Below are 57,671 nucleotides of genomic sequence, written 5' to 3'. Positions count from 1 at the left end.
CCCGGCGCACAGCACGGCGGCGATGGCGATGCCCGCGAAGACCTTGCCGAGCCGCTCGTCCACCGTGCGCCGGCCGCGCTGCGCGCCGAACAGCAGCGCGTCCCGCATCCGGCGCCGGCGCACCGCCACCGACTCCAGCAACTGGCTGTCGTAGTCCCGTGCCATCAGTCGTCGTCCCGTGTCGTCTCGTCAGTCACCCGCGGTGGGGCGGGGGTGTCGGTGCGGGGCGGTGAGCCGGTGGGCGGCGGGCTCGGGGAGGGCGGCGTGCCGGGTGGGGCCGGCGCAGGCCGTGGCCCCGGCCGTCCGGACGCCGGGTGGCGCGCCGGCGCGCAGCGCGTACCTCCCCGGCTCCGTGCGCCTGCGCCGGTCCCCCGCGTACGGCATGGCTCCCCCTCACTTTGCCCCCGCAACATAAGCCATGGGTCACCGGGCAGTACAGCCCGGGGTCAGTCCTGAGCGGCGAGCGCCTTGACGGCGTCGGCGTCGGGGGCATCGGTCAGGGACTCCGGCACAGCCCGCCCCTTCCTGCCCTCCGGCGCGGCCAGCATCTCCGCGAGCGCCTGCGACGGCGGAACGCCTCGCCCCTTGGCCTCGGTGAGCCGGGCGTGCCAGAAGCCGCCCTCGGACAAGGCGCGAGGCCCAGCAGCCTGCCGCGGTTCCCATGCGGCGGCGTCGTCCTCAACGGCGCCCCACACGTAACCGAGCACCGCCCCGCCCTGCTTGTCGACCACCGCGAAGTACCGCACCGGCTTGTCACTGTGCGTCCGGTACCGGGGCGGCCCGGGCGACACGAGGTTGAAATGCACGTCCTCGTCGAAGCGCGGGTTGACGGGGTGTTTCACCGCTGCCCCGCCAATGCCTTGACGGCCGCGGCGTGCGGCGCGTCCGCGAGGGAGCCCGGCAGGGGACGCCCCTTGCCGCCCGGTTCCGGGTCGGCGTACAGCTCGGCGAGCGCCTCGGACGGCCGCAGCGCCCGCTCCCTGGCCGCGCGCAGCCGGCGGACCCAGTGGCCCCCCGCGTTCACTCCGCGCGGCCCGGCGGCCCGCCTCGGCTCGTAGGCGGCGGCGTCGTCCTCGTCTCCCGCCCACACGTAGCCGAGGACCGCGCCGCCCTCCTTGTCCACGACCGTGAAGTACCGCACCGGCTCCTCGGTCCGGTATCGGTAGCGCGGCGGGCCACCCGGGCTCTCGACGAACCACACGTCGTCGTCGAAACGGGGGTTGACGGGGCGGTTCATTACCGATCGGCCAATGCCTTGACGGCAGCGGCGTTCGGAGCGTCACTGAGGGAGCCGGGGAGGATCTTGCCGATACCACCGGCTCCCGCGCCGCGAATGAGTTCGTTCAGCGCCTCCATGGGCCGGAGACCGCGCTCCTTGGCGTCGTGGAAGCAGGTGCTCCACAGAACCCCTTCGTTGTGAGCCGGAGGGCCACCGGCCTTCCTTGTCACCCAGCCCGCCGCGTCGTCGGCGTCACCGGCCCATGCATAGCCGATCACCGCGCCCTTGTCGTCGACGACCGTGAGGTACTGAACCGGCTTGTCGGTCGTTGATTTGTAGCGCGGCGGCCCGCCCGGCTTTTTCTCGAAGCGCAGGTCCTCGTCCAGACGCGGATTGACGCGTGGCTCCGGTCGTTCGCTGTTCATGGGAGGCGTGATCCTTTCTTCTTCAGGTCCTCGGCAGCAATTCCCCGTAGACCTGCCACTTGCCCGCCGAGTCCATGAAGGCGCGGGTCACCTTGTACTCACTGCCGCGCGCGAGGAGTAGTTCTCGCTCGGACACGTCGAATTCGCTGACTCTCTCGAGCCAGAGTGCCGGTGTTCCCTTCGGAACACGCAGGTGCAGAATCGCCGGTTTGGTTTTGAACGCACCCACCGGATGGTTGCCGAGCGAGGTCGACGTGTAACCCTTGTCCCCGTAAGTGTTGCCGATCATGTCACCAGGCGAATCGACGCCGAGGTGATCGAGCCCGCTGCCGCGGACCACCATGAGGTCCTCGGGCACAGGCCGGGTCGACAACACCCTGTCGACCTCGTTGATGGCGTTCAAAGTGTCCGGATGGGGTCCGTATCCTCCGGTCCCTCTGAGGTAACCGTTCATGTCGTGGTACGAGGGGAAACCCTCACCGGTGTAGTCCGTCAGGGCCTGCTTCGCGGACGGATCCAACTGGTCGACGTAGTCGTTCCAGTAGTCCCGGCCGTAAGCAATAGCCGCGACGTCGTCACGGAACGGGACCGTGCCGTCCGAGAGTTCGGCGGCGGCGACAGCGTGTTTCTCGTCATCGGTCAGCCGGTTGAAATCGGCCGGTGACATGGACGGCTTGTACTCGAACGGTTCTCCCGGCCCGCCGTGTCCCCCCGGCGCGTTCGGGTCCGCGTGGCCCGTCGGCCCCGGGCCGTCCGGGACGTGGTGGGTCGTGGCGTCCGCGACCGCGTGGGCCGGGGTCGCGTGGTCGCCCGTGTGCGCCGCGTCGTCCGGGTGGCCCGCCCCGTCGTGGTCGCCGCCGTGCGCCCCGTCGTGCGGGTGGTCGCCGCCGTGCGCGCCGTCGTGTGGGGCGCCCGGTGTCTCGTGGGCGGGGTGCGTGGTGGCGCCCGGTGTCTCGTGCGGCGGTGCGTGCGTCGTTGTGTGCTCGTACGACGTCGGACCCGGGCCGTGGCCGTGCGGTGTCGGACCCGGCCCGTGGCCGTGCGCCGACTGGTGCAGGGTGTCGGCCGTATGGGTCAGGGTGTCGCCGGGGCTGTGGGCCGCCGCGTAGACCGGGTGTTGGCCGCCGGGGAGCGTCCAGCTTGCCGGGAGGCCCGGGGCGGGCTCGTGGGGGATGGGGGTGGGGTCCACGACGCCCTCGGGGGTCGTGAGGTGGCCCTGGGGGTCCAGGATGCGGCCGTCGGGAAGGTGGACCGAGCCGTCGGGGAGAGGGAAAGAGCCGTCGGGGAGGTGGAAGGAGCCGTCGGGGAGGGTCGGGATGTCGATCTTGCCGACGCCCTTCAGCGCCTTGGTGACATCACCGATCTTCGACAGGCCGGCCCCCGCGCCCTTCATGACGTACGTCATCGGGTCGATGACCTTGCCCGCCTTGCCGGCCACCGACAGCGCCTTGGCGATCGCGCCCGCCTTGCCCGCGCCCGACGCCGCCGCACCCGCGCCGCCCGTGAAGACCGTCGTCACGACGTTGAACGTGACCGCGCCCGCCGCCCGCGCGGGGTTCTTGCCCCACTCGTCCCACGCCACCAGCGCCTTGCCCGTCTCCTTCACCGCCGTGCGGGAGTCGCGGATCCAGGCGGGCAGCTTGTCGTCGGGCAGGGCCCAGAACGCCGTGCCCACACCGGGGATCGAGGCGATCGCCAGCCCCGTGGCCAGTTGCGCCAGGCCCTTCCACGCCTGGCCCATCGCGTCCCAGCCGCCGAAGCCGACCAACGTGCCCAGGCCCTTGATCGTGCCCCAGACGCCGTCGACGATCAGCCCGTCCCACACGAAGGACTTGATCCAGTGGCCCACTTCCCAGACGTGGTGCTTCTCCTCCACCGGGTCGCCCCACGGCAGCTTCGCGTTCTTCATGTCGTCCGCGTTGAACCCGTACTGGTCCTTGCGGTCCGAACCGTCCCCTGCGACCATCTGCGTGCCGCCGAAGATCGCCGTGATCTTGTTGTGGCAGGTCCGCTCCGCCGCCCAGAACGCCGCGACCGTCGCCGTGATGTCGTCCCGGATGCCGTTGTGCTCGTCGACCTTGTCCTCGTCGTACTGCCAGTCGTCGTCGTCCTTCACGGAGTTGACGAAGGTCGTCGCCTTGGTCTTCAGCTCCGCCAGCTTCGAGGCCAGCGGGCGGATCTCCGTGGCATACGAGGACAGCGCGGACGACACCGTCTCCAGGTCCGTCGCGAAGTCGTCAGCGCGGTCCTTCACCGGCTTCGTCGTCGCGAAGAGCTGCTCCGCCTCCGGAGCCGTGTAGTACGCCGACAGCCCCTGAAACTGGGAGTGGACGCCGGCACCCGTCGAGCGGACGTGCGACGCGTCCGTCTTCAGATCCCCGTAGTCCTTCTCCAGCTGCGTCAGATCACCCGTGAACTGCGGAATCTGTGCTGGGTTGATCACCGCGACCTCGACCCCCGTCCCGGCCCGTTGCCTGGCGTGCTGTGCGTGCCGTGCGCGCAGTCATCTCTATCAACTCCGCGATTGCTGGTGCAATCCGGGTTGGTGAGGCAGCCGGTGGGAAGAACGGTCAGTGGGACGGGGCCGTCGGGCCCTCGCGGCAGATCAGCAGCAGTGCCCGGTCGTCGTTGACGTCCTTGGCGACGGCCTCGATCAGATGCCAGGCCGCCCCGCGGAAACCGCCCGCGACATAGCGGTCGGCCTCGCCGGTGAGGCGGTCCATGCCCTCGACGATGTCCCGTTCCGCCGTCTCCACCAGGCCGTCGGTGAACAGCATCAGCACGTCCCCGGGGCGCAGCGAGCCCTTCACGGAGTCGAACTGCGCCCCGTCGTACACACCGAGCAGCGGGCCCTCCGCGGACTTCTGCTCCCAGCGGCCGCTGCCCGCGCTGAGCTGGAGGCCCGGCGGATGCCCGGCGGAGTACAGCTCGTAGTCCCCGGAGTCGAGGTCGAGCACGAGGTGGATGGAGGTCGCGAACCCCTCCTCCCAGTCCTGGCGCAGGAGATAGCCGTTGGCGGCGGGCAGGAAGGCGTGCGGCGGCAGGGAGCCGAGGAGGCCGCCGAACGCGCCGGACAGCAGCAGCGCGCGCGAGCCGGCGTCCATGCCCTTGCCGGAGACGTCGGTGAGGACGACCTCCAGGGTGCGGCCCCCGTTGGTGCGGGCCGCGACCACGAAGTCACCGGAGAAGGACTGCCCGCCGGCCGGGCGCAGCGCCATCTCGCGGTGCCAGCCCATCGGCAGCTTCGGCAGCTTGCTCTGCACCCGGATGCGCTCGCGCAGGTCGAACAGCATGGTGCCGCCGCGCCGCCAGGGCACGCCGACCCGGCTGCGGAACTGCGCGATCAGCAGCCCGAAGAAGCCGCAGGCGGCGACCACGAGGACCACGCCGGGGGTGACCCGGGAGGGGCCCTGGGTGTACGGGCCGAGCTGGACGGACTCGACGATCAGCGCGGTGGCGGCGGCCGCGTACAGCGCGAGCAGGCTGGAGGGCCGCAGCAGCAGGCCGCCGGCGACGATCGGCAGGACGAGGACGGCCGGTGAGCACCAGACGGAGTTGGCCATCGTCGTCGCCGCGATGACGGGCACGGTGAGCATCAGACCGACGAGGGCGATCCAGTCGGAGCCGTCGCCGCGGAAGTAGTCCACGGCGGATCGGCGCAGCCCGACGCGGGCCCGGTGCCACTGTTTCCTCACCCGGGCCGGGAACGTCTCGGCTTCCGCTCGCCGCTCTCGTCCTGATGCCATTGCTCGGGACCCTATCCATCGGACCAGGTGCTTGGCACGGGAGGTACCACTTGTCCCCCGTGCGAGCGCTCAACTTCACAGGGTATGGGGGCCCGTACGGTGAGTGATACGGCCGCATGCGTACCGGATTGCCCCGATAGGCGGGGCGGGGACGGTCGATCATGTGCTGTACGCACGGGAGTTGGGGCGGCGTGCGCGGACCGGGCCGTGCCGACATCTCCGGCCGGACGGTTTTACCGGGCGGTCTGGCAGGTGGGGCACCAGAAGAGGTTGCGGCCCGCGAGGCCCGCGGTGCGGACGGGGGTGCCGCAGAGGTGGCAGGGCAGGTTGGCCCGGCGGTAGACGTACACCTCGCCGCCGTGGTCGTCGACGCGCGGCGGGCGGCCCATCGCCTCGGGGGTGTGGGCGGGGCGCACGGTGTCGATGCGGTTGAGGCGGACGCCCTCGTGCATCAGCTCGACGAGGTCGGCCCAGATCGCGTCCCACTCGGCGGGGGTGAGGTCGCGGCCGGGGCGGTAGGGGTCGATGCCGTGCCGGAAGAGGACCTCGGCGCGGTAGACGTTGCCGACGCCCGCGACGATCTTCTGGTCCATGAGCAGCGCGGCGATCGTGGTGCGGCTGCGGGAGATACGGCGGTACGCGGCGTCGGGGTCGGCGTCGGCGCGCAGCGGGTCGGGGCCGAGGCGTGCGTGTATCGCCTGCTTCTCGGGGTCGGTGATCAGGGCGCAGGTGGTGGGGCCGCGGAGGTCGACGTAGCCGGTGTCGTCGGCGAGGCGGAGGCGGACGGTGTCGGTGGGCGGGGGCGCGGGGGCGTCGCCGAAGGCGACCTTGCCGAAGAGGCCGAGGTGGATGTGGACCCAGCCGGTCGCGGCGAAGCCGAGGAAGAGGTGTTTGCCGTGGGCCTCGGTGGCGGTGAGCGCGGTGCGGTCGAGGAGGGCGGCGGCGTCGGCGAACTTGCCCTGCGGGCTGCTGACGCGGAGGGCTCCGCGGGCGGCTCCGCCGGTGAAGCGGGCGTAGTCCTGCGCCAGGCGGTGAATGGTGTGCCCTTCCGGCACGGGGCGCCTCCGGCGGGTGCGGGGTGTTCTGCGAACAGCTCGGGGGGTTGCGGTTCGTGGGCGAGGTGCGGGTGGGTCGTGGTTGATCGCGCAGTTCCCCGCGCCCCTTAAAAGGCAGGGGACGCCCCCCGGCTTTTTTAGGGGCGCGGGGAACTGCGCAACGGGGCGAAGCCCCGTACGGGGTCCAAGGGGCGGAGCCCCTTGAAGGGATGGGAAGGGTAAGGGCGGCGGGGGCGAGAAACTCCCCCGGCACCCCCTCCGTCAGGCCTGCGGGTGGTGCGGGGGGATCGGGGGGAGCTCCCCCGTCGTCTCGTAGCCCGACAGCATCTCGATGCGTCGGACGTGCCGCGCGTCGCCGGAGAACGGCGTCGCGAGGAACACCTCGACGAACTTCACCGCCTCCTCGCGCGTGTGCATCCGCGCCCCCACCGCCACCACGTTCGCGTCATTGTGCTCCCGCCCCAACGACGCCGTCTCCTCGCTCCACGCCAGCGCCGCCCGTACGCCCTTCACCTTGTTCGCCGCGATCTGCTCCCCGTTGCCTGAGCCGCCGATCACCACGCCGAGCGAGCCGGGGTCGCCCGCCGTGCGCTCCGCCGCGCGGAGGCAGAACGGCGGGTAGTCGTCCTGGGCGTCGTAGATGTGCGGCCCGCAGTCCACGGGCTCGTGCCCCGCCGCCTTGAGCCATTCGACGAGGTGGTTCTTGAGTTCGTAACCGGCGTGATCGGAGCCGAGGTAGACGCGCATGGTTCCGAGTGTGGCACGGCCCCTCCCGCCCCGGCCTGCCGGGTGCCGCGCACCCAAACTGTGAGACGCGCCACGGAACCCCAGGTAAGACGCATGTAAAATATCCGAAACTTAGGTTCCGCATGGCATCACCCTGGGATTCACTGGTCCGGCCCGTGCGCCGCTCGCACGGGCGGGCGACCCGTCCCACCCCTCGCACGTGTTCCGCCCGTGCGGCGTTCGTGCACCCCTCGTGAAACACCGGATGATCCGCGCGCCAGGAGGGAAGACGACAGCCCTGTTCCTCGGCCCCAGCCCCACTCCACGGCCCCGATCCCCCACCCCGGCCCTCGGCCCCGGCGCAAAGGAAGACGCGCATGACCTCGCAGCCGACCCTGGCGACCCCCGGAAGCGGCCCCGAACCCGGGAAACCCGACGCCGGACCCGGCACCGGGCTCCAGGCGGGACTCAAGAACCGCCACCTCACGATGATCGCCATCGGCGGCGTCATCGGCGCCGGCCTCTTCGTCGGCTCCGGCTCCGGCATCGCCGCGACCGGCCCCGGCATCCTGCTGTCGTACGGGCTCGTCGGCCTGCTCGTGGTGCTGGTGATGCGGATGCTCGGCGAGATGTCCGCCGCCAACCCGACCTCGGGCTCGTTCTCGGCCCACGCCGACCGGGCTCTCGGCCGCTGGGCCGGGTTCTCCATCGGCTGGCTGTACTGGTTCTTCTGGGTGGTCGTCCTGGCGGTCGAGGCGACCGCGGGGGCGACGATCCTGGCGGGCTGGATGCCCGCGGTGCCGCAGTGGGGCTGGGCCCTGATCGTCATGGTGATCCTCACCGCGACCAACCTGGCCTCGGTCGGCTCCTACGGCGAGTTCGAGTTCTGGTTCGCCGGGATCAAGGTCGTCGCGATCACGGTGTTCATCATCGTCGGCGGGCTGGCCGTCTTCGGGGTGCTGCCCGGGGTCGAGAGCGACCGTGCGGGGCTCGGCAACCTCACCGATCACGGCGGCTTCCTGCCGCACGGGCCCGGCGCGATCCTCACCGGGGTGCTGCTGGTCGTCTTCTCCTTCATGGGCAGCGAGATCCCGACGCTCGCCGCCGGTGAGTCCGAGGACCCGCAGCGGGCGGTGACCAAGGCGACCAACAGCATCATCTGGCGGATCGCCGTGTTCTATCTGGGCTCGATCTTCGTCGTCGTCTGTCTGCTGCCGTGGAACGACAAGGCGATCACCGACGACGGCAGTTACGTCGCCGCGCTCGACTCGCTCGGCATCGCGCACGCCGGGCAGCTGATGAACGTCGTCGTGCTGACCTCGGTGCTGTCCTGCCTCAACTCCGGCCTGTACACCGCCTCCCGCATGGCGTTCTCGCTGGGGCAGCGGGGCGACGCGCCGAAGGCGTTCGCGCGGACCACGCGCCGGGGCGTGCCGCTGACGGCGATCGTCGCCTCGGTTGTCTTCGGGTTCGTCGCGGTGTTCTTCAACTACGAGTTCCCGGACTCGGTCTTCCTCTTCCTCGTCAACTCCTCCGGCGCGGTCGCGCTGTTCGTGTGGCTGGTGATCTGCTTCTCGCAGTTGCGGATGCGGCGGATCATCCAGCGCGAGGCGCCGGAGCGGCTGGTCGTACGGATGTGGCTGTACCCGTATCTGACCTGGGCGACGGCCGCGCTGATCGTCTTCGTCCTCGGCTACATGCTGACCGACACCGAGCACGATGGGCGCGAGACGGTGCTGCTGTCGCTGCTCGTGGCGGCGGCGGTGCTGGTCGTGGCGGTGGTGAAGGAGCGGCTGGGCGCGCGGCGCCGGGCGGGGGTGCGCTGAGGGCATCGCCGAGGACATAAGGGAGGGGCGGGCGCCGGATGCGGCTCCCGCCCCTCTCCCGTGCCGGCCCGCGCCGGCCCGCGCCTCAGCGCTTGGCGAGCCGCCAGGCCGCCGGGAGCGCGCCCATCGCCAGGGCGGCCTTGAGCGCGTCGCCGATCAGGAACGGGGTCAGGCCGGCCGCGAGCGCGGCGGAGGCGGACATGCCGGTCGCGAGGGCCAGGTAGGGCACGCCGACGGCGTAGATGATCGCCTCGCCCACCAGCATCGTGCCGGCGGTGCGCAGCGCCGAGCGGTCGCCGCCGCGGCGGGCCAGGGCGCCGACGGCGAGGGCGGCGAGCAGCATGCCGAGGACGTAGCCGAAGGAGGGCGCGCCCGCGCCGGAGACCCCGCCCGCGAACCACGGCACGCCGACGGTGCCGGCCAGCGCGTACAGCGCGAGGGAGAGGAAGCCGCGGCCGGCGCCGAGCGAGGTGCCGACCAGGAGCGCGGCGAAGGTCTGGCCGGTCACCGGCACCGGGGAGCCGGGGACGGGCACGGAGAGCTGGGCGGCGAGCCCGGTGAGCACGGCGCCGCCGGCCACGAGGGCGGCGTCCCGGACGCGGGTGGAGGGGAGCAGGTCGGCGAGTACCTGGCCAGGGCGTGTGAGAGCGGCGGTGCTCATGGGGGACTCCGCGGGTGAGGTGAGGACGGTTCGGGACACCGTGACGCTATCCGGTGGATGCCCGGTCCTACACCGTCACCGTCCGACAAAGCGGGGAACGGGGCGTTGATGGGGTCCGTACAAAGGCGGTGCCTCACACCTCCCGCGGCGTGACGCTGCTCACCCTGGACGACGGCGTCGCGGGCGCGCCGGGCGTACGCGGGCGGACTGTAGGGACCCGCCAACGAGGCCGGCGCCGCCAACGGGAACGGCCCCCGCCCGGCCGCGTCCGGCCGCCGGACCCGCCGCGCCCCCTTCGCCTCGCTGACGCACGACGCTTCTTGTTGTTAGCGTGCAGTTGCAAGTAATGTGCAATAAAGGCCGGAGGGGATCGATCCGCCATGCCCGTCTACACGCTGCCGGAACTGCCGTACGACTACGCGGCCCTCGCACCCGTGATCAGCCCCGAGATCATCGAACTGCACCACGACAAGCACCACGCGGGCTATGTGAAGGGGGCCAACGACACGCTGGAGCAGTTGGCCGAGGCGCGGGAGAAGGACCAGTGGGGGTCGGTCAACGGCCTGGAGAAGAACCTGGCCTTTCACCTCTCCGGCCACATCCTGCACTCGATCTACTGGCAGAACATGACCGGCGACGGCGGCGGGGAGCCGCTGGCCGCGGACGGCGTGGGCGAGCTGGCGGACGCGATCGCCGAGTCGTTCGGGACGTTCGCGTCGTTCAGGGCGCAGCTGTCGAAGGCGGCGGCCACGACGCAGGGCTCCGGCTGGGGCGTCCTCGCGTACGAGCCGCTGAGCGGGCGGCTGATCGTCGAGCAGGTCTACGACCACCAGGGAAACGTGGGCCAGGGCGCCACGCCGCTCCTGGTCTTCGACGCCTGGGAGCACGCGTTCTATTTGCAGTACCGCAACCAGAAGGTCGACTTCGTCGAGGCGATGTGGCGGGTGGTGAACTGGCAGGACGTCGCCCGGCGTCACGCGGCGGCGAAGTCGCGCACGGATGTTCTGCTGCCGGCGCCCTGACGGCACACTGAAGCGGCCTGCTCGTGATCGTCTTCTCACCGCTCACCGGGCAGGCGCGGAGAGGAAACCCCCCGGGAGGACGTGACTCCCGGGGGGTTTCCGGCTGCCGATGCCGGATCGCACCCCCGGCGGGACCGGTTCCGGGCTCCTGACGCGGCGCCCTCCGACCGTACGCTTCCGGACAGGCGGCGCGTCGACGCCGCCCGGAGCCAGGAGAGACGCCATGGCATGGAAGCACTGTCCGACGTGTCCCGGGGACGACATGAAGTGGTTCAGGGAACTCGAGGAGAACGAGCACGGCCCCGCCGCGACAGCCGTGCTCGCGCTCTTCCCCGAGGAGGCCCCGTTCCGCCCCTCCGCCTACTACCGCTGCACACACGGCAGCTGCCGGCGCGTGCAGCGCAAGGACCGGTGGAAGACCGGGGCGACCCTGCCGGAGGGGCTCTGAGGTGCCCCGCGGCCCCGCGGGGCCGCCGTCCCGTCACAGATTGCTGAAGTCCGGGCCCTTCGTCCGCGTGCGCTTGATCTCGTAGAAGCCGGGGACCGAGGCGACCGCGAGGGTGCCGTCCCAGAGACGCGCGGCCTCCTCGCCCTTGGGCGCGGGGGTGACCACGGGGCCGAAGAAGGCGATCTCCTCGCCGTCCGGGCCGGGGACCGCGATCACCGGGGTGCCCACCTCCTGGCCGACCTTGTCGATGCCCTCCTTGTGCGAGGCGCGCAGCTGCGCCTCGAACTCGAAGTCCTCCTGGTCGGCGTAGTCGATCAGCCCGGCCGGCAGCCCGGCGTCGGAGAGCGCGCCGGCGATCGCCTCGCGGGTGGTGCCCTCGCCGCGGTTGTGGATGCGGGTGCCGAGTGCGGTGTAGAGCGGGCCGAGCACCTCGGCGCCGTGCTTCTGCCAGGCCGCGGTGACGACCCGCACCGGCAGCCAGGCGCGGGTGGTCATCGTCTCGCGGTAGCCGGCGTCCAGCGTGTCGAGCTTGTTCTCGTTGAGCACCGCGAGGCTCATGACGTGCCAGCGGACCTCGATGTCGCGGATCTTCTCGACCTCCAGGACCCAGCGGGAGGTCATCCACGCCCAAGGGCACAGCGGATCGAACCAGAAGTCGACCGGGACCTTCCCGGAGGAATCACCGGTCCCGGCGGCCGCACCGGCCGCCGTGGTCACTCTCGCCTCGGCGGCCCGACTCGTGTCAGCGGTCGCGTGCGTCTCGTGCGTCTCGGACATGCGTCTCCTCGGGAGCGGTCGTACGGCCGGATGCCGTACACGGGGTGCCGAGCGGACCGCGGGGGGCGGTCCGGTGGGGAGTCGGCGGTCTGCTTTGGCGCAACATGGCGGGAGGTGCCGGACATTCCCCTGTGCCCGATGTCAGGGGCACATGGCAGGATCGGTCCTGTACGTGTGTGTCCGGCATCCGAGACGGAGCGCCGGACCCTTTTCCGACATACCGAGGGAGTGCCGCCCGTGCCCGGTGAGAACCTGTCCCGCGACGAGGCCCGGGAGCGGGCCGCACTGCTGTCCGTCGACGGGTACGACGTGTCGCTCGACCTGCGCTCGGCGGTGGGCGACGCCCCGGCCGACGGGCCGCGCACATTCCGTTCGGTCACCACGATCCGCTTCCGCTGCGCCGAGCCGGGCGCCGCGAGCTTCGCGGACCTCGTCGCCCCGAGCGTCACCGCGCTCTCGCTCAACGGCCGCGACCTGGACCCCGGCGAGGTCTTCGACGGCGCCCGGATCCGCCTGGAGGACCTGGCCGCGGAGAACGAACTGGTGGTGGACGCGCAGTGCGCCTACTCCCGCACGGGCGAGGGCATGCACCGCTTCGTCGACCCGGAGGACGGCGAGGTCTACCTCTACACGCAGTACGAACCGGCCGACTCCCGCCGTGTCTTCACCAACTTCGAACAGCCCGACCTGAAGGCCCCGTTCCGGTTCGAGGTGCGGGCCCCGGAGGGCTGGACGGTGTGGAGCAACGGCGTCGGCGAGCAGCGCGACGGCGTGTGGCGCTTCGCCGAGACGAAGCCGGTCTCGACGTACATCACGTGCGTCGTCGCGGGCCCGTACCACTACGTGACGGACCACTACGAGCGGACGTTCGAGGACGGCACACGGCTGGAGATCCCGCTCGGCGCGCTGTGCCGCAAGGGGCTCGCCAAGCACTTCGACGCGGACGACGTCTTCCTGATCACCAAGCAGGGCCTGGACTTCTTCCACGACCGCTTCGACCACCCGTACCCGTTCGGCAAGTACGACCAGGCGTTCGTGCCCGAGTACAACCTGGGGGCGATGGAGAACCCGGGGCTCGTGACCTTCCGCGAGGAGTACATCTTCCGCGGGAAGGTGACCCGGGCGTCGTACGAGGCCCGCGCCAACACGATCCTGCACGAGATGGCGCACATGTGGTTCGGCGACCTCGTCACCATGGAGTGGTGGGACGACCTGTGGCTGAAGGAGTCCTTCGCCGACTTCATGGGCGCGTTCGCCAACGTCGGCGCGACCCGGTTCAAGGACGCCTGGATCACCTTCGCCAACCGCCGCAAGGCCTGGGCGTACCGCGCCGACCAACTCCCCTCCACGCACCCCATCACGGCGGACATCCGCGACCTGGAGGACGCCAAGCTCAACTTCGACGGGATCACGTACGCCAAGGGCGCCTCCGTGCTCAAGCAGCTCGTCGCCTACGTGGGCCAGGACGCCTTCCTTGAGGGCGCCCGGCGCTACTTCAAGCGGCACGCGTACGGCAACACCCGCCTCGGTGACCTGCTGGCGGTCCTGGAGGAGACCAGCGGACGGGACATGGCCGCGTGGTCGCGCGCCTGGCTGGAGACGGCAGGCGTCAACTCCCTGACCCCGCAGGTGCTGCTGAGCACCGACGGCCGGGTGGAGGAGCTGGCCGTCGTCCAGGAGGCGGCGGAGTCGCACCCCACCGTCCGCCCGCACCGGGTGGCGGTGGGCCTCTACCGCAGCGAGGACGGGGCGCTCGTGCGGTACGCGCGCGCCGAGGCGGACGTCGCCGGGCCGCGTACGGTCGTCGCCGAACTGGCGGGCGAACAGGCGCCGGACCTGGTGTTGGTCAACGACGACGACCTGACGTACTGCAAGATCCGCTTCGACGAGACCTCGCTGGCCACGCTGCGCGGCCGGCTCGGCGACCTCACCGATCCGCTGGCGCGGGCGCTGTGCTGGTCGGCGCTGTGGAACCTGACGCGGGACGCGCTGCTGCCCGCGCGGGACTTCGTCGACCTGGTGCTGCGGTTCGCGGGCCGGGAGTCCGACATCGGCGTGCTCCAGATGCTGCACGCGTGGGCCGAGTCCGCGCTGACGCACTACGCCGCCCCCGAGTGGCGCGGGACGGGCGCCCGGCTGCTGTCCGAGGGCGCGCTGCGCGAGCTGCGGGCCGCCGAGCCGGGCAGCCAGCACCAGCTGACCTGGGCCCGGTTCTTCGCTGCGGTGGCCGCCGGGGAGGCGGACCTCGCCGTGCTGCGCGGACTGCTGGAGGACACCGAGAAGATCGACGGCCTGGAGGTGGACCAGGAGCTGCGCTGGACGTTCCTGGAGCCGCTGACCGCGCACGGCGCCGTGGACGAGGCGGCGCTCGCGGCGGAACTCGCCCGGGACGACACCGCGTCCGGCAAGCGGCACGAGGTGCGCTGCCTGGCCGCGCGGCCCTCGGCGGAGGTCAAGGCGCGGGCGTGGGAGCAGGTGGTCGAGTCCGACGCGCTGTCCAACGCGCTGGTGGAGGCGACGATCGCGGGGTTCGCGCAGCCCTCCCAGCGGGAGCTGCTCGCGCCGTACACGGAGAAGTACTTCGCGGTGATCGAGCGGGTGTGGGCCGAGCGGTCCATCCAGATCGGCATGGACGTGGTGCGGGGTCTGTACCCGTCGCTCCAGGCGTCGCAGGCCACGCTGGCGGCGACGGACGCATGGCTGACGGCCCACGAGGACGCGGCCCCGGCGCTGCGCCGCCTGGTCCTGGAGGCCCGGGACGACCTGGCGCGCGGGCTGCGCGGCCAGGAGTGCGACGCGGCCGCCGCCGGCTGACGCCGGACGGAGGGTGAGGTCCCGGCGTCAACTTCCCGTTCCCCACGGGGTGTTACGCAACTCTGACGTCGGGGCCGTAACCCGGGGTGGCGCCCGGCCGGACCAGCCCCTTCGGCACTCGAACAGTTGTCCTTTAGTGCCGCCTTGTCCTGGTTCGTCGACGGGCGCGTAACAGCGGTTATCGGGCGGCCCGGGGCCGGGAAACTCCCCCGCATGACGCACAACACCCCCCTCTCCCCCCGCCCGCTCCAGCACCTCTCCGACGCCCGCCCCCGCGTGCTGACCACCGCGCAGTTGCGCGCCCACGGCGTCGGCGCCGCCGAGGCCGACGAGCGGTGCCGGCCCGGCGGCCCCTGGCAGCAACTACTGCCGGGGGTCGTGCTGCTGCACCCCGGCCCGCCCACCTCGGAGGAGCGGCTGCACGCGGTACTGCTCTACGCCGACCGCACGCGGAGCGGCTCGGGCACGGCCGTCCCCGGCATCCCGCCGCAGCCGGGCGCCGCCCAGGCCCACGAGTCCGGCCCCGCCCCGCGCCCGGTGCCCGCCGTCGGGGCGATGGTCACCGGGCTCGCCGCGCTCACCCTGCACGGCTTCACCGCCTCCCCGCCGCTGCCGTCCCTGGACCGCGTCGACGTCCTCGTCCCCCGCACCCGGCGGCTGCGCGGCGTCGGCTGCGTCCGTATCGTGCGCACCTCCGTGCTGCCCGCCCCCGAGCGGGTCACCGGCGTGCCCGTCGCCCCGGTGCCCCGCGCCCTGGCCGACGCGGTGGCGCAGCTGTCGGACGCCACCACCGTGCGCCGGCTGCTGACCGAGGCGGTCCGCGGCGGCCACTGCGAACCGGCCGCCGTGGTACGGGAATTGGCGCAGGCACGGCTGCTGAACCGGCCGCACGTGGTGGACGCCGTGGAGGCGCTGCTCGCCGAGGGCCGCACCCTCGCGGAGGAGCGGCTGTACCGGATGGTCGAGGAGTACGGGCTGCCCGACCCGGTGTGGAACGTCGACCTGCGGCTGCCGGGCGGCCCGCACCTGGGCGGCGTGGACGCCTACTGGCCGCAGGCGGCGGTCGCCGTCGAGCTGGACACCCGGGCCCCGCGCCACGGCGGCCCGCAGGGCGCGGGGCGCCCGGACGACGACGCCCTGTGGGCGGAGCACGCGCGCAAGCGCGAGCACCTGGAGCGGCTGGGCGTCACCGTCGTCCACGTCACCCCGAAGAAGCTGCGGGACGCGACGGAGCAGCAGGCGACGGTGGTCCGCACGGCGCTGATGGCCGCGGCGGACCGCAAGCCGCCGGCGTACATCGTGGTCCTGCCCAGGTGAGCGCGGTTGTCGTGCTGCTTCACGCCTTCTTCAGGACGAGTTCGGTGTTGCGGTCCCCGGCCTCGCCCGAGAGGGTCGCGCGGGAGCCGGGGGCGTTGAAGGCGAGTTCGCGGTAGAGGGCGGCGAGCCCGGTCTGGGTGAGGTCGGCGAAGTCGGTGCGGTGCGGGGCGGCGGACTCCACGAGCGTGGTGAACAGGGAGAGCGTGCCGTCCTTGTTGTCGGCCACCTCGATCACCCGGGCGAGCTGCGGGAAGTCGACGTGCGACGCGGTGGAGACCTCCCAGAAGGAGCCGCCGCCGGAGAAGTGGTGGGGGGTGATGTTGTTCTTGTGGCTGTGGCCGTTGACCCAGGCCAGCACGTTGGGGTGGCGGCCGAGGACGGTGACCAGCTCGTCGCCGCCGTGCCGCTTCTCGCCGGGGCGGCCGGGGTCGGTGCGCAGGTTGCGCATGGTCTTGCTGGTGTGGTGGCTGAAGACGAGGACGTGGGCGTCCCGGTTGTCGCTCAGCGCCTTCTCCAGCCAGCGCAGTTGGGCGTCGCCGATCGAGCCCTCGTAGTGGCCGCCGGGGTCGGTGGTGTCGAGGCTGACGCCGAGGACGTCGTCGGAGATGCGGAAGGCGTAGTACTGGGTGCCGGCGTCGAGGTTGGCCTGGGTGTAGCCGTGGCCGACGGGGCCGGGGCCGGTGTGCGCGGGGTCGAGGTGGGCCTTGAGGTACTCGGCCGGGGTGAACGGGGCGCGGGCCTCGTCGGGGGTGACGGAACGCATGTGGCGGGCCTGGGACTTGAGCAGGGCGCGGAAGTCGGCGCCGGTGGGGTCGCCGCCGTGCCGGACGTTGTCCCAGATGGCCTTGCCGGCGTGCTCGTCCAGGCTCATCAGTTTGCGGCCGCCGACGGCGAACTCGGCGAACCAGGAGTCGCCGGGGGCGTAGCAGCCGCCGGGCAGGGCGTCGTGGTTGCCGACCGTGGAGTACCAGGGGAGGTTGAGGCCGGGGCTGTTGACCTCGGCGATCGCGGCGGCGAGGAAGCCGTCGAGGCGGGGGAAGCCGTTCTGCTTGTCGGCGTCGCGCAGGGCGGCATCCGGCTGCCAGTACAGCTTCAGACCGCTGTTCTGGACGCCCTCGTAGTGGCGCGGGTCGCCGGAGTTGGGGGTGACGCGGCCACCGCTCATCACCTTCAGGAACCAGTCCAGTTCCGTGCGGGAGTTGTTGTCGCAGTTGTCGCCGGTGGTCATCACGAAGTGCAGCGGGGCGCCGGTGGCGGGGGCGCCGCGCAGGGCGTTGACGCGTTCGACGAGGGAGGCGGCACCGGCCACGGACAGGGCCTCCTGGGGGCGCCAGGCACTGGAGGTCTGGGCGCGCAGGTACTCGTAGCGCAGGGGGTGCTGGACATCGACCAGGTGCAGGTCGGTGAACTGGACGAAGGAGGCGAGGGTTGTGCGGCGAGCCGCCCGGCCGTCCGCGGCGGCGGCGAGGTCGGTGCGGACGACGCGGGGCCAGGCGGGGCCGTCACCGAGGCGGCGGTAACCGGTGTTCTTGCCGGCGGGGGTGGCGACGGTGGCCAGGGTGGTGCCGCGGGTGTAGGGGGCGAGGGGCGGTGCGGCGGCGGGACGGCCGTGGGCGGCGGGCCACGGCTCGGTGGCGGCCCCGGCGCGGGTGGGGGCGAAGGGGGTGGGGGGTTGCGAGGTGGGGGGTGTGGTGGCTGAGCGTTGGCGCGGCATGGCGGGGTCTCCCCGGGGGCGAACGCATCGACGGTGGCGCGGCGTTCGCCTGCGCGAACGTTCCGCTCACCAGGATGTTTGGCACCGGGAGTGGCGACGGCGTGAACGGCACGGCAACGTTGTGGCGCCCTCAGGAGTTTTTTCGGCTGCGGGGCGAGCGGAGCAAGGCGGAACCTGAGAGCGCCGCAGAAGGCCCCCGTTCGCGCGCATGAACGAGACCTCACTGCGAAGATCACCGCATGTGAGGAGCAAGAGCGCAGGCCCACCCATGGACGCCATCTCATTTGGTGAGCCTGTGCGACGATTCGCCGTTCAGTAGGAAGCCATGTGGGGGGCCAGGCTGATGGAGTACGTCAATCTCGATGCGCAGGTCGGCGACCTGTCAGGGGTGTTGGACCCCTCTCGTTACCTAGAGCAGCTGCCCTCGATCTGTGGTGATCTGCCGCCGGGTGCCCGGGCCTTCGCCACTGATACGGATCACTACGACTTCCGCAGCAGTCGATGTGTGAAGGACCTGACACTTCGGGCCGTCCGGGGTGCCGACGGTGAGGAGATGGAGGTCGAGTTCCAGCACAACTGTTGGAAGCACAGCCACGACCTGCTGATCCGCTACGCAGGGGTGTCCAGCTTCATCATCGATCCCGTCGAAGAGGACCAAGGGACGGACCTCGGGGCTGTGATGCTCGATGAGATCCTGCCGTACCGGGGCGGCTGCAGTCACGAGATCGCCTGCTGGGGCGGCACACTCACCATTGTCTGCCGTGACCTCCAGGCGATCTGGACTGAGACCGTTTGTTCTAGCCTCGATCTTTCGTGACGGTCCACCGTACGCCGCCTCCGCGCTGCCGCCCCCCGCGGCGCAGCGCAGATGCCGCTAACTCCCTCTGTGCACCGTCACGAATGATCAAGGTTAGAACGCATAAGGATCCCCATTCAACGCATCAGAGATGGTGTGAAGCAAATCACGGACTCCCATAGGGGCTCCGGCCAGTTCCATTCCGCCCTGAGCAGTTTTGCTCAATAGCCTGAGAGTACGGACAGATGCAGTCTCACCGATGGTCGGGACGATTGACTGCGCCAGCTCTTCAGCTTGCGGCCAAGCCGCAGCCCTCAAAAGGCAGTCGAGTAGCCGGACGGCAGAGATGTTCCTGTATCCTACTTTGACTCCACCATCATCATGCAGAGCCCTTTGAAGGTAGGGAATCCCTTTTTTCCACTGCCCCGCCTCTTGCAAGGCGAACCCTTGATGCCCGTCAATTTCCGCAGCCGTCACCCACCACGCCCAATACGGGTCACCGCAACGCTTACTTTCTTGGATCAGTGAGCGTGCGAGATCGAAAAGTCGGGCAGCTTCCGATTCCTGGCCCGATGCGGCCAGCCCCTTCGCCTCGCGGACTCTGAAGATCGCTTCCGTATGTGGGGACAGGCGGCCCTGCTCGATGATGGACCGTGCGATTGCCAACTCTTCGCGCGGACGCCCCACCCATCCAGCCTGCATGGCCATATTCTGCATGACCAACAGCTCGATCGAGTGGTCGCCCGAGAGCTTCGCCAAGAACAGCGCTTCCTGGTTGAACCTACGGGCAGAATCGTGTTTCTCGGCGTCGAACAGCGCCCATCCGGCGACTTCCGCCAACTCCGCCGCAGCCGCCTGGATATCATGCTCCGCCTTGCGGTCGTATTCACCATCGCCAATCTGCCGGTATACCGACTTGAAGGCGCGTGCGGCTACGTCCGCAACAGGTAACCCGTTCATTGCGTTGTCGAGGACGACAAGGCGCTGTGACATGTCACGGATGGCGCTCGCGAAACCCTCTCCGCGGTCTCCGTCCAGGGCAGGCCGACGCTCAGAAGAGGAAATATTGCCTGCCTGGACAGGGTGAGCCACAAGGGCGCCCAATTCACCGTTCATACCCAGCAACCGGTCCAGTCCTTCGGCCAGTTGCAGGGATGGTGACTGCTTTCCGTTGAGGACACGGCTTAGATAGGCAACATCGTAATTGAGGGTGCGGGCAGCGCTGCGCATGCTCATGCGCTGTTCCGTCAGGGCCGCCCGGACACGCGCTCTGAACTCGCCCATGCCTGCTCCGGAAGGTGTTGACCGTTGACTGCCCAGTCTAGTCAACGCTGGTCATCTCCCGTAGGCACTCGCCGAATCGGTTGAGTAGACCGACGGAAGGGCCCCGGCGACCGCGCGAACGGCCCCGGGGCGTGGCCAACGCTTTCAAGGAGCGATGACGTGAAAAACCTTATCCGAACGGTTCTCGAATGGTTGAGGGTGGTGTTGTTCGGGCGAGAGGCCCCCGATGTGCCGCCGGTGGTGTTCCCTGGACGCCCCCACGGCCCTGCCCCACGCCTGTGGGGGGCGGAGTTGGTCGACGCACCCAGAGGGCTGCGCGCCCAAAGCATCACAGCGCCCCTAACCGTCCGACCGCTGCCCGGCTCTGGCTGGGCGCTGCCACCCGCCAACTGGACGGCCTACCGCACCATGAGGCCCCGCACGGCTGCTCCGGACGGCCCGCACGGTCCTGTCTGTACCTGCCCGCCGGACGGTGCGCAGGAGCCGGCCCCGGAAGGTGAGCGGTGAACGCCTCACCTACGCCCCTACGCCGCATGGATCGGGCATGCCCGGAAGTGCGATGGATGCAGGAGTGTGCCCTGGGCTGCGGACGGCTGTGCAGCGGGCCGGGAGTTGTGGGGCGCGTACCGCCTCGTGAACAGCGAAACGACCACGATCACGGGCGGGGGTGCCTGACCGATGGGCATGACCATTGCCGTCTACCGGGTCAACCCCGAAACGGGCGAGCGGACCCAAGTCCGTGAGAAGCGCACGGTGAAGCCCCTGGCCGTGATCGAGACAAGCTCGAAACTCCCGCCCTGTTCCTGCCTGCGCTGCGTCGGCAACATCGTCCGGCTACGCGCCAGGCTGACCGAGGTGAACAGGCGCAGTCGGGGGGAACCGTGACCGGCTCCCACGTGGCTGACACGTCGACCATGTCCGCGGAATGCGGGGTCGCCCAGCGTCCGGAATACACGGACCTGCACCGCGACTGCCGACGGACGGTCGACGTCCCGCTTCCGGGCGCCATCGGCATCGTGCTCGTGCCTCGCTGCACCTGCTCCTGCCATCCGTACAGCAACACAACCCGACGGCCGAACTGAGCACCAAACCGGACGGCTGCCGCTTCCTGGGCGCTGCGAGGCGCGAGGGCAGCAACACGTACGTTCCCTCTCCCGGCGCCCCTGCGCGGGACGGAGCACCGCCCCAACTGTGCCATTGAAATGCGCAGTTGGGGCGTATTGCTTTGCCTGGTTGGGGTTGAGTCAGGCAAGGGCGGGGGGCGAGGAAGCCTTACGGCGAACCCGCCACCCGGCCCGTCGGGGGGCGGTCGTGCCACAGGCGTAGCGCCGTGTCCACGTACGGGACACGCTCCAGCGCGCCCACCTCCGACAGCGCGTGCCACGCCGCCAGATCCGTCGAGCCGTCGATCTCCGAGCGCAGCTCACCCCCCACCACCCGCACCTCGTACATCACCCGCACCGCCTGGTGGTCGACCGGACCCCGCCGCCAGCCCCGGCGCGGGATCACCCGCCGTGCCGACTCCACCCCCAGCAGCGCCACCGGCTCCACTTGGTACCCCGTCTCCTCCTCCACCTCCCGCACCACCGTCCCGTACGGATCCTCCCCGTGTTCCATCCCCCCGCCCGGCAACGTCCACCGCCGCGGCCCGCCCGCCCCGGTCCACCGCGCCAGCAGGATCCGTCCGTCCCGGACGCACACGGCGTAGGCCGCCACCCTCACGTTCTGCCGCATGCGGCGACGGTACGGGGCCACGGCCGGAAGCCCCGCGTCACCCGGACGGAACCGCCCGCTTTGCCCGCTAACTCCCCGATGACGTATGGCGGAAGTACGCCATGCACGCGTCATCAGACGGTCAACACTCCCCAAACAACCCCCGCTCGGGTAAAGCTGAGCGGCCCACTTCGGTTCATCCGACCTACAAGGGATGCCGTTGACTTCTTTCCCCCTGAAGGAGGGGGAGTCCTACGGCTCGCGCCGTGGGGGTTTCTGCTTCATCGCCGACTGCCCGCCCGGAGTACTCCGTTGAGGTCTTACACCAGCTCCACAGACAGACGCCGTCAGCCCGACGGCCAGGATGTTCTTCGCCGCGTTCACGTCCCGGTCATGGGTCGTCCCGCAGACGCACGTCCACTCGCGGACGTTCAGCGGCAGCTTGTCCCGCAAGGTGCCGCAAACGGAGCACAGTTTGGAGGAGGGGAACCAGCGGTCGACCGCGACTACTTCGCGGCCGTACCACTGCGCCTTGTACTCCAGCATGCTCCGGAACTCCGACCAGGCCGCGTCGCTGATGGCGCGGGCCAGCCGGCCGTTCTTCAGCATGTTGCGAACGGTGAGGTCCTCGATCACGATCGTTTGGTTCTCACGAACGAGCCGAGTGGTGAGCTTGTGCAGATGGTCACGCCTGCGGTCGGCGATACGGGCACAGATCCCGGCGACCTTCCGGCGCGCCTTGGCCCGGTTGGCTCCGTCCCCCTTGGCCTTGCGGGCGAGCTGCCGCTGGGCCCTGGCGAGATGGGCGCGGTCGCGCCGTTCGTGCCGGGGGTTGGAGACCTTCTCCCCGGTGGAGAGGGTCAGCAGGTGAACGAGCCCGACATCGATCCCGACGGCCGCACCGGTGGCGGGCAGTGGCTGGACGGAGGGGTCTTCGCACAGCAGGGACACGTGCCAGCGCCCGGCCGCGTCCTGCGACACGGTCACCGTGGACGGCGAGGCACCCTCCGGAAGCGGACGGGACCACACGATGTCGAGCGGTTCGCTCATCTTCGCCAGCGTCAGCCTGCCGTCCTGGAAGCGGAAGGCGCTGGTGGTGTACTCCGCGGACTTCCGCGACCTCTTCCGCGACTTGAAACGCGGGTACTTCGCGCGTTTGCCGAAGAAGTGGGTGAACGCCGTCTGGAGGTGGCGGAGCGCCTGCTGGAGCGGGACGGAGGAGACCTCGTTGAGGTAGGCCAGTTCCTCGGTCTTCTTCCAGGCCGTCAGCATCGCCGACGTCTGGTTGTAGTTCACCCGCTCCTGCCGCGTCCAGGCTTCCGTGCGCGCCGCCAGGGCCAGGTTGTAGACCTTCCGCACACAGCCGAACGTGCGCGACAGCTCCGCCGCCTGCGCATCGGTCGGACAGAAGCGGTACCTGAACGCCCGCTTCACATGGAGGGTCTTCACGGCTCGCATGGTATTCCACCAATTTGCGACGAAGTACACGTAGTGGGTGGCAGTCGCCGGTCCGCCCTGGCGGCAAACCGGCTTTCCCTGCCCCGCTCCGCAGAGGCTTCGTTTCCACCCCCGGCTGAAACCGGGCGTATCCACGAAGGAGAGGCTTGATGACCTCCGACCCTCAGCGCGCCCCCATATCGGGCGCGAGAAGACGCGTGGCCCGCGTCGCCGTGGCCGCCGGCCTGGTGGCCGCGCTCTCCGCGGCCGGGCCGATACCCCTGGCCGTCGCGGCGGGCCACACCAGCACGGCCGCCTCCGACCCGGCCGACCCGGCCGCCGCCCCCGTCAAGTCCGGCCCCGCCAAGCTCGGTTCGGACGACGCCGACCTGCTGGCGCAGGCCAAGGCGGACGGCGACAAGACCGTCACCATGATGGTCGCCACCGCCCCCGGGAAGACCGAGCAGGTCGCCGGGGAACTGGACGCCGTCAAGGGCGGCTCCGTCGGCCGGACCTACGACACGCTCGGTTACGTCCGCGCCACCGTCCCCACCGCGAAGGCGGACGCGGCCATCGCCGCCGCCACCAGGCTGTCCTCCGTGCACGCGATCGACCTCCGCCAGGAGATCGCCCTCGACGACCCGACGCCGAGCGCCGACACGGCGAAGGACGCGAAGGGGGCCGGCAACGGGAGTGCCGGCCGCGGTTACTCCGCGCCCGACAAGAACACCCCCGCCGTCAACCCGTACAACCCCTCCTTCGAGACCGGCGCCGTCGACTTCGTCCGGCAGAACCCGAAGGCCGACGGGCGCGGCGTCACCATCGGCATCCTCGACTCCGGCGTGGACCTCGGCCACCCGGCGCTCCAGAGGACGAGCACCGGTCAGCGGAAGATCGTCGACTGGGTGACCGCGACCGACCCGATCGTGGACGACGACCAGACCTGGCGCCCCATGGTCAGCTCCGTCTCCGGGCCCACCTTCACCTACGGCGGGCGCACGTACACCGCGCCGGCGGGCTCGTACCAGGTGAGCACCTTCAAGGAGTCGTACACCACGGGCGGCGACGCCGCGGGCGACGCGAACCGCGACGGCGACACCACCGACTCCTGGGGCGTGCTGTACGACGCGGCGGCCGGCACGGTCCGCGTCGACCTGAACGACAACGGGGACTTCTCCGACGACACCCCGATGAAGCCGTACAAGGACGGCTACCAGATCGGGTACTTCGGCACCGACGACCCGAAGACGGACGTGGCCGAGCGGCAGCCGTTCGTCGTGCAGATCCGCAAGGACGTGCCGATGGACCCCTACGGCGGGTCCTGGGTCGGCAAGAAGGCCGACTTCGTCAACATCGGCCTCATCGAGTCCGAGCACGGCACGCACGTCGCCGGCATCACCGCCGCCAACGGGCTGTTCGGCGGGCGGATGGACGGCGCCGCCCCCGGCGCGCAGATCGTCTCCTCGCGCGCCTGCACCTGGAGCGGCGGCTGCACCAACGTGGCGCTCACCGAGGGCATGATCGACCTCGTCGCCAACCGGGGCGTCGACATCGTCAACATGTCCATCGGCGGGCTGCCCGCGCTCAACGACGGCGCCAACGCGCGCGCCACGATGTACACGCGGCTCATCGACACCTACGGCGTCCAGCTGGTGATCTCCGCGGGCAACTCGGGCCCCGGCGCCAACACGATCGGCGACCCGGGCCTGGCCGACAAGGTGATCTCCGTCGGCGCGTCCATCTCGCGCGAGACCTGGGCGGCCGACTACGGCTCCGCGGTGCGCACCAAGTACGCGATGATGCCGTTCTCCTCGCGCGGCCCGCGTGAGGACGGCGGCTTCACGCCGACGCTGACCGCGCCGGGCGCCGCGATCAACACCACCCAGACCTGGCTGCCGGGCGCCCCGGTCCCCGAGGCGGGCTACTCGCTCCCGGCCGGCTACTCGATGCTCCAGGGCACCTCGATGGCCTCCCCGCAGGCCGCCGGCGCCTCCGCGCTGCTGCTGAGCGCCGCGAAGCAGAAGGGCGTCGACCTGACGCCCGCGAAGCTGCGCACGGCCCTGACCTCGACCGCCGACCACATCCACGGTGTGCAGGCGTACGAGGAGGGCGCGGGTCTCATCGACATCGTCGCCGCCTGGCGGTCCATCCGGCACGGCGCGAGCGCCCACACGTACACGGTGAAGGCGCCGGTCGACACCGCGATCGACTACGCGCTCACGACCCCCGGCTTCGGCACCGGCCTGTACGACCGCGAGGGCGGCCTCAAGGCCGGGCAGCACAGGACGTACGACGTCACTGTGACCCGCACCTCCGGCCCCTCGGGCGGGGTGTGGCACCGGCTGCGGCTCGCCAACGACGCCACGCACACGTTCGAGATCGTCGGCTCCCCGCTGGTGCGGCTGCCGCTGAACGAGCCGGTGACCGTCAAGGTGCGGGCGACGCCGCGGTCGGCGGGGCTCAAGAGCGCGATCCTCGAGGTCGACGACCCGCGCACGGTTGGCACCGACCAGCAGATCCTCACCACGGTCGTGGTCTCCACGCCGGCGAAGTACACCTACACGGCGTCGGGTTCGGTGCAGCGCAACAGCACCCGCTCGTACTTCGTGACCGTCCCCGAGGGCGCCACCTCGCTGGAGGTCGCCATCGGCGGGCTGCGGGACAAGAGCCAGACCCGGTTCATCGGCATCCACCCGTACGGCGTCCCGGTGGACGAGACGTCCACGCCGTACTGCTACAACAACTACCTCGACGGCAACGGCTGCCGCCCGGACGCGCGTTCGTACGCCGAGCCGCAGGCCGGGGTGTGGGAGATCGAGGTCGAGGCACGGCGTACCTCGCCGCTCCTGGACAACCCCTACAAGCTGGACGTCACCGTGCTCGGCGCGGAGTTCGACCCGGCGACCGTGAGCGTGCCCGAGGCGAAGGTCGGCACCCCGGCCACCGCCTCCTGGAAGGTCACGAACAGGTTCGCGGCGCTGGAGGGCACCCTGAAGGGCGGCCCGCTCGGCTCGTCGAAGACGGACCGGCCCTCGCTCGCGCAGGGCGAGACCCGGACCACCACCGTGGTCGTGCCCGAGGGTGCCGCCTCCCTCGACGTGGCGATCGGCGGGACCTCGGACACCGGGGCCGACCTGGACCTGACGGTGTACGACGCGTCGGGCGCGCAGGTCGCGCAGTCGGCGGACGGCGACTCGGAGGAGTCGGTGTCGGTGGCGAAGCCGGCCGCCGGAACGTACACGGTCGAGGTCGTCGGCTACTCGGTGCCCGCCGGGACCACCGAGTACGACTACCGGGACGTGTTCTTCTCGTCCTCGCTCGGCACGGTGACGGTGGACTCCTCGGCGCCGGTGAAGCTCGGCACGGGCGCGTCGGCGACGGTGGACGCGCAGGTCACGGCGGCTGCCGCGGCACCCGAGGGCCGGGAGTTCTTCGGCCGGGTGCAGCTGGTCGACGCCCGGGGCACGGTCGCGGGCACGGGCAGTGTGAGCATCGGGAAGGTGGTGCCGTAACCGCGCGGCGGGGGCGGGGGGCGCGTTCCTCCTCCCCCGCCGCTCACGGGGCGCGCAGGCCCCGGTCGGCGAAGGCGACGAGCCACTCGAAGCTCTCGTCCACGTCGGCGCTCCACTGGAAGCCGCCCGCGGACTGGAGGGTGGCGAAGCCGTGGAAGAGACTGCGCAGCATCCGCAGCGCGTGGTCCACGTCCCGCTCCGGGAGGTCGTAGCCGCGCAGCACCGCGAGGAACGCGTCCAGCAGCCGTCGGCCGCCGGTGGCCAGCGGGTCGTCCGGTCCGGTGGGTTCCATGCCGATCGTCGCGGCGTAACGGCCCGGGTGCTGGAGCACGAAGAGGCGGAAGGCGCGGGCGGCGGCGGCCAGGGCGTCGCGCCCGGCGTGCCCCTGGACGGCGCCGCCGACCGCGTCCGCGGCCTCGCTCAGCGCCAGGCCGGCGATGCGCCGGTTGAGGTCCTCCTGCCCGGCCACGTGCTTGTACAGGGAGGGTGTGCGCACCCCCAGCCGTTCGGCCAGCAGCCCCATCGTGAGGCGGCCCGCGCCGACCTCGTCGGCGAGCGCGGCGCCGGCCGCGACGACGGCCGCCCGATCGAGACCCGCCCTAGGCACGGGCGGCCTCCGCGAGGAAGGGGAGCAGGAGCGAGACCACCTGGTCGGGGTACTGGTCGTGGGCGTAGTGCCCGGCCCCCTCGATCAGCTCGAGACGGCCGAGGCCGTCCGGGAGTCCGGCGACGATCGCCTCGCCCTCGGCCCGCGGATCGGCCCAGTCCGGGTCGAGCGTGCCCATGACGACCAGCACGGGGCAGCGGACGTTGCCGAGCTGAGCCCCCGCGTCGCCCGGGGCGCTGCGCCCCATGCCTTGCAGTGCCTTCATCCGGCCGGGCTCGCTCATGAGCGCGTCGAAGCGCGCCGTCCGCTGCTCCCAGTCGGCCGGCCGGACGCCGGGGTAGGCCACTTCCAGGTACGCGCGCCACAGCCGCGGGCTGCCGAACAGACTGGCGCCGAGCAGCCGCACCATGCCCTTGCGGAACCGCTTGACCTTGAGGTCGCCGAGCTTCATCGACTGCTTGCGCGTGAACGGCGCCAGCTCGACGACGGCGGTGATCAGCTCCGGCTCCCGCGCGGCGGCGATGGTGGCGGCGCCGCCGGAGAAGGAGTGCCCGACGAGCACGGCGGGCCCGCCGAGGTGCCGCACGAGGGCGAGCAGGTCACCGGCGACGTCGGTACGGCTGAAGGACGCCCACTCGGCGTCGGACTCACCGCAGCCGCGCAGGTCCGCGGCGGCGACGCGGTACCCGGCGGCCACGAGCCGGGGAACGACGGCCCGGTAGGCGTACCGGCTGTCCCCCACCCCGTGCGCCAGCACGACGAGCGGCCCGTCCCCCACGACGTCGTAGGCGAGACGCCCACCGTCCACGGCAAGGTACTCGGTCATGACAGCTCCTCCGACCCCTTTGGCTAATTCCATTAGCCATAAGCTAATAGGGTTAGCCGACGAAGTCAACGGAGCTTGTGGAGGGGCGCGGGGAACTGCGCGATCTTTTCGGGGTCCGGGGGCGGAGCCCCCGAGGGACGGGAAGGGTAGGGGCGGCGGGGGCGAGAAAAACTGGAGGCGCCCCCCACCGGGCAGAGGCATACGTCACACCCCCGCGTGCCCCACCACCCCCCGGGTAGGCACGCCCCCGGGCCCCGCCCGGAGGGCGCCCCGTCCCATTCCCCGAGCAGGACGGCAAAGGATTGGACAGGCGGCCCGGGCACCACCGCATCATGGAGAAGCGGCCGAAACGCGGCCGAGTCGCGCCGAGAACCAGGGAGACACCGTGAGGGTCGGAATCGTCGGAGCCACCGGACAGGTCGGCACGGTCATGCGCAGGATCCTCAAGGAGCGCGACTTCCCGGTCACCGAGCTGCGCCTGTTCGCCTCGGCCCGCTCCGCCGGCACGGTCGTCGACGGCGTCACGGTGGAGGACGCCTCCGAGGCCGACTACACCGGTCTCGACATCGTCCTGTTCTCCGCGGGCGGCGCCACCTCCAAGGCACTGGCCGAGAAGGTCGCCTCCCAGGGCGCCGTCGTGATCGACAACTCCTCCGCCTGGCGCCGCGACCCGGACGTCCCCCTGGTGGTCTCCGAGGTGAACCCGCACGCGGCCCTGAACCGCCCCAAGGGGATCATCGCCAACCCGAACTGCACCACGATGGCCGCGATGCCCGTCCTCAAGCCGCTGCACGAGGAGGCGGGGCTCCAGGCGCTGGTCGTCGCCACGTACCAGGCGGTGTCCGGCTCCGGACTCGCCGGCGTCGCCGAGCTGCACGGGCAGGCGCAGAAGGTGGTCGCGGAGGCCGACCGGCTGACGCACGACGGCGCGGCCGTGGACTTCCCCGAGCCGGCCGTCTACAAGCGCCCCATCGCCTTCAACGTGCTGCCCTTCGCCGGCAACCTGGTCGACGACGGCCTGAACGAGACCGACGAGGAGCAGAAGCTCCGCAACGAGTCCCGCAAGATCCTGGAGATCCCGGAGCTGAAGGTCTCCGGCACCTGTGTGCGCGTGCCGGTCTTCTCCGGCCACTCCCTCCAGGTCAACGCCCGCTTCGCCCGCCCGCTCAGCCCCGAGCGCGCCACCGAGCTGCTGGGCGGCGCCCCCGGCGTGGCCCTCTCCGACATCCCGACCCCGCTTCAGGCGGCCGGCCAGGACCCGTCGTACGTGGGCCGCATCCGCGCCGACGAGACGGTGGACAACGGCCTGGCCCTGTTCATCTCCAACGACAACCTCCGCAAGGGCGCCGCGCTGAACGCCGTACAGATCGCGGAACTGGTGGCGGCGGAGCTGAACGAGAAGAAGTAACCGGTTCGCGGGTGGGCGGACGGGAACCCGGCCCGCCGCACGCTCCACGGGTGCGGCGGACGGGAACCCGGCCCGTCCGCACGCTCCGCCGGTGCGGCTGACGGGCCCCGGCCCGCCGCCGCACCAGCAGGGGTTTCCCCACGCCGGTCCGCCCCCGGGGCAGGGCTTTCCCTCGACGTGTCCGGTCCGTCGGTCGTTCCACGAAATCTCGGCAGCCTTCGCCGTGCCGGTCGTGGAAGGATGACCGAACCGACACATATGGAGGAGATGACCGCGTGCCTGGCACAAATCTGACCCGCGAAGAGGCACGGACGCGGGCGAAGCTGCTCACCGTCGACTCGTACGAGATCGACCTCGATCTCTCGGGCGCTCAAGACGGAGGCACCTACCGGTCCGTGACCACGGTGCGCTTCGACGTGGCCGAGTCCGGCGCGGACTCGTTCATCGATCTGATCGCCCCGGCCGTGCACGAGGTGACCCTCAACGGTGACACGCTGGACGCCGCCGAGGTCTTCGCGGACTCCCGGATCGCGCTGCGCGGGCTCCTGGAGGGCCGCAACATCCTGCGGGTCGTCGCCGACTGCGCGTACACCAACACGGGCGAGGGCCTGCACCGCTTCGTCGACCCGGTCGACGACCAGGCCTACCTCTACACCCAGTTCGAGGTCCCCGACGCCCGCCGGGTGTTCGCGAGCTTCGAGCAGCCGGACCTGAAGGCGACCTTCCAGTTCACCGTGAAGGCGCCGGAGGGCTGGACGGTCATCTCCAACTCGCCGACGCCCGAGCCCGCCGAGAACGTATGGGTGTTCGAGCCGACGCCGCGGATCTCGACGTACATCACCGCGCTGATCGTCGGCCCGTACCACAGCGTGCACAGCGTCTACGAGAAGGACGGGCAGTCCGTCCCGCTCGGCATCTACTGCCGGCCCTCGCTCGCCGAGTTCCTCGACGCGGACGCGATCTTCGACGTCACCCGGCAGGGCTTCGACTGGTTCCAGGAGAAGTTCGACTACGCCTACCCGTTCAAGAAGTACGACCAGCTGTTCGTGCCGGAGTTCAACGCGGGCGCGATGGAGAACGCGGGCGCGGTCACCTTCCGCGACCAGTACGTCTTCCGGTCCAAGGTGACGGACGCGGCGTACGAGGGCCGGGCCGCGACGATCCTGCACGAGCTGGCCCACATGTGGTTCGGCGACCTGGTCACCATGGAGTGGTGGAACGACCTGTGGCTGAACGAGTCGTTCGCCACCTACGCCGAGGCCGCCTGCCTCGCGCACGCGCCGGGCACGAGGTGGCCGCAGTCCTGGACCACCTTCGCCAACCAGATGAAGACCTGGGCCTACCGGCAGGACCAGCTGCCCTCCACGCACCCGATCATGGCCGAGATCAACGATCTCGAGGACGTGCTCGTCAACTTCGACGGCATCACCTACGCCAAGGGCGCCAGCGTGCTCAAGCAGCTCGTGGCGTACGTGGGCATGGACGAGTTCTTCCAGGGCGTGCAGGCGTACTTCAAGCGCCACGCGTACGGCAACACGCGCCTGTCCGACCTGCTGGGCGCGCTGGAGGAGACCTCCGGGCGCGATCTGAAGACCTGGTCGAACAAGTGGCTGGAGACGGCCGGCATCAACATCCTGCGCCCGGAGATCGAGACGGACGCCGAGGGGGTCATCACCTCCTTCGGCGTCCGTCAGGAGGCCCCGGCGCTGCCCGCCGGTGCCAAGGGCGAGGCGGTGCTGCGGCCGCACCGGATCGCGATCGGCCTGTACGACCTCGACGAGGCGAGCGGCAAGCTGGTGCGCGCCGAGGACGGCCGGATCGAGCTGGACGTCGACGGCGAGCTGACCGCCGTGCCGCAGCTGGCCGGGCGGCGCCGTCCGGCGGTCGTCCTGCTCAACGACGACGACCTGTCGTACGCCAAGGTCCGCCTCGACGAGCAGTCGCTGGCGTTCGTCACCGAGCATCTGGGCGACTTCGAGTGGTCGCTGCCGCGGGCCCTGTGCTGGGCCTCGGCGTGGGACATGACCCGCGACGGCGAGCTCCCCGCGCGCGACTACCTGTCCCTGGTGCTGTCCGGCATCGGCAAGGAGTCCGACATCGGTGTGATGCAGTCGCTGCACCGCCAGGTCAAGCTCGCCGTCGACCTGTATGCCGACCCGGGCGCCCGGGAGGCGCTGCTCACCCGGTGGACCGACGCCACGCTGGCCCATCTGCGGTCGGCCGAGGCGGGCAGCGACCACCAGCTGGCCTGGGCGCGCGCGTTCGCCGCGACCGCCCGTACGCCGGAGCAGCTGGACCTGCTGGAGTCGCTGCTCGACGGTTCGCACACCGTGGAGGGGCTGGTCGTCGACACCGAGCTGCGCTGGGCGTTCGTGCAGCGGCTGGCGGCGGTCGGGCGGTTCGACGAGAACGAGATCGCCGGGGAGTACGAGCGCGACCGGACGGCGGCGGGCGAGCGGCACGCGGCGAGTGCGCGAGCGGCGCGGCCGACCCAGGAGGCCAAGGCGGAGGCGTGGGCCTCGGTCGTGGAGTCCGACTCGTTGCCGAACGCGGTGCAGGAGGCGGTGATCGCGGGGTTCGTGCAGACGGATCAGCGGGAGTTGCTGGCGCCGTACGTGGACCGGTACTTCGACGCGGTCAAGGGTGTGTGGGAGTCGCGGTCGTACGAGATGGCGCAGCAGGTGGTGGTCGGGTTGTACCCGTCCGTGCAGGTGGCCGCCGCTACGTTGTCGAAGACGGACGAGTGGCTGTCGTCGGCGGAGCCGAACGCGGCGTTGCGGAGGTTGATCTCCGAGGCGCGGGCGGGGGTCGAGCGGGCGTTGCGGGCGCAGGAGGTGGACGCGGCCGGGCGGTAGTTCCGTCCGGCACGGCCCCGCGCCCGTCGCGGGGCGCTCCGGGAACACGTCGAGGGAGTCCGCTCACCGTGTGGTGGGCGGGCTCCCTCGCGCGGAGAAGGTGTCTCAGCCCTGCTGTTGCTTGCGGGACTTGTCCAGGGCCATCACCAGGCCGGCGATGACCAGGAACAGGACGATCGGCGCGGCGACGTAGAGTCCCAGCGTCTCGGCGACGCTGAGGCCCTGGCCGGGGTCGTCGCCGTCGTCGCGGGCCAGCGCGAGCGCGGGGGACGACATGAGCAGCATCATCAGCGTCGTACCGGCAGCCAGGGCGCCGGCGCGCAGGGCGTTCTTCTTGTCCACGGTGCAAACGTAGCGAACGGCCGGAAGCCCCGCGCGCCCGGGGTGCCGTACGGCCGCCCGACCGGCCCCGTGGGCGCGGCCCGGCCTCACCGCTCCCCCGGCTCGCGCAGGACGTCCGTCAGGGCGCGGACGCGGGGGGAGGCGGCCAGGTCCTCCAGGGTGACCGGGCGGCCCTCGGCGTCGGCGATGGGCAGGCGCCAGTTGGGGTACTGGTCCCAGGTGCCGGGCAGGTTCTGCGGGCGGCGGTCGCCGACGCCGTCGGGGAGCCAGACGCCGACCATGCGGGCGGGGGTGCGCAGCAGAAACCGGTGCAGGGCCTGGATCTCGGCCTCCTCGCGGGGTCCGGCCGGTCCGCCGCCGGCGCCTTCGAGCAGGCCGAGCCGGTCCAGGACGGCCAGCCACTCGCCGACGTCCGCCGCGGCCTCGGCGCGTTCCTCCTCCACCGGGCGGGTGAGCAGGCCGAGGCGGTCGCGCAGGTCGACGTGTTCGCCGGTGAGGCGGGCGGCGGTGGAGGGCAGGTCGTGGGTGGTGGCGGTGGCCAGGCAGTCGGCGCGCCAGCGTTCGGGGGGCAGCGGCCGGCCGTCGCCGGTCCAGTCGCGCTCGAACCACAGCACGGAGGTGCCGAGCACCCCGCGCTTGTGGAGCGCCTCGCGCACACCGGGCTCGACGGTGCCGAGGTCCTCGCCGATCACCAGGGCGCCGGCGCGGGAGGCCTCCAGGACGAGGATCGCGAGCATGGCGTCGGCGTCGTAGCGGACGTAGGTGCCCTCGGTGGGCGGCTGCCCCTGGGGGACCCACCAGAGGCGGAACAGGCCCATGACGTGGTCGATGCGCAGCGCGCCCGCGTGCCGGAGCAGGGCGCGCAGCAGGCTGCGGTAGGGGGCGTAGCCGGAGGCGGCGAGCCGGTCGGGGCGCCAGGGCGGCAGCCCCCAGTCCTGGCCGCGGGCGTTGAAGGCGTCGGGCGGGGCGCCGACCGACATGCCGGCGGCGAAGTGGTCGGCCTGCGCCCAGGCGTCGGCGCCGCCGGGGTGGACGCCGACGGCGAGGTCGTGCACGAGCCCGATCGCCATGCCGGCGTCGCGCGCGGAGCGCTGGGCGGCGGCGAGCTGGGCGTCGGTGAGCCAGGCGAGCCGGCTGTGGAAGTCGACGCGGTCGAGGAGTTCGCCGCGCGCCCGGGCGGTCTCGGCCGAACGGGGGTCGCGCAGCGGTTCGGGCCACCGGTGCCAGTCGGAGCCGTGCACCTCGGCCAGCGCGCACCAGGTGGCGTGGTCCTCCAGGGCCTGCCCCTCGCGGGCGAGGAAGTCGGCGTAGGCGGCCCTGCGGCCGGGCCCGAGCGGAACGGCGCGCACCTGTTCGAGGGCCGGGCGTTTGACGTCCCACACGGCGTCGCGGTCGATGAGCGCGTCCTCGTGCAGGACGGCGGCGCGCAGCCGGGCGCCCTCCGCGCGGAGCTCGGCGAGGCGGGCGGGGTCGTCGGCGTAGGGGTACTCGGGGACGTCCTCCACCCGCAGGTGGACCGGGTCGGGGTAGCGGCGGGAGGAGGGCCGGTACGGGGAGGGGTCGGTGGGGGCGCCGGGTACGGCCGCGTGCAACGGGTTGACCTGCACGAATCCGGCGCCGAGGGTGCGGCCGGCCCAGGCGGTGAGCTCGGCGAGGTCACCGAGGTCGCCCATGCCCCAGGAGCGGTGGGAGAGCAGGGAGTAGAGCTGGACGAGGAGCCCGTGGGTGCGGCCGGGCGGGGCGGGCAGCCGAGCCGGGGCGACGACGAGGTGCGCGGTGGCGGTGCGGCCGTCGGGGGCGATGGCGTGCAGGGTGTGCACACCGGGCGGAAGGCCGTCGGCCCCGTCGTCGCGGACCTCGCCCTGCTCGGTCTCGACGCGCAGTCGCGCACCCGCCGGGAGCGCGGCGAGGGCGTCCGGCACCGCCGGCTCCTCTCCCGCCCCGGGCAGCCACCGCACGACCGTCGGCGGCAGCAGCCGCTCCCGCAGCTCCGCCTCGCGTGCGTCGAGCGCACGGCGTACGGCGTCCGGGCCGCCCGCGTCGACGCCGAGCGCGGCCAGCGCGGCGACCACGGCTCCGTCGGAGGCGGCGACCGCACGGTCCGGTGCGGGCCGGTAGGAGGTGGCGACACCGTGCAGGGCGGCGAGCCGGGCCAGGGGCGTCTCGTGCTCGCCCCCGGCGGACGTCTCCCCCGGGCGGCCCCCGGCGGACGTCTCCCCCGGTCGGCCCCCGGCGGACACCTCCCCCGGGCGGTCGTCGGCCGGCGTCTCCCCCGTCGCGTCCCCCGCCCGAGGGGCCTCTTCCCGCTCGCCCGGCGGCATCTACAGTCCCGAGGGGTCCGCGCACGCCCCGGTGAGGCCGGCGCCGGCGACGGAGGGCTCACTGGTCAGGGGGGCCGCGTCGGCCAGCGGGGGTTCGCTGGTGAGCGGCTCGAGGTCGGGCAGCGGGGGCTCGCTGGTCAGGGGCGCCTCGGCGCAGCTGCCCTCCGCGCTGAGCATGCACAGGTCGAGCACGGCGGTTTCGGCGGACGGCTCCGCCGGGCGTTTGGACTGGGCGGGAAAGAGAAGAGGTACCGCTGCGGCCACAAGGGCCTCCTTGTCGTCGGACGGTCCGGTACGGGTGGTCGGTCCGTCGCGGGTGAGGGTTAGTAGCCCTACCCCAAGCCCGCACCCGCAGACGTAACTCACCCCGCAACGTGCTCCGCGTCACACGTCCGGGTGTGCGGCACTTTTCGCGCGGAGACTATTCACTCAGTACATGTTGTGAGTGCATACTGATCTCCATGAGCACCCGCCACATCCTGCTCGGGCTGCTCGCCGCGGGGCCGAGCCATGGCTACGACCTCAAGCGGCGGCACGACGAGCGCTTCCCCCAGGCGCGCCCCCTGGCGTACGGGCAGGTCTACACGACGTTGCAACGGCTGGTCCGGGACGGCCTCGCCGAGGTCGAGGGCACCGACTCCGACGGCGGCCCCGAGCGCACCCTGTACCGCGCCACCGAGGACGGGGCCCGGGAGCTGGCCCAGTGGGCGGGGGAGGTCACTCCCCCGGCGCCGTTCGTGACGAACGAGATCTTCGCCAAGGTCGTCGTCGCGATCCTGGCCCCGGGCGATCCGGCCGGCTATCTGCGGGCCCAGCGGGCCGCGCACATGGCCCGGATGCGGGAGCTCACCGCGGTGAAGACGGCACCCGGCGCCGCCCTGGCGACCGTGCTCTCGGCCGACTACGCCCTCCACCACCTCGACGCCGACCTCCGCTGGATGACGACCACGGCGGCCCGGCTCACCACTTTGACCGCGGAGGTCAACTCAGCATGAGCAGTCCAGTCAACGTGCGCGGTCCGGCCGACGCGAGCGGTCCGCTCCTGGCGGGCCGGGACCTGGTGAAGGCGCACGGCGCGACCCCGGCCCTGCGCGGCGCCTCGGTCGAGGTGCACGCCGGCGAGATCCTCGCCGTCACGGGCCCCAGCGGCAGCGGCAAGTCCACGCTGCTGCACTGTCTGGCGGGCATCACGCGCCCCGACTCGGGCGCGGTCCACTACGGCGCCGAGCGCGTCGACCGGCTCCCGGAGGACCGGCTGAGCGAGTTGCGGCGCACGGAGTTCGGGGTGGTGTTCCAGTTCGGCCAGCTGATCCCCGAGCTGACGGCGGCGGACAACGTGGCCCTGCCCCTGCTGCTCGCGGGCGCCTCCCGCGCGGCGGCGCGGGAGCGGGCGAGCGAGTGGCTGGAGCGGTTCGGCGTACGCGGGCAGGGGGCACTGCGGCCGGGCGAGCTGAGCGGCGGCCAGGCACAGCGGGTGGCGCTGGCGCGGGCGCTGGTCACCGGGGCGCGGGTGGTGTGCGCGGACGAGCCGACGGGCGCGCTGGACTCGCTCGCCACCGAGCAGGTGATGACGGCCCTGGTGCACACGGCCCGCGAGTCGGGCGCGGCGGTGCTGCTGGTCACGCACGACGCGCAGGTCGCGGCGTACGCGGACCGGGAGGTGGTGCTGCGGGACGGGGTCGTGACGGGCGAACCCGCGTGGGCGTCCGTCGGTGGAGTCGACGGCACGGCGGAGGCGGGCCGATGAGCGCTTCGGGAGCGGCGCCGCGGGCGGATCTGCGGCTGGCGTGGGCGCTGGTGCGCGGGTCGGACCGGCGGGAGTGGTGGCGGCTGCTGCTGACCGGGGCGGGCGCGGCCCTGGTCGCCGGGTGCGCACTGGCCGCGGTCGCCGTCGCGGCGCTGCGCGGGCAGGTGAGCGTGTCGTTCGGGCACGGGCTGCTGGACCGGCCCGGGGAGCGTCGCGGGGTGATCGCCGCACTGCTGCTCCTGCTGGTCCCGGTGCTCGGGTTCCTCGGGCAGTGCGCCCGGGTCGGCGCGGTCCACCGGGACCGCCGGCTGGCCGCGTTGCAGCTGTCGGGCGCCTCGCCCGCGCAGGTGCGGCGGATCGCGGGGCTGGAGACGGGGCTCGCGTGCGCGGCGGGCTCGACGGTCACCGCCGTGTTCTCCGTACTGCTCCTGCTGCGCGTAGGGGAGCACACGCCTGCCCTGGTGTGGGCGGGGGCCGCGCTGGTCGTGGCGGTCGTGCCGGTGCTGGGCGCGCTGGTGGCCGTGGTGGCGCTGCGGCGCGTGATCGCCTCGCCGCTGGGCGTCGTACGGCGGTCCCGGCCGCGGACCGGACGGGGGCCCGCCCTGGTCTGCGCGGGGGCGGCGGTGGTGCTGCTGGCCGCCGGGTTCGCCCTGGGGACGGCGGGGGCGCGGGGCGGTGCGGTGTGGGGCGTGCTGCTGATGTTCGGGGTGGTGGTGCTCGCCGGGGCGGGTGCGGTGGTCCTGTCCGGGGTCGCGGCCCGGCTGGTGGGCCGGTGGGCGGCGGGGCGTACCGGCAGCCCGGCGGTGCTGATCGCGGCGGAGCGGCTGCGGGACGATCCCTGGGCCGCCGCCCGTACGCACGGGGCGGTGCTGCTGGTGACGGTGGTGGGGGCCGGGTTCGTCGGGGTGCGACGGGTACTGCTGGACCGGCTGGGCGGTGGGGAGACCGCCGGCTCGCCGGCCGGGGATCCGTCGTTCTACCGGGCGGGGCTGAACCTGACGGCGATCGCGCTGCTGATCGCCCTCTGCATCGCGCTGGCCGCGCTCGTGGTGGGCACCGCCGAGTCGCTTGCCGTGCGGCGGCGGGCGCTGGCGGCGCAGGTGGCGATGGGGGTGCCACGGGGGGTGCTGGTGCGGGCGTTGCTGCTGGAGACGGCGTTGCCGTTGGGGCCGGGGGTTGTTGTCGCCGGGGGCGGGGGCGTGGTGGTGGGTGCGTGGTACGCACGGTTGGCGGGGGGTGGTGGGGTGCCGTGGGGGGCGGTGCTGGTGCCGGTGGCCGTGTGGGCGCTGTGTGTGCTGGCCGCGGCGGCGACTGCTCCGGCGTTGAGGCGAGCGGGGCGGGTCGGGGAGCTGCGGTACGGGTGACGGGGGGATTCTCCTCGCCCCCGCCGCCCCTTCCCGTCCCGACTCCCGGGGCAAGCCCCCGGGACCGGCCCCGAAGGATTCGTAGTTCCCCGCGCCCTCGAAGGGGCGCGGGGAACTGCGCGATCAGCCGCGCTACTGGGCGCTCTACGCCGAGATGCCGTCGATCCGGGCCAGCGCGTCGTCGGCGCCGTACGGTTGCAGGTACGGCAGCCAGCGCGGGTCGCGGTGGCCGGTGCCGATGATGCGCCAGGCCAGGCCCGTCGGCGGGGCGGGCTTGTGGCGGAGGCGCCAGCCGAGTTCGACGAGGTGGCGGTCGGCCTTGACGTGGTTGCAGCGGCGGCACGATGCGACCACGTTGTCCCACGCGTGCTGCCCCCCGCGGCTGCGCGGAACGACGTGGTCGACGCTGGTGGCGACGCCCCCGCAGTACATGCACCGCCCGCCGTCGCGGGCGAACAGCGCCCGCCGGGTCAGCGGCACGGGCCCCCGGTAGGGAACCCGGACGAACCTCTTCAGCCGGACCACGCTGGGTGCGGGGACTGTGACGGTCGCACTGTGCAGGAAGGCGCCGGATTCCTCCAGGCTGACGGCCTTGTTCTCCAGGACGAGGACGAGCGCGCGGCGGAGCGGTACGACGCCGAGGGGCTCGTACGACGCGTTGAGGACCAGGACATGCGGCACGGATGGCCTCCTTGGTACGCCGGCGGCGCGTGGCTCGCGCCGGGACGGACAGATAGTCAGTCTCTCCTCATGCCTGGTGGAAGCGCCACCATGTCCCGGTAACGGGCTGGGAGTGTTTTCGACCACACCGGAAGCGCGCCCCACGCCGCGCTCCCCGCATACGCAGGTGAGCGCCGTCTCTCCTCCCTACATCACAGGGAATCCCCACAACATGCCCCGTTAGTGTGGTCTTCCCTGCCCGTCCGGTGACCTTCCCGTGATCCGATCGACACCGGCCGGCCGACAACCCCGCGGCCGTCCGGCGCCGGCGGCAGGCCGTACCAGGAGGTTTCCGCCGTGTCCCCGTCCGTCCTCTGGGCGTCCGTCCCCCGGGCGTCCGCCCCCCGCGCGTCCGCCGCCGCGCCGTCGCCGTCCCCCTCCCCGTCCCGTACGGGGAACGCGGCCACGGCAACTCTCCAGGACGCCCAGGAGCACGCGAACAACGCGGCGGGCTGGGTCGAGGAGAACTGGTCCACGTGGCTCGCGATCGGGCTGCGGGTGCTGCTGATCCTGGTGATAGCGGTCGTGCTGCGGGCGATGGTGCGGCGGGCCGTCACCCGGCTGATCGAGCGGATGAACCGCACGGGCCAGGCCGTGGAGGGCAACGGGTTCGGCGGTCTGCTGGTCAACGCCGAGCGCCGCCGGCAGCGCTCGGCGGCCATCGCCTCGGTGCTGCGCTCGGTGGCGTCCTTCCTGATCCTCGGCACGGCCGCCCTGATGGTGCTCGGCGCCTTCCAGATCAACCTCGCCCCGCTGCTCGCCTCGGCCGGTGTGGCCGGTGTCGCGATCGGTTTCGGCGCGCGCAACCTGGTCACCGACTTCCTCTCCGGCGTCTTCATGATCATTGAGGACCAGTACGGCGTCGGCGACACCATCGACGCGGGCGTCGCCTCCGGCGAGGTCATCGAGGTCGGGCTGCGGGTGACCAAGCTGCGCGGTGACAACGGCGAGATCTGGTACGTCCGCAACGGCGAGATCAAGCGCATCGGCAACCTCTCCCAGGGCTGGGCCACCGCCGGCGTCGACGTCACCGTCAGGGCGGACGAGGACCTGGACCACCTCAAGGCCACGCTCGACGCGGTCGCCGAGAAGATGAGCAAGGAGGAGCCCTGGAACGAGCTCCTGTGGGGGCCGATCGAGGTGCTCGGCCTGGACAGCGTCCTGATCGACTCCATGGTGGTGCGCGTCACGGCGAAGACGATGCCGGGCAAGTCGACGGCGGTCGAGCGCGAGCTGCGCTGGCGGATCAAGCGGGCGTTCGACGCGGCGGACATCCGCATCGTCGGCGGCGCGACCGCCACGCCGGAGGAGGAGCCCGCCGACCCCTCGGCGTCGGTCGCCGCGCCCTCCACGTTCGCCGACGCGACCTCGCCCCAGGCCCGCGCCACGGAGCCGATACCGCAGGCGCGCACGGCCCCGCCGTCGAAGTAGCGGGGCGTACGAGGGGCCGCACTGTGGTCCGGACCACGCCCCTCATGGCACCGTGGCCCCCGTCACCGGAGTGATCCGGAGTGCACCGGAGCGAAGGGCTGCGCACTGCATGAAACTCACCGTGGTCGGCGGCGGATCGACCTACACCCCGGAACTGATCGACGGGTTCGCCCGGCTGCGGGACACGCTGCCCGTGGAGGAGCTGTTCCTCGTCGATCCGGCCGCCGACCGGCTGGAGCTGGTCGGCGGGCTGGCCCGCCGGATCTTCGCCAAACAGGGGCACGGCGGCCGGATCGTCACCACCTGCGACCTGGACGCGGCCGTCGACGGCGCCGACGCGGTCCTGCTCCAGCTGCGCGTCGGCGGGCAGGCGGCCCGGCAGCAGGACGAGACCTGGCCGCTGGAGTGCGGCTGCGTCGGCCAGGAGACCACCGGCGCGGGCGGCCTGGCCAAGGCCCTGCGCACGGTCCCGGTGGTCCTGGACATCGCCGACCGGGTCCGCCGCCGCAACCCGCGGGCCTGGATCATCGACTTCACCAACCCCGTGGGCATCGTCACCCGCGCCCTGCTCAAGGAGGGCCACCGCGCGGTCGGCCTGTGCAACGTGGCGATCGGACTCCAGCGCAAGTTCGCCGCGCTGCTCGGCGTCGAGCCGGCCGGCGTCCACCTGGACCACGTCGGCCTCAACCACCTCACCTGGGAGACGGGCGTCCGCCTGGGCGGCCCCGACGGCGAGGACGTCCTCGCCAAGCTGCTCACCGAGCACGGCGACACCGTCGCCGCCGACCTGCGGCTGCCCCGCCCCCTCCTGGACCGCCTCGGCACGGTCCCGTCGTACTACCTGCGCTACTACTACGCGCACGACGAGGTCGTACAGGAGCTCGGCACCAAGCCCTCCCGGGCCGCCGAGGTCGCCGGGATGGAGCGCGAGCTGCTGCGCATGTACGGCGACCCGGCGCTGGACGAGAAGCCGGAGCTGCTCGCCCGGCGCGGCGGCGCCTACTACTCGGAGGCGGCCGTCGACCTCGCGGCCGCGCTGCTGGCCGGCGCGGGGACGCCGTACCAGGTGGTGAACACGTTCAACCGGGGCACGCTGCCCTTCCTCCCCGACGACGCGGTGATCGAGACGCAGGCCGCGGTCGGCGCGCAGGGCGCGCGTCCGCTCCCGGTCGCGCCCGTCGACCCGCTGTACGCGGGGCTGATGGCGAACGTGACCGCGTACGAGGACCTGGCGCTGGAGGCCGCGCTGCACGGCGGCCGGAACCGGGTCTTCCGCGCGCTGCTCGCCCACCCCCTGATCGGCCAGTACGCCCAGGCCGACGCCCTCACCGACCGCCTGCTCGCGCACAACCGGGAGCATCTGCCGTGGGCGTGACGACACCTCCCGCGGACTCCGCCGCCGTGCTCGCCGTCGACGCCGGGAACAGCAAGACGGACGTGGCCGTGGTGACCGCCGGCGGACAGGTACTCGGCACGGCCCGGGGCGAGGGGTTCCGGCCGCCCGCCGTGGGCGTGGAACCGGCGATGGACGCCCTCGCCACGCCCGTGAAGGAGGCGCTGTCCGCCGCCGGGCTCCCGGCCGTCACGCATGTCTCGGCGTGCCTGGCCAACGCGGACTTCCCCGTGGAGGAGGAGCGGCTGGGCGCCGCCCTGCACGCGCGCGGCTGGGGCGCCGGCACGGAGGTCCGCAACGACACGTTCGCGATCCTGCGGGCGGGGGTCACCGAGCCGTACGGGGTCGCCGTCGTCTGCGGCGCCGGCATCAACTGCGTCGGCATGCGGCCGGACGGACGGACCGCCCGGTTCCCGGCGCTCGGCCGGCTCTCGGGCGACTGGGGCGGCGGCTGGGGGCTCGCGGAGGAGGCGCTCTGGTACGCCTCGCGCGCCGAGGACGGGCGCGGGGAGGACACGGCGCTGGCCCGCGCGCTCCCCGCGCACTTCGGGCTGGCCACGATGTACGACCTCCTCCAGGCCCTGCACCTCGGGGAGATCCCCGGCCGCCGCCGCCACGAACTGTCCCCGGTCCTGTTCGCCACCGCCGAGTCGGGCGACCGGGTCGCCCGGGCACTGGTGGACCGGCTGGCCGAGGAGGTCGTGACGATGGCCACGGTGGCCCTGGCCCGCCTCGACCTGCTGGAGGCGGAGGTTCCGGTCCTCCTCGGCGGCAGCGTCCTGGCCGCACGCCACCGCCGGCTCGACGACACGATCCGCACCTCGCTCGCCACGCGCGCCCCCCGGGCCCACGCGGAGGTGGTCACCGCCCCACCGGTCCTGGGCGCGGCCTTGCTGGGCCTGGACCGCCTGGGGGCGACGCGGGAGGCGAAGGAGAGGGTGCGGGCGTACTTCGGGGGCGGGGGCGGGGGCTGAGCGGTCCACGGGGGAACGGGGGCTGAGCAGTCGGTCGGGCGGAGCCCCCAAGGGAACCGCACCGGCTCCCCACGCGTATCTCTCACCGAGGGGCAGTGGGCCCGAGCCGACCCCTGTCCCGCGGCAGCGCCCGACCGCGATACTTGCGCCCGGGAAACCGTACGGCCATGGGGGAGGTCGCGTGACGACGAGTGTGGAGCAGCGCCGCACCGCCTTCGCCGAGGGCTTCGACGACCTGCGGCGCGCCGTCCGCACCGAACCCGGCCGGCTGCGCCTCATCGGCGCCCTCCTCGCCCTGCTGGTCGTCGCGTTCGGCGCCGTCACCGCCTGGCAGATGACGGACCGCGCGGCCGCCGCCGACGACGTCCTCCACCGCAGCCAGCCGCTGAGCGCGGGCGCCGCCGAGGTCTACCGCTCGCTCGCGGACGCCAACACGGCCGCCGCGGGCGGCTTCCTGGCGGGCGGTCAGGAACCGGCCGACGTCCGCGCGCGGTACGAGAAGGACCTGGAGACCGCCGCCACCAAACTGGTCACCGCCGCGGCCGCCGCCGACCCCGGCTCACCCGCCGCCGAGACGATCGCCAAGCTCAACCGGCTGCTGCCGCGATACGAGGGTCTGATCGAGCGGGCCCGTGCCAACAACCGGCTCGGCTACCCGGTGGGCGGCGCCTATCTGCGCACGGCCGACGCGATGATGCAGGACCGCATGCTCCCGGCCGCGCAGGACCTGTACACCAAGGAGAACCAGCGGCTGCGCGAGGACTACGGCGACGCCACCCCGTACCCGTGGCTCGCGCTGGCCCTCGGCGTCGTCGCGCTGGCCGCGCTGGCGTGGGCGCAGCGGCGCCACTACCGGCGTACCAACCGCGTCCTCAACCGGGGCCTGGTCGCGGCGACGGCGGCCTCGGCGGCGGTACTGCTGTGGCTGGCCGTGGGCCACGGTCTGGCCCGCGCGGGCCTGGACTCGTCCTACGAGCACGGCATCCGCTCGCTGAACGTGCTGCACGACGCGCGGATCGCCTCGCTGAACGCGCGCGGCAACGAGAACCTGACGCTGGTCAGCCGGGGCGCGGAGACCAGGACGCTGGCCGACGGCGACGTCGTCGACCTGTACGACTACGACTTCGGCCAGGAGATGAAGACGCTCGCGGCGGGCCTCGCGCACGCCGGGACGCTGGCCGACGACAGCGCGGGCCGGGGACCGGTCGAGGCGGCCACCGGGAACATGAAGGTGTGGCGGCAGCGGCACGCGGTGGCCCGCGAGGCGGACGACGGCGGGGACTACCGGGGCGCGCTGGACAAGGTGATCGGCGGCAAGGGGGAGGAGTCGACGGGCGAGTGCTTCGACAGCGTCGACAAGAACCTGGGCCGGGCCGTCGACCACGAGGAGAGCGAGTTCCACCGGGCGGCCTCCGACGGGCGCGCGGCGCTGGCCGGTCTGCCCGCGGGTGCGGCGGTGCTCGCGGTGCTGGGCGCGGCGGGCGCGGTACTGGGCATAGGCCGACGGCTGTCGGAGTACCGGTGAGGGACATCCGGGCGGGAGACATCCGGGCGAGGGAGACCCGGGCGGGCGAACATCCGGGCGGGAGACATCCCGGCGAGGGAGGAGCGGGTGCGGTGGTGAGGGGAGGAACGGGAATGCGGGTACGACGTCTGCGGGCGGGTCTGAAGGGCTGGGGCGGTGTCGGGGCGATGGCTGTCGTGCTCCTGCTGACCGCCGTCTTCGTGCTGCTGCCGCTCGCCCGCGCGGGCGGGACCGGCGAGGCCGCCGGGGCGCCCGGCGGCCTCGCCGAGGGCACCCGGGCGAGCGCGCGGTCGTGCGAGGACCCGGAGAAGCGGAGCCTCGCGCCGTCGGGCGCCGACGGGCGCACCATCGACGCCATCAAGAAGCGCGCCAACCCCAAGCTGGTCGTCGGCGTCGACCAGAACAGCTACCACTGGGGCTACCGCGACCCCAACAGCGGCGGCGGCAGTGAGCTGGAGGGCTTCGACATCGACCTGGCCCGGCGCATCGCCCGGGAGATCCTCGGCGACCCGGACGCCGTGGTGTTCCGCGCGATCCCCACCAACGAGCGGATCGACGCGATCCGTTCGGGCCGCGTCGACATGGTGGTGCGCACGATGACGATCACCTGCGACCGGCTGAAGCAGGTCGCGTTCTCCGCGCCCTACTTCCGGACCGGGCAGCAGGTGCTGGCCCCGAGGACGTCGGGGATCACGGGGTACGACGGCACGCTCGCCGGCAAGAGGGTGTGCTCGGCGACCGGTTCGACCGCGCTGGCGCAGCTGACCGCGGACCGGCGCAGCGGGCGGATACCGGCCTCCGCCGACATCTCCGTCACCGTGCCCAACCAGCTGGACTGCCTGGTGCGGCTCCAGTTGGGGCAGGTGGACGCCGTCGTCACCGACGGCGCGCTCGCGGCGAGCCAGGCCGCGCAGGACCCGACGGTGGAGCTCAAGGGCGCGCCGTTCACGACCGAGTACTACGGGGTGGCGATGAAGAAGGGTGCCGACGACCTGGTCCGCCGGGTCAACCGGGTCCTGGAGGACTACCGGGACGACGGCTGGCAGGGCTCGTACGACACATGGCTCTCCGGCACGCTGGGCAAGGACTCGGCCTCGTCCAGGCCGCCGTCACCGGCGTACCGCTGAGGCGGGCGGCCCCGGGAGGGCCGGCGGCCCCGGCATGCGGCGACCGGAATCCCATTGATCACGATTACCGGCACGGGATACGAATACCGCCACCGGATACGGACCACAGATACAGACAGCGGACACGGACAGCGGACACGGACGACGGACACGGACGACGGAAGCGGACGGAGTCAGCGGCGCAACCGACCTGATAGGACTGGACAGTTGCCCGGGCGCACCCGATACGCGCGCAGGGCACGACGTGAGAGCGAGAGGTGATCGATGGGCGTCGCTGGACCCGCCGGGCCGGTGATGGACCGGGACGAGGTGGACCGTGCGCTGGCGCGACTCGGCGCCGAGCACGAGGCCATCGAGACCTCGTTGCTGGCCCTCCAGGACCACGCGGGCCGCAGACTCCTCGAGGGCGCCGAACTCACCGGCCTCACCGCGGAGCGCTGGACGGCCACCGAGGCGTCGATCACGCTGCTGTGGGCGTACTTCGACGCGTACACCGACGCCCTGCACAGCGCCCGCCGGGTGCGCTCCCGCCGGCGCTGGTCCAGCCGGGAGGACCTGGTGGAGCTGACCGAACTGCTGCGCGGTGCGGGGGTCACGGTCGCGGGCAGTGCGACGGCCACCGCCAACGCGCCCACGCTGATGGCCGGTCCGGGCAAGCTGAGCGAACGGTTCACGCTGGCCGACCTCGTGGACCGGATGAACGAGCTGTACGCGTCCTCCCTGGACATGGTGGTCGCCGCCGACGCGGTGTGGTCGGCGCTGCCCGCCCGGATCGATCTACTCGCCGCCGAGTTGCAGCGCACCCGGCGTCTGGCGCACTCGGTGGGGGTACGGCCGGGCGAGCACCCGGCCGGGGACGACCTGGAGCGGATCACGCGCTCCCTGACCGCGCTGCGCGCCGAGGTGATCTCCGACCCGCTGGCCCACTGGGTGCCGACGCCGGGCAGTTCGGCACCGGGCGGCGGGCGTCCGGACACGACGACGTACGACCGTCAGGCACGGGCGCTGGAGGACGTGCGCCGCGAGATCGACGCGGTGCTGACGGTACGGCAGGACGCGGAACAGCGGCTGGTGCGGCTCCGGGACCTGCTCTCCCGCGCGGACCGCACGCTGGCGGAGGCGCGCAGTGCGCGCGGGGAGGTGCTGGCGAAGATCGCGGCGTCGGAGGTGCCGGCGGTGAGCGGTCCGCCGACGGCGTTGCAGGAGCAGCTGGCGACGGCGGCGGAGTACCGGCGGCACGCGCAGTGGCACCGGCTGTCGCCGCTGCTGGAGTCGCTCGAGCAGAAGGCGGAGGAGGAACTGCTGCGGGCACGTGAGTCGTTGACGGCGGTCACCGCGCCGCTCGCGGTCCGCGCGGAGCTGCGCGGCCGGCTGGACGCGTACCGGGCGAAGGTCTCCCGGCACGGCCTCGCGGAGGACCCGCTGCTGGTGGAGCGGTACGACGCGGCCCGCCGCATGCTGTGGAGCGCCCCCTGCGACCTCCGCGTCGCCGAACAGGCGGTCCTGCGCTACCAGCACACGGCGGCGGACCTGCTGAACCCCCGCGTTCCCGACGAGGACCGAGGGGGAACACCATGACGGCACCGCCGGCCCCGTGCCGGCGCCCCGGCTGCGACGGCACGTACGAGGACATGGGCGGGGCCCAGGTGTACTGCGACACGTGCGGCCTGGCCCCGGAGCCCCCGCCGGAGCCCGAGACGGCCACGCACGTGGCCGCACGACCGAGGACGGCCGGGGCAGCGGCCGACCCGGAGGGTGCCACGGGGCCGGCGGGGCCGGAGAACCCGCCGGAACCGGACTCCGCGGGCACGCCGGGCCCGGCCGGCACGACAGCCGGTGCGACGGGCACGGCTGGCACGACAGCCGGCGCGACGGGCACGGCCGGCACGACAGCCGGCGCGACGGGCACGAGCGGCACGGCAACCGGTGCGACGGGCACGAGCGGCACGACAGCCGGTGCGACGGGCACGAGCGGCACGGCAGCCGGTGCGGCCTGTCGGCGGGACGGGTGCGGCGGGGTCTACGAGGACGTGGGCGGCGGCGAACTGTACTGCGACACCTGCGGCCTGGCACCCGCCGCGCCGGCGTCCCGCGGCGGGCGGGGAACCGCGGACGGCACCGGGCCAACAGCCCAGGGCGCATCCGGCGGCGCGCCGGGAGCCCCGTACCGCGCCGGGGCGGCGGGCCCGACCGCGCCCGGCGCCGCACGGGGAACCGCGACCGGCGAAAGCGCCCCGGGCCAGGGCGCACCCGGCGGTGAACCGGGGACCCCGCGTGGCGCCGGGTCCACCGGCCCGGGCGCACCCGACGCCGGCCCGGGCGCACCCGACGTCGGCCGGGGCGCCGGGCGCGGCGGGTCCGTGCCCAGTGCGCGCACCTCCGCGCGCACCTCCGCCCGGACGTCGGCGCGGTCCGCGTCCTCGCGGCGGTCCGTGTCCGGGCGGTTGTCGCGCGCGGCCTCGGGGTCGGGGGGCCGCGGCTCCGTCTCCGTGCGCAGCGCCGGCTCGACGTCCGGCTCCTCCGGCCGCAGCCGGCTCGGCATGGGCCTGGTGGAGGTGCCCGGCGTCCCGCGCCCCGACCCGCGCGCGATGGTCCTCGACAACCCCGAGGTGCCCGAGCGGAAGCGGTTCTGCTCGCGCTCGGACTGCGGCGCCCCCGTCGGCCGGGCGCGCGGTGAGCGCCCGGGCCGTACCGAGGGGTTCTGTACCAAGTGCGGCCACCCCTACTCGTTCGTGCCCAAGCTGCGCGGGGGCGACGTCGTGCACGGCCAGTACGAGGTCGTCGGCTGCCTCGCGCACGGCGGCCTCGGCTGGATCTACCTCGCCGTCGACCGCGCCGTCTCCGACCGCTGGGTCGTCCTCAAGGGCCTGCTGGACACCGGCGACCAGGACGCGATGGCCGCCGCGATCTCCGAGCGGCGCTTCCTCGCCGAGATCGAGCACGCCAACATCGTCCGGATCTACAACTTCGTCGAGCACCTCGATCCGCGCTCCGGTTCGCTCGACGGCTACATCGTCATGGAGTACGTCGGCGGCCGGTCCCTCAAGGAGATCGCCAACGGCCGCCGCACGGCGGAGGGCAGGCGGGACCCGCTCCCCGTCGAACAGGCCTGCGCGTACGGCGTCGAGGCGCTGGAGGCGCTCGGCCATCTGCACAGCCGCAACCTGCTGTACTGCGACTTCAAGGTCGACAACGCGATACAGACCGAGGACCAGCTCAAGCTGATCGACATGGGCGCGGTCCGCCGCATGGACGACGACGAGTCGGCCATCTACGGCACCGTCGGCTACCAGGCCCCGGAGGTCGCCGAGGCGGGCCCGTCCGTCGCCTCGGACCTGTACACGGTGGCCCGCACCCTCGCCGTCCTCACGTTCGACTTCCAGGGCTACACCACCGTCTACGCGGACTGTCTGCCGGACCCGGACACCGTCGGCGTCTTCCGGGAGTACGAGTCGTTCTACCGGCTGCTGGTGCGGGCCACCGACCCGGACCCGGCCCGGCGGTTCGCCTCCGCGCAGGAGATGGCCGAGCAGCTGACGGGCGTGCTGCGGGAGGTGGTGGCCCTGCGGACGGGCCGGCCGCACCCGGCGCTGTCGACGCTGTTCGGCCCCGAGCTCAAGGTCACGGACACGGAGCTGTTCGCCGGGCCGACGGAGGAGGTGTCGCGGCTGGGGTCCAGGGCGGTGCCGGCGAACGGTGCGGCGGGAAGGCGCCGGTTCGCGCGTCGCACGCCCCCGCGGGCCGCCCTGCCGGCCCCCGTTCCGGACCCCGTCGCCCCGGGGTCGGTCACGAAGCCGCTCGACGCCCGGGCCGCCGCCCTCGCGCTGCCCGTGCCGAGGGTGGACCCCGGCGACCCCAACGCCGGGTTCCTGGCGGGGCTGCTGACCTCCGGCCCGCTGGAGCTGCTCGCCGCGCTCGGCAACGCCCCCGCCCCCTCCCTGGAGACCCGGCTGCGCCAGATCCGCGCCTGGCTGGAGAACGGGGACTCGGACACCGCCCTGGATGCCCTGCTGCGGCTCGCGGACGAACAGCCGGACGACTGGCGCGTCGTCTGGTACCGCGGCCTGGCCGCGCTCGTCACCGGCGACCACGAGGGCGCCGCCCTGGCCTTCGACGCGGTCTACGACGCCTTCCCGGGCGAGCCCGCGCCCAAGCTGGCCCTCGGCCTGTGCGCGGAGCTCCTCGGGCAGCTCGACAACGCCGCCGAGTACTACCGCATCGTCTGGACGACCGACCCGAGCCACGTCGGCTCCGCCTTCGGCCTGGCCCGCGTCCAGCTGGCCACCGGCGACGGGGGCGGAGCGGTCCGTACCCTGGAGTCCGTGCCGGAGTCGTCGATCCACTACACCGCGGCCCGGGTGGCCGCCGTACGGGCACGGCTGCGGCACCGTACGAACGAATCGCCGGACACCCCGTTCCTGGACGAACTCACCGCCGCCGCACGGCAGGTGGAGGCCCTGGACGGATACGGTCTGGACGCCGTCCGGCGCGAGCGGCTGGCCACGGAGGTCCTCGGGTCCGCCCTGGACTGGGTACTCTCCGGTAGCCGGACCTCCGCTCCGCCGCCGGCCGGACCCGCGCTGCTCGGCAGCCAACTGGACGAGCGGGGCCTCCGGTTCGGCCTGGAACGCTCGTACCGCACGCTGGCCCGGCTGGCGCGGGGCGGCGAGGAGAGGATCGACCTGGTGGAACGTGCCAACCGTTACCGCCCCCGGACTTGGGTGTGAAGTGATGTCGCAGATGCCCCAGCAGACGGCGCCGACCAGGTGCCCCAGTTGCGACGAGCCGCTGGAGTCCGGTGACCGCTTCTGCGGTGCGTGCGGATACGACCTGTCGGCGGTGCCGACGGGTCCGTCGGGGGACACCCCGACGCTCACGATGGACGGCGCGGCGGACGCGGCCGCGGGCCCGGGTCCGGATGCCCCGGCGGGCGCGGCTCCGGCCGCCGTCCCCAGCCCGGACGCCCCGGCGGGCGCGGACCGGCCGGAGCCGTCCGGCGCTGTCGGTCCCGGCGGCGCTGTCGGTCCCGGTGGCCCGGGTGCCGGGGACACCGTCCACCTGGCGGTCGGCGCGCACGGCGCGGAACCGGGCGCCGGCGGCTCACCGGTGGTGCCGCACCCGGCGCGCGCGGAGGCGCGCGAAGGGGCGCGTACGGAGGGCGGGAGCGCCGGCGTACGGCTCGACCGCCCGCGTTCCGCCGACCGCCCGGACCACGCGGGCGCCGAGGAGCCCGACGAGTACCCGCTCGCCCCGCCGGAGCCGCGGCCCGCGCCGGCCGGGGGCGACCCCCGTGCCCAGGACGCGCCCGCCGGGACCGGGGTCTGCGTGGCCTGCCGCGCCGGGACCGTCGACCGTGACGGCTACTGCGAGAACTGCGGCCACGCCCAGCCCCGCGAGCGCGACCACATGGAGCGGGACCTCGGCCCGGTCGCCGCCGTCAGCGACCGCGGGCTGCGCCACCACCGCAACGAGGACGCCTTCGCCGTCCTGACCGCCCCGCTCCCCGACGGCGCCCCGCCGGCCGTGCTCGCGCTGGTCTGTGACGGCGTGTCGTCCGCGACCCGCCCCGACGACGCCTCCCTCGCCGCCGCCGGGACCGCGGGCGCGTCGCTGTGCGAGGCGCTCCCCCGCGGCACGCACCCGCAGGCGGCGATGCACGACGCGATCGTCACCGCCGCGCGGGCGGTCACCGCGCTGGCCGAGGAGCCGGAGACGGCGCAGGAGCACGCCCCGCACCAGAACGCGCCGGCGTGCACCTTCGTCGGCGCGGTCGTCACCACCGGTCTGCTGGTGATCGGCTGGGTCGGCGACAGCCGCGCCTACTGGATCCCGGCCGACCGCTCCGCGCCCCCCGCCCGGCTGACCGAGGACGACTCGTGGGCGGCGCAGATGGTCGCCGCGGGCCTGATGAGCGAGGCGGAGGCGTACGCCGACGAGCGCGCCCACGCCATCACCGGCTGGCTCGGCGCCGACGCGTACGAACTGGAGCCGCACACCGCCTCGTTCAAGCCGGACCGGGCGGGTGTGGTCGTGGTGTGCACCGACGGCCTGTGGAACTACGCCGAATCCGCCGAGGAGATGGCCGCGCTGCTGCCGTCCGACGCCGCCGTCCGCCCGCTGCACGCCGCGCAGGTGCTGGTCGGTCACGCGCTGGACGGCGGGGGCCACGACAACGTAACAGTGGCCGTCGTGCCGTTCCCGGCCCCGTCGCAGGGGGCAGGATCCGCCTGAAGGGTCGCGGGCCGGAGGGGACCGGTCCGCACTCGGCCACCGCCCCACCCCGGTGGGGCGCACGAGGGGGACGTGAGACGGCATGGCGAATTTCTCGAAACCGACGGTGCCCCGGTTCTCGGTGGACGTCTACCAGAACGAGTACCTGCCCGAGGGCGGCCGCGAGGTCGACGCCGTCGTGACGGTCAGCGCGACCGGCGGCGGCACGATCGGCGGCGCGGTGGGCGCGCCGCACCTGTACTCCCCGGGCCGGGGGCCCGCCGCCGCGGTGGCGGTCATGGTCGACTGCTCGGGTTCGATGAACTACCCGCCGACGAAACTGCGCCACGCGCGCGAGGCGACGGCCGCGGCGGTCGACACCCTGCGCGACGGCGTCCACTTCGCGGTGATCGGCGGCACGCACGCCGCCGCGGAGGTCTATCCGGGCGGCGGCCGGCTCGCGGTCGCGAGCGACACCACCCGCGCGCAGGCCAAGCAGGCGCTGCGCCGGCTGAGCGCGGGCGGCGGCACGGCGATCGGCACCTGGCTGCGGCTGGCCGACCGGCTGCTGTCCGCGGCGGACGTCACCATCCGGCACGGCATCCTGCTCACCGACGGCCGCAACGAGCACGAGTCGCCCGAGGACCTGCGGGCCGCCCTGGACGACTGCGCCGGGCGCTTCACCTGTGACGCGCGGGGCGTGGGCACCGACTGGGAGGTCAAGGAGGTCACCGCGATCGCCTCCGCGCTGCTCGGTACCGCCGACATCGTCGCCGATCCGGCCGACCTCGCCGCCGACTTCACGGCGATGATGGAGACGGCGATGGGCAAGGAGGTCGCCGGCGTGGCGCTGCGGCTGTGGACACCCGTGGGCACGACCGTGCGTTTCGTCAAGCAGGTCGCGCCGAATGTGGAAGATCTCACCGACCGCCGCACGGAGGCCGGCCCGCGCACCGGCGACTACCCCACCGGCTCCTGGGGCGACGAGTCCCGCGACTACCACGTGGGTGTGGCGGTTCCGCCGGCCGGACTCGGCCAGGAGATGCTCGCCGCCCGGGTCTCGCTCGTCGTACCGAGGACCGGGGGCACCTCCCGCTCGAGCGAGGCCGAGAACGGGGGAGGCACGGCGGAGAACCTGGGCGCCCAGGGGCTCGTACGGGCGGTGTGGACGGACGACGTGGCGGCGTCCACCCGGATCAACCCCCAGGTCGCCCACTACACGGGCCAGGCCGAACTGGCCGATGTCATCCAGCAGGGGCTGGACCTTCGCAAAGCGGGCGATCTGGACGGAGCGACCGCGAAACTGGGACGCGCGGTGCAACTCGCGGGGGTCTCGGGGAACGCGGATACTGCGAAACTGCTTGCGAAGGTGGTGGACGTGGTCGACGCGGCGGCAGGTACTGTGCGACTCAAGGCGAAGGTCGAGGAGGCGGACGAAATGACCCTCGAGACCAGGTCCACAAAGACTGTTCGTGTAAAGAAGTGACCTGAAAGCGGTCACAGTCAGCACCGAGCCCGACCCCCAGGGGTGGGAGAAACGGCCACCGCGGCCCGCCGTCCGGTCATTTCCGGTCGTACGGGGCGGTCACGGGGCCGGAGAAGGAGAGGGGGAAGCGCCGACATGCCGACCTGCCCGAACGGACATCAGTCGGGTTCCGACGACTGGTGCGAGGTCTGCGGTCACCGCATGGCCGGTGCCGTGCCTCCGCCGCCACCGCCACCACCGCCTGCGGCGGGTTACGGCTATCCGCCGCCGGGTTCGCCCCCGCCGCCCCCGGGCGCCGCGGGCGGGCGGGGCCCCTTCGGCGGCGGCCGCGACTCCGAGCCGGAGCTCTGCCCGCAGTGCCGCACGCCCCGGGAGGGGGGCGCGCCGTTCTGCGAGGAGTGCCGGTGGAACTTCCTGACGAACACGGCGACGACGTACACCCCGGCGGCACCGCGCCCGTCGGCGTCCGGCGGTCCGCCGCCGCGGTTCCCGGGGCAGGGCCCCGGGGCCGGACAGGGACCCCGGACGCAGCCGGGGCCGGGCCCCGACTCGTACGACTACCAGGGCTCGCGCCCGTCGCAGATGAACCGGCCGGCGGAACCGATCCCGCCGGGCCCGCCGTACGGCGGCGAACCGGCGGGCGGCCCCGGCGGCCCCGGGGCTCCGGGCAGGCCCGGGGGGCCGGGTGGCCCTGCTGGGGCCGGCGGCCCGTCGGGTTACGGCGGTGACCCGCAGCGGCCTGCCTTCGGCGGCGACCCGTCGCGCCCCGGCGGCCCTTCGGGGTACGGGGACGGTTCGCGTCCGGGCGGGACCGGCGGGCCGGGAGGCCCGGGTGGGCCCGGGGGTCCTGGGGGCTTCGGGGGTGATCCTTCGCGTTCCGGTGGTCCGGGCGGTCCGGGCGGTCCGGGTGCCTTCGGCAACGATCCCTCCCGCTCCGGCGGACCGGGCGGCCCGGGAGGCCCCGGTGGCTTCGGCGGCGACCCCTCCCGACGGGGCGGGCCGGACGGCCCCGGCGGCTTCGGCGGCGACTCGGCACGTTCCGGCGGCGCTGGCGGCCCCGGCGGCTTCGGGAGCGATCCGTCGCGCCCCGGCGGACCGGGGGCCTTCGGCAACGACCCCTCCCGCCCGGGAGGCCCCGGTGGCTTCGGCAGCGACCCGTCACGCCCGGGCGAACCGAGAGGTCCCGAAGGCTTCGGCAGCGACCCGTCCCGACGGGGCGGCCCCGGCGGTCCGGACGCTCCTGGCGGCTTCGGCAATGCCCCCTCCCGCCAAGGGGGACCCGGCGGCCAGGGAGGCCCCGGCGGCTTCGACAACAACCCGTCACGCCCCGGCGAACCGAGAGGTCCCGAAGGCTTCGGCGGCGACCACTCCCGACGGGGCGGTCCGGACGGCCCCGGCGGCTTCGGCAACGACCCCTCCCGCTCCGGCGGGCCGGGAGGTCCTGGCGGCTTCGGTGGCGACCCGGCCCGGCCGGGTGGTCCCGGCGGCTTCGGCGGCGACCCCTCGCGCCAAGGCGGGCCTGGCGGCGGCTACGGGGGCGACCCGTCGGGCCCCGGTGAGCGCGGCGCCGCCGCGGACGGCGGTCCCATCGCCTTCCCCGGCACCGGCGCACCGTCCGCCTTCCAGCGCCCCGGCGGCCCCGCCGCCCCGCCCGGTTACCCGCAGGAGACCGGCCGCCCGCAGCAGGCGCCCTTCGGCGGCGGTGCCGGCGGCGGCGAGGACGACTGGGTCCTCACCCCGCCGTCCTCCTCCGCACCCGGCGGCCCCGGCCCCGGCGGCGGACAGGGCCCCGGCGGTGGCTACGGCTTCCCGCAGCCCGGCTCCGGCCAGGGCGCCCCGCCCTCGTACGACCAGGGACCGTCGACCTGGACCGCCACCATCGGCCCGGACCGCGAGTACTTCCTGGCGATGATGCAGCGCTCCGGCCCGGAGGCGGCGGGGCTCAACCTGCCCGCCTACTCGCCCGAGCAGCAGCGCACGCTGACCGGCAACCAGATCACGATCGGCCGCCGCCGGCACTCCACCGGCGACACCCCCGACATCGATCTGGCCGTGCCGCCGGAGGACCCGGGCGTCTCGCACCAGCACGCCATGCTGGTGCAGCAGCCGGACGGCACCTGGGCGGTCGTCGACCAGAACTCGACCAACGGCACCACGGTCAACGGCGGCGAGGAACCGATCCAGCCGTTCGTACCGGTCCCGCTGCGGGACGGCGACCGGGTCCACGTCGGCGCCTGGACGACCATCACCGTCCACCGGGGCTGAGCGACAGAACCCCTACGGCCGCACGTACCCCCAGGGGGCGTGCGGCCGTTCGCATGCCCGCCCCCTCAGGGCAGCGGCCAGCCGTACGGGCCCTCGGGATCGTCCAGCCAGCTCCAGGCGCGGTCGCCGTCGACCGTGATCCCGTACCGCTCGCGCGGCGGCTCGCCCTCGCGCTCCCACAGGGCGTACGCCTCGTGCGGGCCGAGACTGCCTCCCGTCAGCGTGAGCAGGAACCGGAAGAGGTCGTCGCCGCGGGCCCGCCGCGGCAGCCCCTCCAGCCGCGGGAGGGGCGGCTCGGGCGGTGTGTCACCGCGCAGCGGCACGAAGTAGGCGGGCGTGTCGAGGAAGCGTCCCTCGGCGTGCGCGGCGTCGGCGACCCGGAGGAGGACGAGCCCGGTGGCGAGCGGGGTGAGGATGCGACCGCCGGGGGCGCACTGGGCGAGCCAGGCGCGCGGCACCGACGGCAGCGCGCAGGTCGCGATGATCCGGTCGAAGGGGGCGCGCTCGGGCACCCCGCGCGCCCCGTCGCCGGTGACGACGGTGGGGTGGTACCCGGCGGCGTCGAGATGCCGACGGGCCGACTCGGTGATCTCCGGGTCGAGATCGACGGTGGTGACGTGCTCGTCCCCGAGCCGGTGGGACAGGAGGGCGGCGTTGTACCCGGTGCCGGCGCCGATCTCGAGAACGGTGTCGCCGTCCCGCACCCCCAGCGCGACGAGCATGGTCGCCATCAGCGAGGGCTGACTGCTGGAGGACACCAGCTCCCCGTCCCGCAGCCGGGTCGCGAGCGGCACGTCCTCGTAGACCCCGCGCAACCACCGCTCCCGCTGCCGGGAGTCGGCGTGCTCGCCCCAGCGCCGCTCATACCCACCCCTGACACCGACGTAGTAGTAGGGCACGAACAAGTGCCGAGGCACCTCGGCGAACGCCTCCCGCCACTCCGGCTCCCCCTCCCACACCCCCCTCACCCCGATCTCCCGCACCAACTCCCCCCGCGCCTCCCGCGCCTCCCGCGCAAGCTCGCCGAATTCACCCATACCTCCACTGTTCCACTCCGCGCCCCGCAAGGAGGCGCGGGGAACCGCGCGACAAGCCACAAGCCACAACCCACCCGCACCCGCACCCGCCGACGAACAACCGACCCCCCGCCCCGTCCGAGAACCGTCTGAGACCATGGAGTCGTGAATGACAACCCGCGCGACACGCTTCAGGAGCAGACCTTCTACGAGCAGGTCGGCGGGGAAGACACCTTCCGCCGCCTCGTCCACCGCTTCTACGAGGGCGTAGCCGCAGACCCCCTGCTCCGCCCCATGTACCCCGAGGAAGACCTCGGCCCCGCCGAGGAACGCCTCACCCTCTTCCTCATCCAGTACTGGGGCGGCCCCACCACGTACAGCCAACGCCGCGGCCACCCCCGCCTCCGCATGCGCCACGTCCCCTTCACCGTCGACCGCGCCGCCCACGACGCCTGGCTGAAGCACATGCGCGACGCCCTGGACGACCTCGCCCTCCCTGAGGAACACGACCGCACGATGTGGAAGTACCTGACCTACGCCGCGGCCTCCATGATCAACTCTCCCGGCTGAGACCCGCTGACGCGCGCATTCCGGTCACCCCTCCCCGAATTCCGGTCACAATCCGATCAATCCCGCACGACACCGCCTTACCCCCGCCCACTCCCCTCTGCGAACATCACCAGGAACGAGGGACGATCACAGGGCGGGGGGCCGGGTGGCAGCGCTGGTGCTACTGCGCGCACGCGCGCACCGTCTCCTGCTCACGGCAGCCCTGCTCACCGTCGCGCTGACCACGGCCGTACTGGCCACCCTCACCGCCTACTCCGGCGCCCTCGGCGACGCGTCCCTGCGCCATGCCCTCGCCGACCCCGCGACCGCCGGCGAGGCCGCGCTGACCGTCAAGGCCGAGGTTCCGGCGGACCGGCGCGCGGCGGCGGACGACGCGGTCCGCGCGGGCGCCCGGCGCACGTTCGACGGGCTCCCGGTGGCCGTCCACACCCTGGTGCGCTCGGGCCCGTACGCGCTCCCGCGCACCCTCCGCGCCCCCGCTTCCTCCGGCGGGGACAAGACCGCCGCCACCGAGGCGAAGGGCAAGGACAAGAACAAGAACAAGAACGAGGACAAGAACGAGGCCAAGGCGGACGGTGAGGACGAACCCGACCTCACCTTCTTCGCGGCCCTGGACCGCACCCAGATCCGCTTCACCACCGGCCGAGCCCCCTCCCCCCGGGCCCCGTCCGGCACCGTCGAGGCCGCCCTCCCGCACTCCGCCGCCGACCGCCTGGGGCTCGGACCCGGCGACCGGCTCACCGTCACCGACCGCCTGGACGGCCCGCCCGTCCGCGTCCGGATCACCGGCCTGTACCGCCCGACCAGCCCGGACGCCCCCTACTGGCGCCTCGACGACCTGGGCGGCCGGGGGGTGAGCACGGTCTCCTTCACCACCTACGGCCCCCTCCTCACCGCGCCCGGCGTGCTCACCTCGGGCGCGGTCAGCTCCGGCACCACCGCCTGGCTGGCGAGGGCCGACTACTCCGCCGTGCGCACCGGCGACATCGGCC

At 73.0% G+C, this 57,671-nt stretch carries 47 protein-coding genes (2 of these 47 running past the window's edge); 25 read left to right on the top strand and 22 right to left on the bottom strand.

Features of this window, described 5'->3' with window-relative positions; translation table 11 throughout:
- The 9 genes from IO29_RS10135 to IO29_RS10095 all read right to left on the bottom strand — a co-directional run.
- On the bottom strand, positions 1 to 165 hold the 5' end (the start) of the coding sequence (locus IO29_RS10135; RefSeq protein ID WP_030383065.1) for a hypothetical protein. It extends 177 nt beyond the left edge of the window; 165 of the gene's 342 nt are visible here — the first part of the coding sequence; the start codon lies at positions 163 to 165; its stop codon lies beyond the left edge, outside the window.
- Positions 166 to 189: 24 nt separating this feature from the next.
- Positions 190 to 384 (bottom strand): hypothetical protein, encoded by a 195-nt coding sequence (locus tag IO29_RS10130; protein WP_030383066.1) that lies wholly within the window; start codon positions 382 to 384, stop codon positions 190 to 192.
- A 62-nt stretch (positions 385 to 446) separates the two neighbouring features.
- Positions 447 to 842: a hypothetical protein gene (locus IO29_RS10125; protein WP_030383067.1), complete on the bottom strand. Its 396-nt coding sequence runs from the start codon at positions 840 to 842 to the stop codon at positions 447 to 449.
- On the bottom strand, positions 839 to 1,237 hold the full coding sequence (locus tag IO29_RS10120) for a hypothetical protein (protein WP_030383068.1): 399 nt from the start codon (positions 1,235 to 1,237) through the stop codon (positions 839 to 841). Before IO29_RS10120 ends, IO29_RS10125 begins: the two co-directional genes overlap by 4 nt.
- Complete coding sequence (locus tag IO29_RS10115; RefSeq protein ID WP_030383069.1) at positions 1,237 to 1,644, bottom strand: hypothetical protein; 408 nt, start codon at positions 1,642 to 1,644, stop codon at positions 1,237 to 1,239. Before IO29_RS10115 ends, IO29_RS10120 begins: the two co-directional genes overlap by 1 nt.
- Before the next feature lie 22 nt (positions 1,645 to 1,666).
- The gene (locus IO29_RS10110) at positions 1,667 to 4,087 is read right to left on the bottom strand and encodes an ADP-ribosyltransferase (RefSeq protein ID WP_033226805.1); all 2,421 of its coding nucleotides are present in this window, start codon (positions 4,085 to 4,087) and stop codon (positions 1,667 to 1,669) included.
- Positions 4,088 to 4,214: 127 nt separating this feature from the next.
- Positions 4,215 to 5,390 carry a PP2C family protein-serine/threonine phosphatase gene (locus tag IO29_RS10105; RefSeq protein ID WP_030383071.1) on the bottom strand — a complete coding sequence of 392 codons (1,176 nt, stop codon included), beginning with the start codon at positions 5,388 to 5,390 and terminating at the stop codon, positions 4,215 to 4,217.
- A gap of 233 nt (positions 5,391 to 5,623) precedes the next feature.
- Entirely contained in the window at positions 5,624 to 6,445 is an 822-nt protein-coding gene (locus tag IO29_RS10100; RefSeq protein ID WP_030383072.1) for an Fpg/Nei family DNA glycosylase, read from the bottom strand.
- 261 nt (positions 6,446 to 6,706) lie between these two features.
- On the bottom strand, positions 6,707 to 7,192 hold the full coding sequence (locus tag IO29_RS10095; RefSeq protein ID WP_030383073.1) for a ribose-5-phosphate isomerase: 486 nt from the start codon (positions 7,190 to 7,192) through the stop codon (positions 6,707 to 6,709).
- Positions 7,193 to 7,548: 356 nt separating this feature from the next.
- Here IO29_RS10095 and IO29_RS10090 point away from each other — a divergent pair, with 356 nt between their 5' ends.
- Positions 7,549 to 8,997: an amino acid permease gene (locus IO29_RS10090; RefSeq protein WP_030383074.1), complete on the top strand. Its 1,449-nt coding sequence runs from the start codon at positions 7,549 to 7,551 to the stop codon at positions 8,995 to 8,997.
- A gap of 85 nt (positions 8,998 to 9,082) precedes the next feature.
- On the opposite strand, the gene IO29_RS10085 is transcribed toward IO29_RS10090, so the two are convergent.
- A complete protein-coding gene (locus tag IO29_RS10085) occupies positions 9,083 to 9,658 on the bottom strand; it encodes a biotin transporter BioY (RefSeq protein WP_030383075.1) in 576 nt (191 codons plus the stop codon).
- Positions 9,659 to 10,038: 380 nt separating this feature from the next.
- Here IO29_RS10085 and IO29_RS10080 point away from each other — a divergent pair, with 380 nt between their 5' ends.
- Both IO29_RS10080 and IO29_RS10075 read left to right on the top strand, forming a co-directional pair.
- Positions 10,039 to 10,680 (top strand): superoxide dismutase, encoded by a 642-nt coding sequence (locus IO29_RS10080; protein WP_030383076.1) that lies wholly within the window; start codon positions 10,039 to 10,041, stop codon positions 10,678 to 10,680.
- A gap of 223 nt (positions 10,681 to 10,903) precedes the next feature.
- Positions 10,904 to 11,128, top strand: a complete 225-nt coding sequence (locus IO29_RS10075; protein WP_158709398.1) for a hypothetical protein — start codon at positions 10,904 to 10,906, stop codon at positions 11,126 to 11,128.
- A gap of 33 nt (positions 11,129 to 11,161) precedes the next feature.
- Here IO29_RS10075 and IO29_RS10070 read toward each other — a convergent pair whose 3' ends face one another.
- A complete protein-coding gene (locus tag IO29_RS10070; protein ID WP_106969935.1) occupies positions 11,162 to 11,905 on the bottom strand; it encodes a mycothiol-dependent nitroreductase Rv2466c family protein in 744 nt (247 codons plus the stop codon).
- 237 nt (positions 11,906 to 12,142) lie between these two features.
- Here IO29_RS10070 and pepN (IO29_RS10065) point away from each other — a divergent pair, with 237 nt between their 5' ends.
- Positions 12,143 to 14,719, top strand: coding sequence for an aminopeptidase N (gene pepN / locus IO29_RS10065; RefSeq protein ID WP_030383079.1), 2,577 nt, complete (start codon positions 12,143 to 12,145; stop codon positions 14,717 to 14,719).
- 213 nt (positions 14,720 to 14,932) lie between these two features.
- The gene (locus IO29_RS10060) at positions 14,933 to 16,036 is read left to right on the top strand and encodes a hypothetical protein (protein ID WP_030383080.1); all 1,104 of its coding nucleotides are present in this window, start codon (positions 14,933 to 14,935) and stop codon (positions 16,034 to 16,036) included.
- A gap of 19 nt (positions 16,037 to 16,055) precedes the next feature.
- On the opposite strand, the gene IO29_RS10055 is transcribed toward IO29_RS10060, so the two are convergent.
- Positions 16,056 to 17,750, bottom strand: a complete 1,695-nt coding sequence (locus tag IO29_RS10055) for a TIGR03767 family metallophosphoesterase (RefSeq protein ID WP_078864277.1) — start codon at positions 17,748 to 17,750, stop codon at positions 16,056 to 16,058.
- A 343-nt stretch (positions 17,751 to 18,093) separates the two neighbouring features.
- Between IO29_RS10055 and IO29_RS10050 the strand changes: the two genes are divergently transcribed.
- A complete protein-coding gene (locus IO29_RS10050; protein WP_030379960.1) occupies positions 18,094 to 18,567 on the top strand; it encodes a hypothetical protein in 474 nt (157 codons plus the stop codon).
- Positions 18,568 to 18,660: 93 nt separating this feature from the next.
- Here the strand turns inward: IO29_RS10050 and IO29_RS10045 are convergent, their stop codons facing one another.
- Positions 18,661 to 19,830 carry a helix-turn-helix domain-containing protein gene (locus IO29_RS10045; protein WP_030379959.1) on the bottom strand — a complete coding sequence of 390 codons (1,170 nt, stop codon included), beginning with the start codon at positions 19,828 to 19,830 and terminating at the stop codon, positions 18,661 to 18,663.
- Positions 19,831 to 20,508: 678 nt separating this feature from the next.
- Here IO29_RS10045 and IO29_RS36465 point away from each other — a divergent pair.
- Complete coding sequence (locus tag IO29_RS36465) at positions 20,509 to 20,715, top strand: hypothetical protein (RefSeq protein WP_078618289.1); 207 nt, start codon at positions 20,509 to 20,511, stop codon at positions 20,713 to 20,715.
- A gap of 387 nt (positions 20,716 to 21,102) precedes the next feature.
- On the opposite strand, the gene IO29_RS10040 is transcribed toward IO29_RS36465, so the two are convergent.
- Both IO29_RS10040 and IO29_RS10035 read right to left on the bottom strand, forming a co-directional pair.
- Positions 21,103 to 21,564 carry an NUDIX hydrolase gene (locus tag IO29_RS10040; RefSeq protein ID WP_030379958.1) on the bottom strand — a complete coding sequence of 154 codons (462 nt, stop codon included), beginning with the start codon at positions 21,562 to 21,564 and terminating at the stop codon, positions 21,103 to 21,105.
- A gap of 231 nt (positions 21,565 to 21,795) precedes the next feature.
- Complete coding sequence (locus tag IO29_RS10035; protein ID WP_030379957.1) at positions 21,796 to 23,001, bottom strand: RNA-guided endonuclease InsQ/TnpB family protein; 1,206 nt, start codon at positions 22,999 to 23,001, stop codon at positions 21,796 to 21,798.
- A gap of 149 nt (positions 23,002 to 23,150) precedes the next feature.
- Here IO29_RS10035 and IO29_RS10030 point away from each other — a divergent pair, with 149 nt between their 5' ends.
- Complete coding sequence (locus IO29_RS10030) at positions 23,151 to 26,492, top strand: S8 family serine peptidase (RefSeq protein ID WP_030379956.1); 3,342 nt, start codon at positions 23,151 to 23,153, stop codon at positions 26,490 to 26,492.
- Positions 26,493 to 26,535: 43 nt separating this feature from the next.
- On the opposite strand, the gene IO29_RS10025 is transcribed toward IO29_RS10030, so the two are convergent.
- Both IO29_RS10025 and IO29_RS10020 read right to left on the bottom strand, forming a co-directional pair.
- A complete protein-coding gene (locus IO29_RS10025) occupies positions 26,536 to 27,015 on the bottom strand; it encodes a TetR-like C-terminal domain-containing protein (protein ID WP_051707475.1) in 480 nt (159 codons plus the stop codon).
- A gap of 76 nt (positions 27,016 to 27,091) precedes the next feature.
- Positions 27,092 to 27,925, bottom strand: coding sequence for an alpha/beta fold hydrolase (locus IO29_RS10020; RefSeq protein ID WP_030379954.1), 834 nt, complete (start codon positions 27,923 to 27,925; stop codon positions 27,092 to 27,094).
- Between the two features lie 385 nt (positions 27,926 to 28,310).
- Between IO29_RS10020 and IO29_RS10015 the strand changes: the two genes are divergently transcribed.
- Positions 28,311 to 29,333 carry an aspartate-semialdehyde dehydrogenase gene (locus IO29_RS10015; RefSeq protein WP_030379953.1) on the top strand — a complete coding sequence of 341 codons (1,023 nt, stop codon included), beginning with the start codon at positions 28,311 to 28,313 and terminating at the stop codon, positions 29,331 to 29,333.
- A gap of 275 nt (positions 29,334 to 29,608) precedes the next feature.
- Positions 29,609 to 32,188 (top strand): aminopeptidase N, encoded by a 2,580-nt coding sequence (gene pepN / locus IO29_RS10010; protein ID WP_030379952.1) that lies wholly within the window; start codon positions 29,609 to 29,611, stop codon positions 32,186 to 32,188.
- Between the two features lie 105 nt (positions 32,189 to 32,293).
- Here pepN (IO29_RS10010) and IO29_RS10005 read toward each other — a convergent pair whose 3' ends face one another.
- From IO29_RS10005 to IO29_RS09995, 3 genes are all read right to left on the bottom strand, one after another.
- Positions 32,294 to 32,530 carry a hypothetical protein gene (locus tag IO29_RS10005; protein WP_030379951.1) on the bottom strand — a complete coding sequence of 79 codons (237 nt, stop codon included), beginning with the start codon at positions 32,528 to 32,530 and terminating at the stop codon, positions 32,294 to 32,296.
- 86 nt (positions 32,531 to 32,616) lie between these two features.
- Entirely contained in the window at positions 32,617 to 34,851 is a 2,235-nt protein-coding gene (gene malQ, locus IO29_RS10000) for a 4-alpha-glucanotransferase (protein WP_078618287.1), read from the bottom strand.
- The gene (locus IO29_RS09995) at positions 34,852 to 35,115 is read right to left on the bottom strand and encodes a hypothetical protein (RefSeq protein WP_030379949.1); all 264 of its coding nucleotides are present in this window, start codon (positions 35,113 to 35,115) and stop codon (positions 34,852 to 34,854) included. It lies immediately after the preceding gene.
- Between the two features lie 197 nt (positions 35,116 to 35,312).
- On the opposite strand from IO29_RS09995, the gene IO29_RS09990 reads away from it, so the two are divergent.
- From IO29_RS09990 to IO29_RS38845, 3 genes are read left to right on the top strand one after another with little or no spacing between them, the layout of a single operon-like run.
- Positions 35,313 to 35,846 (top strand): PadR family transcriptional regulator, encoded by a 534-nt coding sequence (locus IO29_RS09990; protein ID WP_030379948.1) that lies wholly within the window; start codon positions 35,313 to 35,315, stop codon positions 35,844 to 35,846.
- Positions 35,843 to 36,598, top strand: coding sequence for an ABC transporter ATP-binding protein (locus IO29_RS09985; protein ID WP_051707470.1), 756 nt, complete (start codon positions 35,843 to 35,845; stop codon positions 36,596 to 36,598). The genes IO29_RS09990 and IO29_RS09985 overlap by 4 nt, the downstream gene beginning before the upstream one ends.
- Entirely contained in the window at positions 36,595 to 37,962 is a 1,368-nt protein-coding gene (locus IO29_RS38845) for a hypothetical protein (protein ID WP_030379946.1), read from the top strand. The genes IO29_RS09985 and IO29_RS38845 overlap by 4 nt, the downstream gene beginning before the upstream one ends.
- Positions 37,963 to 38,106: 144 nt before the next feature.
- Here IO29_RS38845 and IO29_RS09975 read toward each other — a convergent pair whose 3' ends face one another.
- Positions 38,107 to 38,643, bottom strand: coding sequence for an HNH endonuclease (locus IO29_RS09975; RefSeq protein ID WP_006137298.1), 537 nt, complete (start codon positions 38,641 to 38,643; stop codon positions 38,107 to 38,109).
- Between the two features lie 336 nt (positions 38,644 to 38,979).
- On the opposite strand from IO29_RS09975, the gene IO29_RS09970 reads away from it, so the two are divergent.
- The 10 genes from IO29_RS09970 to IO29_RS09925 all read left to right on the top strand — a co-directional run bounded on the left by IO29_RS09970 (position 38,980) and on the right by IO29_RS09925 (position 55,093).
- Positions 38,980 to 40,113, top strand: coding sequence for a mechanosensitive ion channel family protein (locus tag IO29_RS09970; protein ID WP_030379945.1), 1,134 nt, complete (start codon positions 38,980 to 38,982; stop codon positions 40,111 to 40,113).
- Between the two features lie 109 nt (positions 40,114 to 40,222).
- A complete protein-coding gene (locus IO29_RS09965) occupies positions 40,223 to 41,488 on the top strand; it encodes a 6-phospho-beta-glucosidase (RefSeq protein WP_030379944.1) in 1,266 nt (421 codons plus the stop codon).
- Positions 41,479 to 42,480 carry an N-acetylglucosamine kinase gene (locus tag IO29_RS09960; RefSeq protein WP_030379943.1) on the top strand — a complete coding sequence of 334 codons (1,002 nt, stop codon included), beginning with the start codon at positions 41,479 to 41,481 and terminating at the stop codon, positions 42,478 to 42,480. Before IO29_RS09965 ends, IO29_RS09960 begins: the two co-directional genes overlap by 10 nt.
- 181 nt (positions 42,481 to 42,661) lie before the next feature.
- Positions 42,662 to 44,005 carry a hypothetical protein gene (locus tag IO29_RS09955; protein ID WP_234307520.1) on the top strand — a complete coding sequence of 448 codons (1,344 nt, stop codon included), beginning with the start codon at positions 42,662 to 42,664 and terminating at the stop codon, positions 44,003 to 44,005.
- Positions 44,006 to 44,118: 113 nt separating this feature from the next.
- Entirely contained in the window at positions 44,119 to 45,132 is a 1,014-nt protein-coding gene (locus IO29_RS09950; protein WP_030379941.1) for a glutamate ABC transporter substrate-binding protein, read from the top strand.
- Positions 45,133 to 45,396: 264 nt separating this feature from the next.
- Positions 45,397 to 46,710 (top strand): hypothetical protein, encoded by a 1,314-nt coding sequence (locus tag IO29_RS09945; RefSeq protein ID WP_030379940.1) that lies wholly within the window; start codon positions 45,397 to 45,399, stop codon positions 46,708 to 46,710.
- Complete coding sequence (locus tag IO29_RS09940; protein WP_030379939.1) at positions 46,707 to 49,859, top strand: serine/threonine-protein kinase; 3,153 nt, start codon at positions 46,707 to 46,709, stop codon at positions 49,857 to 49,859. Before IO29_RS09945 ends, IO29_RS09940 begins: the two co-directional genes overlap by 4 nt.
- A 4-nt stretch (positions 49,860 to 49,863) precedes the next feature.
- A complete protein-coding gene (locus IO29_RS09935; RefSeq protein WP_030379938.1) occupies positions 49,864 to 51,363 on the top strand; it encodes a PP2C family protein-serine/threonine phosphatase in 1,500 nt (499 codons plus the stop codon).
- Between the two features lie 82 nt (positions 51,364 to 51,445).
- Positions 51,446 to 52,828 (top strand): vWA domain-containing protein, encoded by a 1,383-nt coding sequence (locus IO29_RS09930; protein WP_030379937.1) that lies wholly within the window; start codon positions 51,446 to 51,448, stop codon positions 52,826 to 52,828.
- 135 nt (positions 52,829 to 52,963) lie between these two features.
- Positions 52,964 to 55,093, top strand: coding sequence for an FHA domain-containing protein (locus IO29_RS09925; protein WP_030379936.1), 2,130 nt, complete (start codon positions 52,964 to 52,966; stop codon positions 55,091 to 55,093).
- A 65-nt stretch (positions 55,094 to 55,158) separates the two neighbouring features.
- Here the strand turns inward: IO29_RS09925 and IO29_RS09920 are convergent, their stop codons facing one another.
- Positions 55,159 to 56,130 (bottom strand): methyltransferase domain-containing protein, encoded by a 972-nt coding sequence (locus tag IO29_RS09920; protein WP_030379935.1) that lies wholly within the window; start codon positions 56,128 to 56,130, stop codon positions 55,159 to 55,161.
- 144 nt (positions 56,131 to 56,274) lie between these two features.
- On the opposite strand from IO29_RS09920, the gene IO29_RS09915 reads away from it, so the two are divergent.
- Entirely contained in the window at positions 56,275 to 56,679 is a 405-nt protein-coding gene (locus IO29_RS09915; protein WP_030379934.1) for a globin, read from the top strand.
- Positions 56,680 to 56,824: 145 nt separating this feature from the next.
- On the top strand, positions 56,825 to 57,671 hold the start of the coding sequence (locus IO29_RS09910) for an ABC transporter permease (protein ID WP_234307519.1). The gene runs 2,546 nt beyond the window's last position; only the first 847 of its 3,393 coding nucleotides appear in the window; the start codon lies at positions 56,825 to 56,827; its stop codon lies beyond the right edge, outside the window.

The sequence above is a fragment of the Streptomyces sp. NRRL F-6676 genome, assembly GCF_000725625.1.
Taxonomy (GTDB): Bacteria; Actinomycetota; Actinomycetes; order Streptomycetales; family Streptomycetaceae; genus Streptomyces.
The sequence above is the reverse complement of the archived record's forward strand: the minus strand, read 5'-3'. Positions and strand labels throughout refer to the sequence as shown.

What these genes read in the sequence shown, in the direction of transcription:
- IO29_RS10075 (WP_158709398.1), top strand. Translation starts at nt 10,904, where the DNA reads ATGGCATGGAAGCACTGTCCGACGTGTCCCGGGGACGACATGAAGTGG.
- IO29_RS10055 (WP_078864277.1), bottom strand. Translation starts at nt 17,750, where the DNA reads ATGCCGCGCCAACGCTCAGCCACCACACCCCCCACCTCGCAACCCCCC.
- IO29_RS10085 (WP_030383075.1), bottom strand. Translation starts at nt 9,658, where the DNA reads ATGAGCACCGCCGCTCTCACACGCCCTGGCCAGGTACTCGCCGACCTG.
- IO29_RS09965 (WP_030379944.1), top strand. Translation starts at nt 40,223, where the DNA reads ATGAAACTCACCGTGGTCGGCGGCGGATCGACCTACACCCCGGAACTG.
- IO29_RS09990 (WP_030379948.1), top strand. Translation starts at nt 35,313, where the DNA reads ATGAGCACCCGCCACATCCTGCTCGGGCTGCTCGCCGCGGGGCCGAGC.
- IO29_RS10095 (WP_030383073.1), bottom strand. Translation starts at nt 7,192, where the DNA reads ATGCGCGTCTACCTCGGCTCCGATCACGCCGGTTACGAACTCAAGAAC.
- IO29_RS10060 (WP_030383080.1), top strand. Translation starts at nt 14,933, where the DNA reads ATGACGCACAACACCCCCCTCTCCCCCCGCCCGCTCCAGCACCTCTCC.
- IO29_RS09935 (WP_030379938.1), top strand. Translation starts at nt 49,864, where the DNA reads ATGTCGCAGATGCCCCAGCAGACGGCGCCGACCAGGTGCCCCAGTTGC.
- IO29_RS10090 (WP_030383074.1), top strand. Translation starts at nt 7,549, where the DNA reads ATGACCTCGCAGCCGACCCTGGCGACCCCCGGAAGCGGCCCCGAACCC.
- IO29_RS10020 (WP_030379954.1), bottom strand. Translation starts at nt 27,925, where the DNA reads ATGACCGAGTACCTTGCCGTGGACGGTGGGCGTCTCGCCTACGACGTC.
- IO29_RS09920 (WP_030379935.1), bottom strand. Translation starts at nt 56,130, where the DNA reads ATGGGTGAATTCGGCGAGCTTGCGCGGGAGGCGCGGGAGGCGCGGGGG.
- IO29_RS09930 (WP_030379937.1), top strand. Translation starts at nt 51,446, where the DNA reads ATGGCGAATTTCTCGAAACCGACGGTGCCCCGGTTCTCGGTGGACGTC.
- IO29_RS10035 (WP_030379957.1), bottom strand. Translation starts at nt 23,001, where the DNA reads ATGCGAGCCGTGAAGACCCTCCATGTGAAGCGGGCGTTCAGGTACCGC.
- IO29_RS09985 (WP_051707470.1), top strand. Translation starts at nt 35,843, where the DNA reads ATGAGCAGTCCAGTCAACGTGCGCGGTCCGGCCGACGCGAGCGGTCCG.
- IO29_RS10080 (WP_030383076.1), top strand. Translation starts at nt 10,039, where the DNA reads ATGCCCGTCTACACGCTGCCGGAACTGCCGTACGACTACGCGGCCCTC.
- malQ (WP_078618287.1), bottom strand. Translation starts at nt 34,851, where the DNA reads ATGCCGCCGGGCGAGCGGGAAGAGGCCCCTCGGGCGGGGGACGCGACG.
- IO29_RS38845 (WP_030379946.1), top strand. Translation starts at nt 36,595, where the DNA reads ATGAGCGCTTCGGGAGCGGCGCCGCGGGCGGATCTGCGGCTGGCGTGG.
- IO29_RS10025 (WP_051707475.1), bottom strand. Translation starts at nt 27,015, where the DNA reads ATGGGGCTGCTGGCCGAACGGCTGGGGGTGCGCACACCCTCCCTGTAC.
- IO29_RS09945 (WP_030379940.1), top strand. Translation starts at nt 45,397, where the DNA reads ATGGGCGTCGCTGGACCCGCCGGGCCGGTGATGGACCGGGACGAGGTG.
- IO29_RS09940 (WP_030379939.1), top strand. Translation starts at nt 46,707, where the DNA reads ATGACGGCACCGCCGGCCCCGTGCCGGCGCCCCGGCTGCGACGGCACG.
- IO29_RS09950 (WP_030379941.1), top strand. Translation starts at nt 44,119, where the DNA reads ATGCGGGTACGACGTCTGCGGGCGGGTCTGAAGGGCTGGGGCGGTGTC.
- IO29_RS10115 (WP_030383069.1), bottom strand. Translation starts at nt 1,644, where the DNA reads ATGAACAGCGAACGACCGGAGCCACGCGTCAATCCGCGTCTGGACGAG.
- IO29_RS09925 (WP_030379936.1), top strand. Translation starts at nt 52,964, where the DNA reads ATGCCGACCTGCCCGAACGGACATCAGTCGGGTTCCGACGACTGGTGC.
- IO29_RS10105 (WP_030383071.1), bottom strand. Translation starts at nt 5,390, where the DNA reads ATGGCATCAGGACGAGAGCGGCGAGCGGAAGCCGAGACGTTCCCGGCC.
- IO29_RS10030 (WP_030379956.1), top strand. Translation starts at nt 23,151, where the DNA reads ATGACCTCCGACCCTCAGCGCGCCCCCATATCGGGCGCGAGAAGACGC.
- IO29_RS10040 (WP_030379958.1), bottom strand. Translation starts at nt 21,564, where the DNA reads ATGCGGCAGAACGTGAGGGTGGCGGCCTACGCCGTGTGCGTCCGGGAC.
- IO29_RS10050 (WP_030379960.1), top strand. Translation starts at nt 18,094, where the DNA reads ATGGAGTACGTCAATCTCGATGCGCAGGTCGGCGACCTGTCAGGGGTG.
- IO29_RS10120 (WP_030383068.1), bottom strand. Translation starts at nt 1,237, where the DNA reads ATGAACCGCCCCGTCAACCCCCGTTTCGACGACGACGTGTGGTTCGTC.
- IO29_RS36465 (WP_078618289.1), top strand. Translation starts at nt 20,509, where the DNA reads ATGGGCATGACCATTGCCGTCTACCGGGTCAACCCCGAAACGGGCGAG.
- IO29_RS10070 (WP_106969935.1), bottom strand. Translation starts at nt 11,905, where the DNA reads ATGTCCGAGACGCACGAGACGCACGCGACCGCTGACACGAGTCGGGCC.
- IO29_RS10045 (WP_030379959.1), bottom strand. Translation starts at nt 19,830, where the DNA reads ATGGGCGAGTTCAGAGCGCGTGTCCGGGCGGCCCTGACGGAACAGCGC.
- IO29_RS10130 (WP_030383066.1), bottom strand. Translation starts at nt 384, where the DNA reads ATGCCGTACGCGGGGGACCGGCGCAGGCGCACGGAGCCGGGGAGGTAC.